Raw genomic sequence first — 55797 nt, 5'->3', positions numbered from 1 at the left:
TCGTAGATCTTGCGCTCCTCACCCGAAGCGAGATCCTTGACGTAGAGCTTCGAGCGGGTCGCTTCGCGGCGGACGAAGGCGATCTTCTTGCCATCGGGCGACGGCGTCGGGCGGACCGCGCCGCCAGCACCAGTGACGGCCTTGCTGACTTCGCCGGTTTCGAGATCGTAGCGCTCGATATCGAACAGGCCGGTGTTCGAATCCTGTGCATATTCGAAGATCGGGCCGGGCGTGACGTTCTTCGTGTAGAAGACCGACCTGCCGTCCGCGGCGTAGATCGGCTCGCCAAGCTCCTTCTGGTGCGCTTCGCTGGGGCGCTTCACCAGCTGGACGCCGGCGCCGCCGGAGACATGATACATCCACACTTCGCCGGTGCCGAGAGAGCGGCCGGTGGTGAAATGCTTCTTGGCGACGATGAAGCGGCCGTCCTTGCTCCAGCTCGGCTGGTTGAGGAGGCGGAAATCCTCGCGCGTCACCTGGCGCTTGTCGCTGCCGTCGAGGTTCATGACCCAGATATTGTCGCCACCGCCGCGATCCGAGGTGAAGGCGATGCGGCGGCCATCGGGCGAGAAGCGCGGCTGCACTTCATAGGCGAGGCCTTCGGCGATCCGCGTCGGCGTGCCGCCGGTGATCGGCATGGTGTAAATGTCGCCCAGCAGCGCGAAGGCGATGGTGCGCCCGTCGGGGCTGACGTCCACGTCCATCCAGCTGCCCTCGTTGGTGCGGATCGGCACCTGGCGGATGGTGGCGCCGGCGGGGGCGTTCACGTCCCACTTGGCGGCCTTGCCCGCCGCTGCCGGCTGGCTGCGCGCGACGGAAGCCGTGGAAGGAGCAACCGGCGTGGGGAGCGCATCGCTGGGCGGTGCCTGCTGCACACTGCGGTCTTCCGGCGCCTGCGTCTGCGCGGTGGGCGGGGCCTGAGTGGAGACTTGGGCGGGCGCTCCGTGTGCCGCGAGCGCAATAAGGGAAACGAACGACGCGGCGTAGAACTTCATGGAACCCCCGGAAACGGCAAGAATATTGCCGCACTATCCCTTCGGGTGTTGCAATGGCAATGCCGCAGATCAAAGCCGCGAAACGCGGTTGGTTGTGGCGGGAGAGGGATGATGCGCGCACCAACGGTGCTGATCGCAGGGGCGAGCGGCGTGATCGGGCAATCGGCCGTGGCGCGCTTCGCCGAGGACGGATGGCGAGTGATCGGCGTATCGCGCCGGGCGCCGGACGTGATCCCGCAAACCGCCTACGAACATGTGTCACTGGACCTGCTGGACGAGGACGCCTGCCGCGCGGCGGCCGGGCGCTTCGCGGGCGTCACCCATGTCGTGTACGCCGCGCTGTACGAAAAGCCTGGGCTCTATGCCGGCTGGTTCGAGCAGGACCAGATGGACACCAACCTAGCGATGATGCGCAACCTGATGACGCCGATGCTGGAAGCCGCGCAGGAACTGCGCCACGTCAGCGTATTCCAGGGTACCAAGGCCTATGGCGCGCATCTGCACCAGATACCGGTGCCGGCGCGGGAAAGCTGGCCGCGCGATCGCCACGCCAATTTCTACTGGCTGCAGGAAGATTGGATGCGCGCCCGCCGTGCCCTGGCTGACTGGGCGCTGACGATCTGGCGACCGCAGGTGGTGTTCGGCGGCGCGAGCGGCGTGGCGATGAACATCGTGCCGGTGCTTGGCGCCTATGCCGCAATCTGCCGCGAGCTGGGCCTGCCGTTCGCTTATCCGGGACGGCCAGGAGGCCTCAGCGAAGCGGTGGACGCCGACCTTATCGCGGATGCGCTGCTATGGGCCAGCGAGGCGTCCGCGGCACGGGACGAGACGTTCAACATCACCAATGGAGATGTTTTCACGTGGGCCGATACATGGCCGGCGATAGCGCGCGCGGTGGGGCTGGAGCCGGCCTATGGCGAGCCGTTCGCGCTGGTCGATTTCCTGCGGGAGCATGAAAGCGTGTGGGACGGGCTGGTAGCGCGACATGGGCTGCGCGCCGGACCCTTGCGGGACCTGATGGGGAAATCGCACCATTATGCCGACCTGTTGTTCGGCATTCATGCGCCGGCCAAGGCGGCGCGTGCGCCGGTGCTGGTAAGCACGATCAAGCTGCGGCAGGCGGGCTTTGGCGGATGCATCGATACCGAGGCGATGTTCGCCAAGTGGCTCGGCCGGCTGGCCGAACGGCGGGTCATCCCGACGCCCGGCTAGGCGCGGGTCCTAGATGTCGAGCACGATCTTGCCGAAATGCTTTCCGGATTCCTGGTGGCGGAAGGCGTCGGCGATCTGTTCGAGCGGGAAGTGACGGTCGATCACGGGCTTGATGCCGTTCGCCTCGATCGCGCGGACCATGTCCTGCTGATGGCGGCGGGCACCGACGGTGAGGCCGATAATCCGCTGGTTGTTGTGCATCACCATCACCGTGGGGATGTGCCCGCCAATGCCCGCAAGCACGCCGATCAGGGAGATGTGGCCGCCGGTGCGTGTCGCGATGATGGACTGCGGCATGGTGCCCGAGCCGCCGATCTCGACGACATGGTCGACGCCGCGGCCGCCCGTCATGCCACGCGCGACCTCGCCCCAATGCTCTTGGCTTTTGTAGTTGATGAGGTGATCGGCGCCCATGCTGCGAAGCCGTTCGAGCTTCTCGTCGGAGGACGACGTGGCGATGACGCGGGCGCCGGCCGCCTTGGCGAACTGAAGTGCGAAGATCGAGACGCCGCCGGTGCCCTGGACGAGGACGGTGTCGCCGGCCTTGACGTTGCCGTTGACGACCAGCGCGCGCCATGCGGTGAGGCCGGCGCAGGTGAGCGTCGCCGCCTCCGAATCCGAATAGCCTGCAGGCGCGCGGGTGAAGGCGGTGGCGGCATTGGTGACATATTCGCGCGCGAAGCCATCCGCCATGTCACCGGGGACATCGCCCATCACTTCCCGCTCCGGCTCGCCATCCATCCAGTGCGGGAAGAAGGTGGAGACGACCTTGTCGCCGACCGCGAACTCGGTCACGCCTTCGCCAACCTCGATCACCTCGCCGGCGCCGTCCGACATGGGGACGCGGCCGTCGGGTGTTGGGATCATGCCCATGACGACGGCATAATCGTGGAAGTTGAGCGAACTCGCGCGGACGCGCACGACGATCTCGCCGCGGCGGGGGGCGACCCGTTCGGTCTCGGTGACCTGAAGGCGATCGAGGCCGCCGGGCTTCTGCAACTGGATCGTGCGCATCTTACTCTCCCCATGGCACTGATGGCCGTTTGTGTTTGGGGTAGAGACGGCGCCAGGCGCGTGCAACGGGAATTAAGTCGACGCGATTAATTTGTGGGCGAGAGGATGCGTGGCGCCCCGCCGGTCAGCGGGGCGCCAGCGTCATCAGTGACGGTCGTTGCTGCGGCGTGGCCCGCCCCGCGCCGGGCCGCCGCGCGAGGGGCCGCTACGTGCCGGCCCGCGCTGATACTGGCGGGCTCCCGCCGGCGGCGGGACGGTGCCGCCGCTCATCGGCCGGTCCGAAACCTCGAACAGCACGTCGTCCTCGGGGCTCGCAGTCTTGGCCACGGCCGACTGGAACTTCGCAGCCAGCGCGCGCGGGACCTGGAAGGCGGTTTCGTTCGGCCCGATGCGGATCGCGCCGACATCGTTCTTCGTCAGATTGCCGCGGCGGCAAATCAGCGGCAGGATCCAGCGCGGATCGGCGTTCTGACGGCGGCCGAGGTTCATGCGGAACCAGACCACATCGTCAAAGCCCGGGCGGTGCTTCTCGCGCTGGGCGGCACGGTGTGCCTCCGGCGTCGCGGCAACGATCTCCTCCGGCGCGGGCATGGCGGCGCGATAGGCACGGACGAGGGCACCGGCGATTTCCTCCGGCGTCTTCTCCGCCATCAGCCGCTCGGCGAGCGCCTGATCCTCTTCCTCCACTTCGATCGGCGCAAGCAGCTGTTCCAGCAGCCGTTCGCGATCCTTGGCGCGCACGTCCTCGGGCGTGGGTGCCGGAACCCATTCGACCGGGATCTTGGCGTTGCGCAGCATCGATTCGGCCCAGCGACGGCGCTGGTACGGCACGATGAGCACGGCGGTGCCCTTCTTGCCGGCACGCCCGGTGCGGCCCGAACGGTGCTGAAGCGTCTCGCCGTCGCGCGGCAGTTCGACGTGGATGACGAGGCTGAGGCTCGGCAGGTCGATGCCGCGCGCGGCGACGTCGGTCGCGACGCAGACGCGGGCGCGGCGATCGCGCAGCGCCTGGAGCGCGGCGTTGCGCTCATTCTGGCTATGCTCGCCCGACAGCGCCACGGCGGCAAAGCCGCGCTCGACCAGGCTGGCGTGGAGGTGGCGGACGTTGTCGCGCGTCGCGCAGAACAAGATCGCCGTCTCCGCCTCGTACAGGCGAAGGAGGTTGATCACCGCATGTTCGATGTCCGACGGGCTGACCGCGACGGCCTGGTAGCTGATGTCGCCATGGCCGCGGTCTTCCTCCACCGTGGAGATGCGCAGCGCGTCCTTCTGGTAGCGCTTGGCAAGCTGCACGATCGGCTTTGGCATGGTTGCCGAGAACAGCAACGTGCGGCGAGTCTCCGGCGTGCCGTCGAGAATTTCCTCGAGATCCTCGCGGAAGCCCATGTCGAGCATCTCGTCCGCCTCGTCGAGCACCGCGACCTTGAGCGCGGAAAGCTCCAGCGCACCACGCTCGAGATGGTCGCGCAGGCGGCCGGGCGTTCCGACGACGATATGCGCGCCGTGGTTGAGGTTCCGGCGCTCCTTGGAGGCGTCCATGCCGCCGACGCAGGTGACGATGCGCGCACCGGTCGGGCCATAGAGCCAGATCAGCTCGCGGCTGACCTGGAGCGCGAGTTCGCGAGTCGGCGCAATGACCAGCGCATGCGGCTCGCGCGACGGGATGATGCGATCATCCTCGCCGAGGAGCTCGGGCGCCATGGCGAGGCCGAAGGCGACGGTCTTACCCGAACCGGTGCGGGCGGAAACGATGAGATCACGTCCGGCGGCCTCGGGCTCGATGACGGCGGCCTGGACCGGAGTAGGCTTTTCATAGCCGCGCGCGGCGAGTGCGCCGGCGAGCGGCGCGGGTAAACTGGAAAATGGCATGACTGCCGATAACATGGGCAGCGGCCGGCGCATAGCAAGGCGTCGGCCGCTACGTTCGCGGACGAATTCTGCCGCTGTCAGGCGGGGGAGAGCGCCGGCTGGACAAGGTCGGTGAAGAGGCTTTCAACGCGGCCGTTGAGGCTGTGCGAGGCGAAATCCGCCGCCATCGCCGCTGCGCGCTGGCCAAATTCGGGCGTGGCGAGGACGTGGCGCACCGCGGCGGCGATTTGCGGTGCACCCGGCGTATCGGTGCCGAGCGCTAGACCGACGCCGGCGCGGCTGATTCGCATCGCCACCTCGCGCTTGTCCTCGCTCAGCCCCGCCTGGACCAAGGGCACGCCATGGCTGAGCGCCATCGTCACCGCGCCCCAGCCGCCGTTGGTGACCAGAAGATCGAGCCGCGGCATCAGCCAGTCGAACGGCAGGAACGGAGCGACACGCACATTCGCGGGAAGCGGACCGAGGCTGTCCGCCGGCTGGCCGGTGAGGGTTGCGACGACCAAGACACCGGGTTCGTCGGCGAGCGCCTCGATCGTCGGGCGGATGAGGCGCAGGTCGGCATTGGCGACGGTCCCCTGCGTGACCAGGACGACGCGGCGCGTACCGTCGAGTTCGTCTGCCCAGTCGGGAAGGTCGCGCAGCGCCGCGGGCGGCGGCGTGCTGCCGATGAAGCGTAGGTTCGGCGGTGGCGCGCGGCGCGGTATCTCGAGCGCGGGGACGCCGACCTGAAGGAAAAGATCGGGCAGCGCGATCATCGCGTCATAGAAGGGGAGCGGCAGCCCGGCGAGGCCGAGATCGCCGAGCATGTCGTTGATCAGGCCGTCGATCGGATCGAACCATTCCTCCTTCGCCTGATCGCACAGATCGCGATAGGCGGCATACTCCTCGTTGGTGCCGGCCGGGGGCAGGCCGGAGAAGATCGGCGCGAAATCCTCCCGCGACCATTGCAGGAAGGTGGCGCCGACATGCGCCACTGCCGGACGTTCCGCGCGCGGGCGCATCAGCAACGGAAGGGTGGCAAAGCCCATGCTTTCGCCGATCACGAGGTCAGCGGGAAACCGGGCGAGGAGATCGCAGAGCCCGCGGTATTCTTGCGCCATGCGGCCGACGAACAACATCTCCCACCCGCGGCGGCGCTGCGCGAAGCGGTGCGGCGGGGCGCTGGGCGGCGGAGAGAAGCGGCCCATGTCGGAAAAGTCGACGTCCGCCTCTGCAGGATAAGGGGCAAAGTCGAAGCCCTGTCGCTCAACGAGGGTGCGATGCGCCCTGGATGCATAGGCAACCACCTCATGCCCGGCCTCCACCAGCGAGCGGCCGAGCGCCAAGACGGGGGCAAGATGGCCGACGAAGGGAGCGGCGGTGACGATGACTTTCATGGATCAAGCATTTCGGCTGCGATGGGGCGGCTTTTTTGCGGAGCAGAGAGTTGCAGCGGCGTTGCGCAGCGGCGCGGCGGGGTTGTCTTCGTAACACAAGCCCTGGGGCCCGGGTGCCCACCCTCTCCACGTGCACGGGCAGTGCCTTATTGCGGGGTAATGCATGCCAAGTCATGATCACGCCGGATTGCCGAGAAGGAGAGGCATGATGCGCGCGCCAAACCGGGTCCTGCTGTGCCTTGCGGGCGCGACCCTGGCATGTCCGGCGGTCGCCGGGGACCGGGACGGCTGGGATGACAGCGGCAGCATCGCGCGCGACGTGCTGGTCGTCGCAGCGCTCGGCGTGCCGGCGATCAAGGGGGACTGGAAGGGCGACGTGCAGGCGATCGCCAGCATCGGCAGCGCCTATCTCGTCAAGACGGCGCTGAAGGAGACGATATCGTCACGCCGGCCGGACGGGAGCGACAAGCGCAGCTTTCCCTCGGGCCATGCCTCCATGTCCTTTGCGTCGGCTGCGACTTTGAACAACCGCTACGGCTGGAAGATCGGATTGCCGGCACATGCCGTGGCGGTGTTCGTCGGGGTGTCGCGGGTGAAGGCGAAGCGCCACCGCTGGGGTGATGTGCTCGCGGGGGCGGCGATCGGCGAAGCATCGGGGCTGCTGCTCACCCGCAAGCTCAACCCCAACGTCTCGCTGGTGCCCTGGGGTGACACCAAGAGCGGTGGGGTTTCGCTGTCGATGCGCTTCTGAGTCGCGCTGGTGAGCCCCCGGCGTGGGGAGGTTCAGAAATCGGAAGAAATGGTGCTGCCGGTGAGGATTGAACTCACGACCTCAGCCTTACCAAGGATGCGCTCTACCACTGAGCTACGGCAGCACTGGCCGGCGACGACTTGGCCGCTGGCGGAGGGCGCCCTAGAGACGAGCCGCGATGGATTGTCAAGGCGTTGCCGCCACGCAATAGCGAACAACATGGAAAGCAAGGCGGAACGCGACGCGCGGCTTGGCGCTGCGCTGAGGGCGAATCTCAAAAGGCGCAAGGAACAGGCGCGCGGGCAGGCGGCGGTTCCGGCCGATCAGCCGACGCCGCCCCAGCCCAAGAACGCCTGATCGCGCGCATCGCGTCACTTGGAGACGAGCCCCTAAATGACGGCTTAATCGGTCAGGCGAGGCCGATCGGCGCGCAGCGGCCGGCGAGCCAGTCGCGATCCGCCTCAGGCAGCACCGGGCCGAGCGTTGCCGCGACACGAGCGTGATAGCGGTTGAGCCATGACAACTCCTCCACCGTCAGTAGCGCCGGTTCGATCAGATCGCGGTCGATTGGCGCGAGCGTGAGCGTCTCGAAGCCAAGCATCACCGCCTCGCCGCCGGGGATCTCGCGCTCGCCGACCAGCAGCAAATTCTCGATGCGGATGCCGTATTCGCCGGCCTTGTAATAGCCGGGCTCGTTCGAGAGGATCATGCCCGGGAGCAGCGGTTCCGATGGGCCGCCACCCGGGTAGCTCGGCTTCGCGATTCGCGCCGGTCCTTCGTGCACCGAGAGGTAGCTGCCGACGCCGTGGCCGGTACCGTGGGCGAAATCGAGCCCCGCCTGCCACAGCGGCAGCCTGGCAAGGGCGTCGAGCTGCGCGCCGGTCGTTCCGTGCGGGAATACCGCCGTTGCGAGCGCGATATGGCCCTTCAGCACACGGGTGAAGCGATCGCGCATTTCAGGCGTGGGCTCGCCGATCGGGACGACACGCGTCACGTCGGTGGTGCCGTCGTCGTACTGGCCGCCCGAATCGATGAGATAGAGCTCACCCACCTTGATCGGCAGGCTCGATTCCTTGGTGACGTGATAATGCGGGATCGCGCCGTGCGGGCCGGTGGCGGAGATGGCGTCGAACGACAGATCCTTGAGGAGCCCGGTTTCGCGGCGGAATTCCTCAAGTTTCGCCGCGGCGGAAAGCTCGGTCTGGCCGCCCTTGGGCGCTTCGATCGAGATCCAGCGCAGGAACCGCACCAGGGCGGCGCCATCGCGCAGGCTGGCCGCCCGGTGCCCGGCCTGCTCGACCGGGTTCTTGGTCGCGCGCGGGATGACGGTCGGATCGCGCAGCGCGACGACCGTGCCGCCGCCCGCCTCGATCGCCAGCGGGATGGCGGCGACCGACAGTGACGGATCGACCGCGACTCGCTTGCCGGCGAACTGCTGCAGCGCGGGCGCGAAATCCCGCCGGTCATGTACGCGCACCGCATTGCCAAGGTGCTTGGCAACCTCGTCGGTCATCTTCTCGGGCGCGATGAAGAGGTCCGCTGTGCCGTCGGCGTTCACCACCGCATAGGACAGCGCGACGGGCGTGCGCGACACGTCTCCGCCGCGGACGTTGAGCAGCCACGCCGTCGACTCGAGCGCGGCGAGAACGACCGCGTCGGCCTTCTGCTCGGCCAGCCAGTCGGCCACCGCGGCGCGCTTCTCGGCGGAGGAGCGGCCGGCGTGCGCGTCGTCATGGACGCTGAGCTTGGCGTCTGAGGGCGCCGGTTGATCCGGCCAGATCGCGTCGACCGGGTTCGTATCGACGGGCACGAGCGTCGCCCCGACGGTGGCGAGTGCCTTCGTCGCCTCGTCCACCCAGGCGCGGGTGTGGAGCCAGGGATCATAGCCGATCCGGGCATCCTGCTTCACATGGCCAGCGAGCCAGCCCGACACGCTGGTTTCCGGCACGCCGACGAACTGCCAGTCATCGGCCGAGACCTGTTCGCGCACCTGAAGCGTGTAACGCCCGTCGATGAAGATCGCCGCTTCCGCCGGCAGCACCACCGCGGTGCCGGCCGAGCCCTGGAAGCCGGTGAGCCAGGCGAGCCGCTGCGCATAGGCACCGACATATTCGCTCATATGCTCGTCGGTCAGCGGCACGACGAAGCCGTCGAGCTGCTGGCGGGCAAGCTGCTCGCGGAGGGCGGCGAGACGGGCGGTGTAGGTGGACATGGAGCTTCCTTGCAAACCAACCCACGCCCACCTCACAAGGTCAGGTGCCGCGCGGGAACATCGTTGCCCGATATGGCAGATGCCGGCGCTTCGTGCCATGCAGCCCGGATGGTTCTTCCTCCCCAGAGCCGCGCATGACGAGCGCGGACGTGCTTATCGTCGGATCGGGTGCCGCGGGGCTAACCGCGGCGCTCAACCTTGCCGCTCGATTCAAGGTGGTCGTGCTGGCGAAGGGCGCGCTCAACGAAGGGTCCACCGCCTGGGCGCAGGGCGGGATCGCCGCGGTGCTGGAGCCGGGCGACACGTTCGAGAACCATGTCGAGGACACGATGGTAGCGGGCGCAGGGCTCAATGACCGCGAGATCGTCGAGTTCGTGGTGGAAAATGCGCCGGCGGCGATCGAGCGGCTGCAGAAGCTGGGCGTGCCGTTCGCGCAGGAGGGGAATGCGCTGCATCTGACGCGCGAGGGCGGACATTCGCACCGGCGCATCGTGCACGTCGACGACGCGACCGGCTGGGCCGTGCAGGAGGCGCTGCAGCGGGCGGCGGAGGCGCATCCCAACATCACGCTCGTGCCCGATCAGGTCGCGATTGACCTGGCGACCAGCCGCCACGAGGAACGCTATTCGGGCGCCGGCAACGTCTGGGGCGTCTATGCCGTGGATCGCAAGAGCGGCCATGTGAACCTGTACACAGCGCGCGCCACCATCCTGGCGACCGGTGGGGCGGGGCGGACGTATCTGTTTTCCACCGCGCCGCGCGGCGCGACGGGGGACGGGATCGCCATGGCGTGGCGCGCGGGTTGCCGCGTCTCCAACATGGAGATGATGCAGTTCCACCCGACCTGCCTCTACAACCTCGACGTCAAGAATTTCCTGATCTCCGAAGCGGTTCGCGGCGAGGGCGGGCGGCTGATCAACCCGCTGAACGGCCACCGCTTCATGGTGGATTATGATCCCGAGCGGCTGGAGCTCGCGCCACGCGACGTAGTCGCGCGCGCGATCGATGCCGAGATCAAGCGTTACGGCCTCGATTATGTCCATCTCGACATCAGCCACCAGCCGGCGGATTTCGTGCGCGGGCATTTTCCGAACATCTATGAGAAGCTGATCGGGCTGGGCATCGACATGACGATGCAGCCGATCCCTGTGGTCCCCGCACAGCATTATACCTGCGGGGGCATCATCGTGGACCGCGACGGGCGCACCGACCTGCCCGGCCTGTATGCGGCGGGCGAGTGCACCGAGAGCGGGCTGCACGGCGCGAACCGGCTCGCCTCAAACTCGCTGCTGGAATGCTTCGTCTTCGGTGAGGCGGCGGCGCAGCATATCGCGGCGCACTGGGATGCGCTGCCGCCGGTGCCGAAGATCCGTCCGTGGGACGAAAGTCGGGTCGCCGATTCCGACGAGGAAGTGGTGATCAAGCAGAACTGGACCGAGATCCGCCGCTTCATGTGGAACTACGTCGGCATCGTGCGCACGACGAAGCGGCTGGAGCGGGCGCAGCACCGCATCAAGATGCTGACCGCCGAGGTAGAAGATTACTACGGCCATTTCCGCGTGACGCCGGACCTGATCGAGCTGCGTAACCTGCTGCAGACGGCCGACTTGATCGTGCGATCCGCGCTTCACCGGCGCGAGAGCCGCGGACTACATTTTACGCTCGATTGGCCGGAAACACTCGAAGAGGCGGTGGATACCGTGCTCGTTCCCTGATCTGGCGAGCATCCATCGCGCGTGAGGCGCCGTTCATCGCAGAACGGGTAAGGCCCCGTTTTCAATGGCGCTTTTCCCTATAGCGTGTCTTTCCATGACAGGGCGGGGCAGGCACGGACGGATGATGGCGCGATTGGCCGCTGTGGCAGGCGTGCTTTCTCTCGCCGCCTGCGGGGTGGAAGAGCGCCCGACACAGACCTCGAGAGCGCCGGCGCCCGCGCCCGCTTACGTCGTCGCTATTCCGGTCCCGGCGCCGCGCCCGCTACCTGTTAATAACGCCCCGCGGCCGATCGAGACTGCGATCCAGCAGCTGGTGCGCGAGTTCCCGGGCACCGCCGGCGTCGCGGTGCGCGCGGTGGACGAGGGATGGACGGTCCACGCCAATGGCCGTCAGCGCCTGCCGCAGCAGAGCGTGAGCAAGCTGTGGGTGGCGATGACCGTGCTGGACCAGCGGGACAACGGCCGGCTGCGGCTCGACGACCCGATCAGCGTGACGCCGGCGGACCTGACGCTGTTCCACCAGCCCAGCGCCTATCTGGTGAAGGGCGGGGTGTGGAACACGACCGTCGGCAACCTTCTGAACCGCGCGCTGACGCAGAGCGACAATACCGCCAACGATCGGTTGCTGACCCTGGTCGGTGGGCCGAGCGCGGTGAAGGCGTTCATCGAGCGCAAGCAGCTGGGCGATATCCGCTTCGGCCCGGGCGAGCGGCTGCTCCAGGCGGGCACGGCGGGGCTGACGTGGAACCAGTCGATGAGCGTCGGCAACACGTTCCAGATCATGCGATCGCGCCTGTCACCCGCGGTGCGCGCGGCGGCGATGCAGGCGTATATCAACGATCCGCCCGACGGCGCGGCGCCGCTGGCGATCGCGGACGCGCTGGCACGGCTGGCACGCGGCGAGCTGCTGTCGGAAACCTCGACCCGGCTGCTCATCTCGACGATGGAATCGAGCCGCACCGGACGGGCGCGGCTGAAGGCCGGCCTCGCCCCGGGCTGGGGCCTCGCGCACAAGACGGGCACGGGGCAGGAGCTTGGCCAGCGCAATGCCGGGTTCAACGACGTCGGCATCCTGACCGCGCCGGACGGGCGGCGCTATGCCGTGGCGGTGATGATCGGTGACACGATGCGGCCGATGCGCGAGCGCCAGCAGCTGATCCAGGCGGTGTCGGCCACCGTCAGCGGCTATCGCGGGGCACCGACGATCGCGTCGCGCGACAGCGACGATCCGGAGAGCTGAGCGCGGAAAAGCCGTACAACCGCGTGCGGCAATGGCGTTCGCGCGGTGGCGTGATGCGCGCCGACGGTTGACGATGGTTCGGAATGGCGACGCGGTGGCACGCCTTGGCGGGCGAAAGGTATCACCGTTTGTTCCATGCGCGCCGATCGGCTAAGCGGCGCATCATGCCGCATCTCTATCTCGTCGACGGATCGAGCTTCATCTTCCGCGCCTATCACGTGCTGCCCAAGCTCACCAACAAGCATGGTGAGCCGGCCGGCGCGGTCTATGGCTATACGACGATGCTGTGGAAGCTCGCCAACGACCTGCACAAGGCTGACGGGCCGAGCCACCTGGCGGTGATCCTCGACAAATCCGAGCATACGTTCCGCAACGAGATGTTCGACCAGTACAAGGCGCACCGGCCGCCGGCGCCCGAGGATCTGGTGCCGCAATTCCCGATGATCCGCGACGCTACCCGCGCCTTCTCGCTGCCGTGCATCGAGGAGCAGGGCTGGGAAGCGGACGACCTGATCGCGTCGTACAGCAAGGCGGCGCTGGCGCAGGGCTGGCAAGTGACGATCGTCAGTTCCGACAAGGACCTGATGCAGCTGCTGACCGAGCCGGGCATCGACATGCTCGACACGATGAAGGACAAGCGCTTCGGCCCCGAGGACGTGGTGGAGAAGTTCGGCGTCGGGCCGGACAAGTTGGGCGAAGTGCTGGCGCTGATGGGCGACAGCGTCGACAATGTGCCGGGCGTGCCGGGTGTGGGCCCCAAGACGGCGGCGAAGCTGATCCTGGAGCATGGCAGCGTCGAGGCGGTGCTGGCGGCCGCGCCCGAGATGAAGAAGGGCAAGCTGCGCGACAGTCTGATCGAGCATGCCGAGATGGCGCGGCTGAGCCGCAAGCTGGTCGAGCTCGCCTGCGACGTGCCGCTGCCGCACCCGCTGGAGGAAATGGCGCTCGACGGTATCCCGGAGGCGCCGCTGCGTGCGTTCCTGGAGCATCATGGTTTCAAGTCGCTGCTGACGAAGCTGGCGGCGGAGCAGAACGAGGGCGTGGACCCGACGCCGCCTGAGCCCGCGGGCGTGCCGCACGAGGAAGATCCGCCGTGCGACCATGACAATTACGAAACGGTGGTCGACGTGGATGCGCTCGACAGCTGGATCGCGGCGGCGCGGCACCAGGGCTGGGTGGCGATCGATACGGAGACGACCGCCAAGGATCCGATGCTGGCCGAACTGGTCGGCGTGTCGTTGGCGCTGGCGCCGAACCGCGCGTGCTACGTACCGCTGGGCCATGTCGGCGAAGGCGGGGCGAGCGACATGTTCGCGCAGAAGCCGGCGCAGCTCGACCGCGAGGTGGCGCTGGCCAAGCTGAAGCCGCTGCTGGAGGACGCGTCGGTCCTGAAGATCGGGCACAACCTGAAATATGACCTGATCGTGCTGGGCCGGCTGGGGCTCACGCTGGCGCCCTATGACGACACGATCGTGATGAGCTTCGACCTCGACGCCGGGCTTCACGGGCACGGCATGGACGAGCTGGCCGCGACGCATCTGTCGCACAGCTGCATCGCCTACAAGGACGTGACGGGCACGGGGAAGAAGGCGATCGGCTTCCACGAAGTCGATCTGAAGGCCGCGACCCGCTATGCTGCGGAGGATGCGGACGTGACGCTGCGGCTGTGGCGCCGCTTCCGCCCGCGCTTGCCGATCGAAAGCGTGACGCGGGTGTACGAGATGGTCGACCGGCCGCTCGTCGCCGTGATCGCGCGGATGGAGCGGCATGGGATCAAGGTGGATCGCGAGCGGCTGGCCGGGCTTTCCAAGGAATTCGCCACCCAGATGGCCGAGCTGGAAGGCGTGATCCACGGCATCGCCGGCGCGCCCTTCACCATCGGCAGTCCCAAGCAGCTGGGCGATGTCCTGTTCGAGAAGATGGGCATCAAGGGTGGGCGCAAGGGCAAGAGCGGCGTCTATTCGACCGACGTCAACGAGCTTGAGCGGATCGCGGCGGACAAGGATTCGCCGGGCAAGGAGATCGCCGCGCGGGTGCTGGACTGGCGCCAGCTGTCGAAGCTGAAATCCACCTATACCGATGCGCTGCAGGAGCAGATCAACCCGGCGACGGGCCGCGTCCACACCAGCTATTCGCTGACCGGCGCGCAGACCGGGCGCCTGTCATCCACCGACCCCAATTTGCAGAACATCCCGATCCGCACCGAGATCGGCCGGCAGATCCGCGACGCTTTCGTGGCAGAGCCGGGCAATGTGATCCTGGCGGCGGACTATTCGCAGATCGAGCTTCGGCTGGCGGCGCACATGGCCGACGTGCCGGCGCTGAAGGAAGCCTTCGCGCGCGGCGACGACATTCACTCGCTGACCGCGCAGGAGCTGTTCGGCACGGTGGATCGAGACACGCGCGGGCGGGCCAAGACGATCAACTTCGCGATCCTCTACGGCATCAGCCGCTGGGGCCTTGCCGGGCGCCTGGACGTGACGGCGGACGAGGCGCAGGCCATGATCGACCGCTATTTCGAGCGCTTCCCGGGCATCAACCGCTATATCGCCGAGACGCTGCAGGCGGTGCGCGAGCAGGGCTTCACCACCACCCTGTTCGGCCGCAAGACCCATTTCCCGCGAATCAGGAGCAAGGTGCAGCACGAGCGGCAAGGCGCCGAGCGTGCGGCGATCAACGCGCCGATCCAGGGCACGAGCGCCGACATCATCAAGCGCGCGATGGCGCGGATGGAGCCGGCGCTGGCCGAGGCCGGGCTGACCGGCACGCGCATGCTGCTGCAGGTGCACGACGAACTGGTCTTCGAGGTGCCCGAAAGCGAAGTCGAGGCGGCGAAGCCGGTGATCGAGCGCGTGATGGCGACCGCGGCCGAGCCGTCGGTGAAGCTGGACGTGCCTCTGGCGGTGGAAATCGGCACCGGCGTGAGCTGGGGGGCGGCGCATTGAGCGGCGAACAGCGCGAGGCCGGCAGGACGCCTCAGTGACCGAGACGTCGAAGGATATTGCGCAGCTCGCCAAGGGCGGGCGCACCAATGTCGCGGGATTCATCCTGCGGCTGGCGGCGCGCATCCCGTTCCTGTTCATCGCGGGGCGCCTCTATGGCCCGGAGCTGGTGGGGCGGTTCGCCATTGCGGTGGTGGTGGTGGAACTGGCGGCGCTCGTCGCGACGCTTGGCCTGAAGCGCGGGCTGGCACAGGCGCTGAGTCGGACCGACCGGCCGCACGTTCATGTCGTTGCCGACGGGCTGGTCGTCGCGGCGATGCTGTCGCTGGCGGCGAGCGCGGTGCTGTGCACCTTCCCCGAGGTCATGTACCCTAATACGCCGATCGTCGGGCTGGATCGCTGGCTGCCGCTGATCGTGCTGGCGATCGCCTGGTCGGACGTGAGCCTCGCGGCGCTGGCCTATCGCCACAACGTGAAGGCGGCGGTGACGGCGCGCGCCGTGGTGGAGCCGTGGACGATCTCGATCGCGGCCTGGGTCTTCTCCTTCTTCACCATCCGCGACGGACTGGTGCTGAGCTATGTCGCCTCGATGACGGCGGCGCTGATCGCGTCGATCGTGCCGCTGGTGCGCAGCTATGGCCTGCCGCGCGGATGGTCACCGGACCTGCGCGGCCTGCTGGCGATGATCCGCGACAACGTGCCGCTGGCGGGCGCTGACGCGTTCGAATGGGGCACGCGCAATGTCGACCGCTTCATCCTGGGCGTGATGTTCGAGCCCAAGATCGTCGGCATCTATTACATGGCCCAGCAGGTGGCGAGCCTGCCGCAGAAGCTGAAGACATCGTTCGACCCGATCCTGGGCCCGGTGATCACGCAGAGCCTGGCGGTGAACGACCGGGCGGCGATCGCGCGGCAGGTGCGCCAGGTCGCGTTCTGGATCATCGCGGCGCAGGCGTGCCTGGCGCTGATGGGATCGATCCCGGGCGAAGCCGTGATGGGCGTCGTGGGCCCGCAGTTCGTGGCGGGTACCGCGGCGCTGGCCTTCCTGCTGACCGCGGAGGTGCTCGCCTCCACCGGCGCGGTGTGCGAGACGGCGCTGGTCTATACCGCGCGGCATCGCAACCTGCTGATCTCCGCCGTGATGCTGACGTTCCAGGTGGCGCTGAGCTTCGGGCTGATCCTGCTGATGCGCGGGCAGGGCTGGCCGGTGGAATATCAGGCCGCCGGCCCGGCGCTGGCGCTGATGACGAGCCTGGCGCTGACCTCTCTGATCAAGGCGCGGCTGCTGGGAAAGATCCTGGGCGCGCCCGTTTCTCCGTTGCGCTGGCCGCTGCTGTGGGCGGTGCTGGCGGCGGGCGGCGTCGGCGCACTGTTCACCGCGCTGCCCCCGCACTTCGAATGGGCGGAGGTGGTGATCGGCATCCCGGCGATCGCGGCGACGTATCTCTTCATCCTGTGGCGCTGGGCCTTCGGCCCCGAGGACCGGGCGCTGTTCGGCCGCATGCCGCGCGCCGACGAGGCGACATTGCCCAATGTCGGCGCCCCGGCGCGCTGACACCTTCACGAAGCGAAAGGCAGAGAGTTGGACACGACGACCACGCCCGGCACGCGCCTGATCCCGGTTACGGAAGGCGATTGGGCGGGGTGGCTGCGCTGGCCGGGCACCGACCCGTTCGAGGATCATACCGGGCCGTTCTTCGCGCGGCCGGAGGATGGCAAGCTGGTCTGTGGTTTCCGCCCGGAGGCGAAGAACCGCAACGGCGGCGGCAACGTGCATGGCGGCGCGCTGCTGACCTTTGCCGATTTCTCCTTGTTCATGATCGCATCGGCGGAGCTGCCGGAATTCCATGGTGTGACGGCGTCGCTGAACGCCGAGTTCGTCGGCGCGGCGCGGCCGGACCGGCTGCTGACCGCGCGGGGCGAGGTGATAAAGGCGGGGCGCAGCCTGATCTTCGTGCGCGGGCTGATCGACGACGATGGCGCGATGGTGATGAGCTTTTCCGGCGTCATCAAGAAGATCAATCGCGGCGGCTGAGCGCCAGCGGTCAGGCAGCCGAAAGGTGAGGGGAGCTAGCGCGTGGCCATGAGCGGCCGGACCCGTCGACAATTCCTTCGCCAGGCGGGGCTTGCCTCCGGTGGGTTGGCGCTGCCGTGGATGCCGGCCTGGGCGCAGCCGGTATCGGCCGGGATCGCCGCGCCGCTGCCCGTGCTGGCCGGACCCGAGGTGGAACTGACCGTCGCGCACCGGATGATGACGGTTAACGGCCGGCCGAGCCACGCAATCGCGATCAACGGCACGGTGCCGGCGCCGCTCATCCGCCTGCGCGAGGGGCAGAATGCGCGGCTGAAAGTCATCAACCGGCTGGACGAGGATACCTCGATCCACTGGCATGGCCTGCTGCTGCCGTTCCAGATGGACGGCGTGCCGGGGATCAGCTTTCCCGGCATCCCCGTGCGCAGCACCTTCACCTATGAGTTTCCGGTGATCCAAGCTGGTACCTATTGGTATCACAGCCATTCCGGCTTGCAGGAGCAGATGGGCCATTACGGCCCGCTGGTGATCGATCCCGCGGGCGAAGATCCGATCGCGTCGGATCGCGAGCATGTGATCGTGCTGTCGGATCATTCGCCGCTGCACCCGCACGCGATCTTCCGCCGGCTGAAGCTGCAGGGCGGCTATTTCAATTACCAGAAGCAGACGCTGGGATCGCTGCTGGCGGGGCGGGACCAGCCGGCCGGCGAACGCGCGCAATGGGGCGCGATGCGGATGGACCCGACCGACATCTCGGACGTGACGGGATCGACCTACACCTATCTCGTCAACGGCTATGGCCCGCGCGACAACTGGACCGCGCTGTTCGCGCCGGGCGAGCGGGTGCGGCTGCGCTTCGTCAATGCCTCCGCCATGACGATCTTCAACGTGCGCATTCCGGGACTGAAGCTGACGGTCGTGCAGGCCGACGGGCTGGACGTGCGGCCGGTGACGGTGGACGAGTTCCAGATCGCGGTGGCCGAGACCTATGACGTGATCGTCGAGCCGGCGGAGGCGCGCGCCTATACATTGGTGGCGGAAGCGTCCGACCGGTCAGGCATGGGCCGCGCGACGCTGGCGCCGCGCGCGGGCATGGTAGCCGAGGTGCCGCCGCTGCGCCGCCGGCCGCTGACGACGATGAAGGACATGGGGATGGGGGGCATGGATCACGCCATGCCTGCTGGCGGCGGCCATGGTGCCCATGGTGCAGGGCATGACGCGAGCCATGGCGGCGGCCACGGCAGCGGGGGCGCGATGGATCATGCGATGCGCGATTTCGCCAATGCGCCCGAGGTGGCGCGAACGCCCACCGTCCAGTCGATCGCGCCGATGCCGGTGGATCGCACGGGCGAGCCGCCGCAGGGCCTTGGCGATGTGGGCCATCGCGTGCTCGTCTATCGCGATCTCGTCGCGGCGAGCCGCAACCCGGACGTGCGCGCGCCCTCGCGGCAGATGCGCATCCACCTGACCGGCAACATGGAACGCTATATGTGGGCGTTCGACGGGGTGAAGCTGAACGAGGTGAAGGCACCGATCCCGTTCCGCGCCGGCGAGCGCGTCCGCGTGACGCTGGTCAACGACACGATGATGGCGCACCCCATTCACCTGCACGGCCATTTCTTCGAACTGGTGACCGGGCATGGCGATCATGCGCCGAGGAAGCACACGGTGAACGTGGCGCCGGGGGGGACGGTGACCTTCGACCTGACCGCCGATGCGGTGGGTGACTGGGCGTTCCACTGCCACCTCCTCTACCACATGCACGCCGGCATGATGCAGGTGGTGACGGTGCGGCCGGATGCCACTGAAGGAGCGGCGGCGTGATCGCGCTTGCCCTGGCGCTCGCAGCGGCGCCGCAGGCGTGCCCGCCGGACCATGCCGCGATGGGCCATTGCACGCCCGCCGCGCCGGTTGAAGCACCGGCCCCGGCTCCTGCGGGAGGCTGTTCGCCCGAGCATGCCGCAATGGGGCATTGCAAGGCGGCGCGGCCAGCCGGCACCGACCAGCCGGCGGGGAATGCACCGCCACCAAAGCCGCCGACCGATCGTGCCGCCGCGCGCTTCTACGATCCGGCGGCGATGGCGGCGGCGGACCGGGCGATGCGCGCCGAGCATGGCGGGATGCGGACCGGGCAGGTGCTGTTCAACCTGGCCGAGGCGAAGGCGCGGCGCGGGCGCAACGGTTATGCCTGGGACGGCGAGGGCTGGTTCGGCGGCGATGTCGACCGGCTGGTGATCAAGTCCGAGGGCGAGGGGGCGTTCGGCGGCCCGGTGGAAGCGGCGGAGGTGCAGGCGCTGTATGCGCGCGCGATCGACCCGTACTGGAACCTTGAAGTGGGCGTGCGGCAGGATCTGGGGCGGAGGCCGCGGCGCACCTATGCGACGGTCGCGGTGGAAGGACTGGCGCCGTACTGGTTCGACGTCGAGGGCGCGCTGTTCCTGTCAGACAAGGGCGACGTGCTGGCGCGGGCGGAGGCGTGGTACGACCAAAGGATCACGCAGCGGCTGATCCTGCAGCCGCGCGCCGAGTTCAACCTGGCGGCGCAGGACATGCCGGCCGAGCGGATCGGGGCGGGATTGTCACAGGCGGAGGCTGGGCTTCGATTGCGCTACGAAGTGGCGCGCGAATTCGCGCCTTATGTGGGCGTGGCGTGGGAGCGGCGCTTCGGCGCGACGGCGCGCTACGCCCGCGCGGACGGGGAAGGCACGGGCGGCTTTTCGTTCGTGCTTGGCGTGCGCGCCTGGCTGTGAGCCGCCGCCAGGCGACGCGCCTGAGTTGAGGCGTCGCTAGGCAACGCCGGGCAGCGGGGGGACGCTGGCAAGCAGGGTGCCGTGCGCGACCAGCGTGGTGGCCAGCGCCATGTCGGGCGCCATGTGGCGATCCTCGGTCAGCGTCGGCACGCGTTCGCGCAGCAGCGCGCGGACCGCCTCGATCGGGGCGCTGGAGCGTAGCGGCAGGAGGAAGTCGCAGCCCTGCGCGCCCGCGAGAAGCTCGATCCCGAGTACCGAATCGACATTGGCGGCCATCGCCATCAGCCGCCGGCTGCCGTGCGCCGCCATCGAGACGTGATCTTCCTGATTGGCCGAGGTGGGGATCGAATCGACGCTGGCGGGCATTGCGCGCTGCTTGTTTTCGCTGACGAGCGCGGCGGCGGTGACCTGCGGGATCATGAAGCCGGAGTTCAGGCCCGGGCGGGGCGTCAGGAAGGCGGGGAGGCCGGACAGCGCGGGATCGACCAGCATCGCGATGCGCCGTTCGGCGAGCGAGCCGATCTCGCACAGCGCAATGGCGATCATGTCCGCAGCGAAGGCGACCGGCTCGGCGTGGAAATTGCCGCCCGAGAGCGCCTCGTCCGTGTCGGCGAAGATCAATGGATTGTCGGACACGCCGTTCGCCTCGGTCAGCAGCGTGATTGCTGCCTGGCGGAGGAGATCGAGGATGGCGCCCATCACCTGCGGCTGGCAGCGCAGGCAATAGGGATCCTGCACACGCGCATCATCGACGCGGTGCGAGGCGCGGATTGCGGAATCGGCCATGAGATCGCGCAGCGCCGCCGCGGTCTCGATCTGGCCGGCGTGGCCGCGCAGCAGATGGACGCGGGCGTCGAACGGCGCGTCGGTGCCCTTTGCTGCCTCGGTCGAGAGGATGCCGGTGACGAGCGCGCTGCGATAGAGCCGCTCCGCCTCGATCAGCGCGGCGAGCGCATAGGCGCAGGAGAATTGCGTGCCGTTGAGCAGCGCCAACCCTTCCTTGGCGCCAAGCTCCAGCGGCGCGAGCCCGGCGGCGGCGAGCGCCTCGGCCGCGTCGCGCGGCACGCCATCCAAGTAGATGGTGCCGACCCCGATCATCGCCGCCGTCATGTGCGCGAGCGGGGCGAGATCGCCGCTCGCGCCGACCGAGCCTTGCGCCGGGACGCGTGGGGTGAGGCCGCGGGCAAGCATCGCCTCGAGGAGCTGGACCGTGGCGGGCTGCACCCCCGAGGCGCCGCGCGCCAGGCTGGCGAGCTTCAGCGCCATCATCAGCCGGGCGATCGGGATCGGCATCGGATCGCCGACACCTGCCGCGTGGCTGAGCACGATGTTGCGCTGGAGCGTTGCAAGATCCGCCTGTTCGATGCGGACGTGCGCGAGCTTTCCGAAGCCGGTGTTGATGCCATAGACCGGGTCCCCCCGCTCGACGATCCGCGCGACCGCCGCGGCGCTGGCCGCCACCGCATCCATGCTCGCCGGATCGAGCCGCGGCGCGGCACCGCGATAGATCGCCTTCCAGCCGTCGAGCGACACGGAGCCGGGGGTGAGGATCATGATCGTTCCTTCATCGGATACTGGCACTGAGAACATGGCACGGGGGGAGGGCGCGGCTTAGCCGAACGGGCACGAGTCGGCGATTCTTCCGTGACTTATCGCGGGCGGCGGAGGAGCTTCATCAGCGCGGCATCGAGCGCGGAGAGGAAGCGCGAGCGATCCTCCTTCGCGAAGGGCGCAGGGCCGCCGATGCGATCGCCGCCGGCGCGCAGATCGCTCATGATCGCGCGCACCGCCACGGCATTGCCGATCGAGCTGGTGGTGAAGGGCTTGCCATTCGGCGCAACGACGGTGGCACCCGCCTTCAGGCAGCGATCGGCGAGCAGGATGTCAGCGGTGATCACGACCGTATCCGGCCCCGCATGATCGGCGATCCAGTCATCCGCCGCGTCGAAGCCGGCATCGACCACCTGGCGGCTGATCAGCGGATGCTGCGGCACGCGAAGGTGCGCATTGCTGACGACCGTCACCGGCACCTCCAGCCGATAGGCGACACGGTAGATCTCCTCCTTCACCGGGCAGGCATCGGCATCGACGAGAATGTGGGGGCGGGCCATGGCGTGCGCCTGTGCCACATCGCGCCCCGCCTTGCACTGGCGCCTTGCCCTGCCGCCGGGCGGATGAAAGGGTGGCGGCAACGACAGACGAGAGGATGAGCATATGGCTTCGAGCGGCACGCGGCATCTGGTGGACCCTGAACTGCTGCCGCTGCTGGAGGCCTGGCCGACCTTCGACCTGACCGTCGAGGCACTGCCGGCCGTGCGCGCGCGATCGCTGCCGCGCCCGCCAATGCCGCCGGTGGACGTGCGCTTCGACCGGATGGAAGCACCGGGCCGCGACGGCGCGCCGGCCGTGCCGCTGCACGTCTATCGCGCCAATGGCGTGGCAGGGCCGCTGCCGACGATCCTTCACTTGCATGGCGGCGGCTATGTCGCGGGCAAGGCGAGCGAGCTGGCGGACGCGCACCGCGTGATGGCGCAGGACCTGAAATGCGCGATCGTTTCGGCGGATTATCGCCTGGCGCCGGAGACCTGCTTTCCCGGCAATGTCGATGATTGCTACGCCGCGCTCGATTTCGTGATGCGCGAGGCGGATGCGCTGGGACTGGACGCGGCGCGCATCGGCGTGATGGGCGAGAGCGCCGGTGGCGGGCTGGCGGCGGCGCTGGCCCTGCTGGCGCGCGACCGGGGCGAGCACCGGCTGGCGTTCCAGCATCTCATCTATCCGATGCTGGACGATCGGACCTGCACCGCGCAGCCGCATGCCACCGCGGGCGAGTTCATCTGGAACCGGGCGAAGAACATCTTCGGCTGGACGGCGCTGCTGGGCCATGAACCGGGGCGCAAGGACGTGTCGGCTTATGCTGCGCCGGCGCGCGCGGCGGATCTGGCGGGGCTGCCGCCGACCTTCATTTCGACCGGGGCGCTCGACCTCTTCGTCGACGAGGACCTGGATTATGCGCGGCGGCTGATGGCGGCCGGGGTGCCCACCGAGCTTCATGTCTATCCGGGCGCCTTCCATGCCTTCACGCTGGTGGCTGGCGCGCGGGTGGCGCAGCAGGCGAACCGCGACAGCCGCGAGGCGCTGCGGCGCGCGCTGCATGGTTGAAGCGTCTTAACCTGCATCAACAATAGGAAGTTTTGACGCGCGTTCGGGCGGTTAAGCGGCTTTTCCCGGAACGCGGGAGCGACACGCATCGTTGGGGGGCATTCACCAGGAGGATGGAATGGCCGACACGATCGACCCCGCCCGCGCGGACGATGCTCCGCTTTCGACCGCCAAACATCGGTCCGCCGCCGTCGATTCCGCGACCAGCGGGATGATCGGAACGCCGGCCAGCGGCAATGCCGACACGCTGATCGGCCGCACCGTGACGATCCGCCGGCCGCGTGCCGAGCTTTACGCTTATTGGCGCGATTTCCCGAAGCTCGCGACGTTCATGGAGAATGTCGAGCGGGTGGAGATGCTGGACGACCAGCGTTCCCACTGGGTGGTGAAGGCGCCCGGCGGCGGCACCGTCGAGTGGACCGCGCGGATCACCGACGAACGCGAGGGCGAATATATCGCCTGGGCATCCGAGGAAGGCGCCGAAGTGCCCAACAGCGGCCGCGTCGACTTTCGCGATGCGCAGGGTGATCGCGGCACGATCGTCACCGCGACGATCCTCTACGACCCGCCGTTCGGCATCATCGGCAAGCTGGTCGCCAAGATGTTCCAGCGTGAACCCGCGATCCAGGCGCGGCGTGACCTGCGCCGATTCAAGCAGCTGATGGAAACCGGCGAGATCGCCACCGGCGCGCGCAATCGCCGCCTTCTGGAAGAGGGAAAGAACTGATGCGAGCATTGGCCTGGCACGGAAAGCACGACGTGCGCGTCGACACGGTCGACGATCCCGAAATCCTCAACCCGCGCGACGCGATCATCAAGATTACCTCGACCGCGATCTGCGGATCGGACCTTCACCTCTACGACGGCTACATCCCGACGATGCAGGCGGGCGACATCCTGGGCCATGAATTCATGGGCGAGGTGGTCGAGGTCGGCTCGGGCTCGACGCTGAAAAAGGGGCAGCGCGTGGTGGTGCCGTTCACCATCTCGTGCGGATCGTGCTTCCACTGCAGCAAGCACCAATATTCCGCCTGCGACAACGGCCTGCCCGCCGACAACCAGGATATCGCCATGGAGCTGTACGGCCAGCCGATGGCCGGGCTGTTCGGATACAGCCACATGACGGGCGGCTATTCGGGCGGGCAGGCGGAATATGTCCGCGTGCCGTTCAGCGACGTCGGCCCGATCGTGGTGCCCGATGGCGTGCCGGACGAGAAGGTGCTGTTCCTCTCCGACATTCTCCCCACCGGATGGATGGCGGCGGAGAATGCCGACATCGAGCCGGGCGATACGGTGGCGGTGTGGGGCTGCGGCCCGGTTGGCCTATTCGCGGTGCAGTCGGCGTTCCTGATGGGCGCGGCGCGCGTCATCGCGATCGACCATTTCCCGCGCCGGCTGGAGCTTGCCCGCAAGTTCGGCGCCGAGACGATCAACTTCGAGGAAAGTGCGACTTACGAAGCGCTGATGGAGATGACCGGCGGCATCGGGCCGGATGCGTGCATCGATGCCGTGGGCCTCGAAGCGCACGGCCTGTTCGTCGACAATGTGGTGGACCAGATCAAGGCATCCACCTTCCTTGGCACCGACCGCCCACATTCGATCCGCCAGGCGATCATCGCCTGCCGCAAGGGCGGGCGCGTCTCGATGCCGGCCGTCTATGGCGGCTTCGTCGACAAGTTTCCGCTCGGCGCCTTCATGGAGAAGGGGCTGACGCTGAAGACGGGGCAGACCCATGTGCAGCATTACCTGCCCGGGCTGCTGACCGCGATCATGGAGGAGAAGATCGATACGACCTTCCTGATCAGCCACACACTGCCGCTGGAGAATGCGCCCGACGGTTATCGCATGTTCCACGACGAACAGAATGAAGTGACCAAGGTGGTGCTGAAGCCCGGCCTCGATCGCCTCGACCTCTAGGAGAAACAGCATGGCCAACAAGCTTGCCATCGTGACGGGCGCATCGACCGGCATCGGCTTCGAACTCGCCACCATCGCCGCGCGCGAGGGATATGACCTGATCGTCGCCGCGGACGAGCCGCTGATCGAAGCGGCGGCGAAGGATTTTGCGCAGTTCGGCACCAGCGTCGAGCCGATCGAGGTGGACCTTTCCACCATCGAGGGCGTCGACCGGATGCTGGCGGCGGCGAACGGGCGGACGATCGACCTCGTCTGCGCCAATGCCGGCATCGGCACGGGCGGGCCGTTCCTCGACCTGGATGTCGCCGCCTGGCGCCATTCAATCGACACCAATGTGACGGGCACCGTGTACCTGCTGCAGAAGGTGCTGAAGGCGATGGTGGCGCGGGGTGACGGCAAGATCCTGGTGACGGGATCGATCGCCGGCTACATCCCCGGAAGCTTCAACGCGATCTACAATGCAACGAAGGCGTTCATCGACAATTTCACCGAGGCGCTGCGCAACGAGATCAAGGATGTCGACGGCGTGACGCTGACGACGCTGATGCCGGGGCCGACGGACACCGAGTTCTTCGCGCGCGCCGACATGCTCGACACGTCCGTGGGGCAGAGCGATTCCAAGGCCGATCCGGAGAAGGTGGCGAAGGACGGCTGGGAAGCGCTGATCGCGGGCAAGGGGCACATCGTGTCCGGCCTGTCGAACAAGCTTCAGGTGCTGGGTTCGGGCGTGATGCCGCAATCGGTGCTGGCCGAAATGCACCGCGGCATGGCGGAGCCGGGCACGGGCAAGGAATAAGAGCCGGGGCGGCAGGCGCGGATCGCGTGCCTGCCGCCTTCCTCAGTGGTCAGCCAAGCGCCCGGGCGCCGCGCAGCAGGCGGCCGGGGGTGCGCCCGGTCCATTCGCCGCGCTCGAAGGTGGGCACGCCCGACTTCACCGTCCAGCGATAGCCGCGCGGCTGCTGGAGCAGGCGGGTGCCGCCGGCGGGGAGATCCTGCACGATCTCCGGCGGGGCGAGCGACAGTTCGTCCAGCGCGATGACGTTGAGATCCGCGAGATAGCCCGGCGCCAGCACGCCGCGATCGTGCCAGCCGACGTGCGCGGCATTCTTCTGCGAATAGCCGTGGACGAGCCGTTCGAGCGGGGCGGAGAGACCGGCCTTGTTGCCGCGCGACCATAGCGCGACGGTGGTGGTGGGGAAGCTCCCGTCGCAGATCGTGCCGCAATGCGCGCCGCCGTCGGACAGGCCGTAGAGCACGTGATCGCCGGTCATCATGCCGTGCACGTCATCGAGGTTGCCGCGGGCATAGTTGATGAGCGGCATGTAGAGCAGGCGGCGGCCGCCTTCCTCCATCAGCGCATCATAGACGTAGGGGGCGGGATCCTGGCCGGCGCGAGCGGCCTCGGCCGCGATCGACTGGCTTTCGTGCGGCTCGTAATCGACCGGATCGGTCATGCGGAACATGCGCGAATAGCCCCGCGTGATGATCGCGATGAAGCCTTCGCTGGCGTGGAAGGCGGCGTGCTCGGCGAGGATCTCGGCGCGCACCTGCGGATCGGCGAGCGCCTTCAGCCGATCGTCGATGGTCGCGCTCTGCGACGCGACGCGGCGATAGGTGGGCGCGACGATGAAGGGATTGGTGGTGGAGGCGAAGGAGAGGATCGCCCCGATCGGGCGCGGTGCGACCTGAGCGCTGACGGGAAGGCCATCCGCCACCATCTGATCGATTTCGCGGTAGATGCTCTTCCAGCGATCGGGCGCGTCGTCGGTCTGCTGCACGGTGAAGGAGACGCGGCGGCCGCTGGTTTCGGCGAGGCGGCGGATGAGCTGGAGCTCGGCGGTGGCGAAGGCGTCGTCGGCGGTGAGATAGGCGTCCGAGATCAGCTGAATCACGCCCTTGCCCGTCCGGCGCAGCGCGGCGGCAATGCCGAGCAGTTCGGGATCCTCCGCCGTCAGCGTGCCGATGTTGAGCCCGTCGCGGCTGCGGTGCGCATGGGTGCGCGAGGTGGAGAAGCCGAGCGCGCCGGCTTCCATCGCCTCCGCGGTGAGCGCGGCCATGCGATCGACCTCGGCAGCGGTGGGCCGCTCCATATGATCGCCGCCGCGATCGCCCATGACATAGGCGCGAAGCGCCGCGTGCGGCATGTGGGCGCCGAGGTCCATGGTGTACTCGCGGGCGCTGAGCGCATCGAGATAATCGGGGAAGCTTTCCCAGTTCCAGGTCAGCCCTTCGGCGAGCGCGGTGCCGGGAATGTCTTCCACGCCCTCGAGCAGCTGGATCAGCCAATCATGCTTGTCGGCGCGGGCCGGCGCGAAGCCGACGCCGCAATTGCCCATGGCGGCGGAGGTGACGCCGTTGATCGAGGAGGGTGCGAGGACATTGTCCCACGAGACCTGCCCGTCATAATGGGTGTGGATATCGACGAAGCCGGGGGTGACGATGCAGCCGTCCGCGTCGATCGTCTCGCGCGCGGTGCCGGACACGTCGCCGACGGCGACGATCCTGTCGCCCTCCACCGCAAGATCGCCCCTGAAGCGGGGGGCGCCCGTGCCATCGACGATGGTGCCGTTCTTTACGAGCAGGTCGTACATCGCAGGCTCTCCTAACTATCTGTTCTGGTTCGGGTGATCATCGGCCGTCCGCGGCCGCGGCGACGGCGCGGAGGCGGTCGGCGATCACAGCGGCGTCGGGGTGCGGGCCGGCGTCGAACATCGCGGCGGCGAGGATGTGGCGCAGCGGGCCATCCGCCTCGACCGGCACCGCGACGCCGAGGATGCCCGCGTTGACATGGCCGCGATCGAGCCCGACGCCGGTCTGCGCGGTCTCGGCGACATCGGCGAGCCAGGCGGCATAATCGGGGGCGTTGGCCCAAGGCACGGCGTCAAAGCCGCGGCGCAACGCATCGGCATCGAAGCCGCCGCGCGCGGCGACCAGCCGGCCCATCGCGCCGAGCATCATCGGCAGGCGGCGGCCGATGGTGAAGGCGACGCGCATCGCCGCCGAACTGTCCGCGACATGGATCAGCTCCACCTCGTCGCCGACGCGGCGCCACAGGCCGATCGTGGCGTGAAGCTCCTGCGCGGCGGCGGCCATAGCGGCGGCGGCGCGACGCGCGGGATCGGCGTGATCGAGCAAGGGGGCGGCGAGATCGGCGAGGCCCTGCGCCAGCGTGTAGCGCTTCGTCTCACGATCGAAGGCGACGAGGCCCTCGTGATCGAGCGTGCGCAGGATGTTGAGCGCGGTGGAGGTGTTGAGCGATTCCTCGCGCACGATATCAGCGAGGCGAAGCGGCGTGCGGTGGCGGCCGAGGCAGCGCAGGATCGCGACCGCGGCGATGACCGCGCCGACCGGCTTGGCAAGCTCGCGCACGTTGGTGGACGCGTCGCCGGCCCCCCCGGCATGAGCGAAATCGAGGGGCGCGGCCGGGCCCGCGATGCCTCGATGGTGCTCGCCACGAAGGGGGAAGGGGGCTGCGCCGCTCATCGCGGGAGGTTCAGGATCTGCGCGGCCTGCTCCGGCGTCGCGATCGGGCGGCCGGCCTGTCTGGCGAGTTCGACCACCTCGGCGATCAGCTCCAGATTGCCGGGCTGTCGCTCGCCGCCGAAATCCTCCAGGCCGACGCGGACGTGGCCGCCGCGTTCGATCGCAAGTCTGGCGAGGCCGGTGTCCACGACGCAATCGCCGATCGCGGCGACCGCCCAAGGAAGTGGCGAGCCTTCGAGCATCTCGAGATAGGCATCCAGCGCTTTCTCAGTGGGCGGGAGGCCGAAGGTGATGTTGCTGCGCTTGCCGTCGAGAAAATTGTAGCGGCCGCCGAAATAGAGCTTCACGAAGGTACCGGCGGGGAGGCGGCCGGCCTGTTCATAGGCCAAAGTGGTGCGCAGCCAGCCGGGTTCGTAGATCGCGATCGCCGGGCCGAGCTTCTCCTGTTCGTGGAGGTCGGCGAGCCAGGCGATGTCGCGGTAGGTGGTGGCGTAGAGGATTGAGGCACCGGGCAGGCCATCGGGGCCGTGCGTGCCAAGGTTGACCGAGCCGGGGTCGAACGCGCCCATGCGGACGCCGGCACGGGCGAGGCCGCGGTAATGGCCGAAGCGTGCCTCCACATCGGGGCCGGTGGCCACGGTGCCCCAGAGGATCGCGTCGGGACGCGCCGCCAGCACCGGGGCATAGGCCTCCATATAGCGATCGACCGCGGCGTCGCCGGTCATATCCATCCGCTCGATATGCGTGTGGACGATCGCGGCGCCGGCCTCCATCGCGGCGAGCGCCTCGCTGGCGAGTTCCTGCGGGCTGACCGGCACGTTGGGATTGCGCGATTTCGGTGTCGCGCCGTTCAGCGCGGCCTCGATGATGAGCGGCGGCATGTCAGGCGGCGACCGCCGTTCTTACTGGGGCGGGCGCGGGCTGGCGTCCGCGGATCAGCTTGCCGGGAAGGGCGTCGGTGGGTTCGCCATCCCGGTAGATCACCTGGCCCGACTTGATCGTCGCGACATAGCCCTTCGCCTTTTGCATCAGGCGGCGGGCGCCGGTGGGCAGGTCGTAGATCATGTAGGGCTTGCCGAGTTCGAGCTGGTCGAAATCGATGACGTTGACGTCGGCGAGATAACCGGGGGCGAGCAGGCCGCGGTCCTCGAGCCCGACGGCGAGCGCGGTGTCGCGGGTCTGCTGCTTCACCGTATCGGCGAGGTCGAGCAGGGGGCCGCGCGTGCGATCGCGACACCAGTGGGTCAGCATGAAGGTCGGCAGGCTGACGTCGCAGATTGCGCCGACATGCGCGCCGCCATCCGACAGGCCCGACAGCGTGTTGGGATTGGTGATCATGGCGTGGACGTTGTTGAGATTGCCCTCGACGTAATTGTGCATCGGGAAGAAGAGGAAGGCGCGGCCCTCGTCCTCGAGCAAGGCATCATAGACCAGTTCGTCGGGATGGACGCCGAGCCGCTCGGCCTCCGCCGCGAGGCTGGTCGAGGGATCGGGCTCGTAATCAACGCGGTCGGTGATGCGGAACATCTTGTGCTGCGCGCCGGCGACCGAATTGACGAAGGGATGATCCTTCATCGGCGCCTCTGCGATCAGCCGCGCGCGGAATTCGGGATCGCGCATCCGGGCGACCTTTTGGTCGAGCGGCAGGTCGGCGATCTCGCGGTAGCTGGGCCGGCTGATGAAGGGGTGGACCGAGCCCTGCAGGCCCAGCATCAGGCCGACCGGGCGGCCGGCGATCTGCGCCTTCAAGGGATACCCCTCGGCGACGGCGGCATCGAGCCGCTGGGTCAGTTCGCGCCACTGGTTCGGGACCACATCGGCCTGCACCATCGAGAAGCTCAGGGGCTGACCGGCGATCTTGGTCAGGTCGCGGACGAGGCTGAACTCCTCATCCATTTCCTGGAAATCGGAGACCCATTGGAGGACGCCCGAGCCAGCGTCGGCGATGCCGCGGGCGATCGCCTCCATCTCCTCGCGCGCGGCGCGCACGGTGGGGGTGAGATCGCCGTCGGCGGTGCGGTGGACCATGGTGCGGGTGGTGGAAAAGCCGAGCGCGCCGGCGCGGATCGCCTCCGCGGTCAGGCGGCGCATTTCCTCATTTTCCTCTGGCGTTGCGGGATCGCGGTTCGCGCCGCGCTCGCCCATCACATAGACGCGCAGCGCGCCGTGCGGCACCTGCACCGCAACATCGATGTCGTGCGGCAGCCGGTCGACGGCGCCCATATATTCGCCGAAGCTTTCCCACTGCCACGACAGTCCTTCGTGAAGCGCGGCGCCGGGAATGTCCTCCACCCCCTCCATCAGCCGAATCAGCGTGTCGTGATCCTGCGGGCGGACGGGGGCGAAGCCGACGCCGCAATTGCCGACGACGACGGTGGTGGCGCCGAGCGTGGAGGAGGGATCCATGCGCGAGGCCCAGGTGATCTGGCCGTCATAATGAGTGTGGATATCGACCCAGCCGGGGGTGACGAGCTTGTCCGTAGCGTCGATCTCGTGGCGAGCCGGGCCGGTGACGGCTCCGACTGCAACGATGCGATCGCCAGTGATCGCGACATCGCCCTGATACGGCGCGCCGCCGGAGCCATCGACAATCGTGCCGCCGCGAATGACCAGGTCGTACATGACGCCCTCTCCTTTTGCTGTATTTGCCCGCGAAGGTGACTTCGCCGCGCGGATGAGGCAAGGATTATTCGCGTGGAAGAACAACATTCTCCATAGAGAACGAGAGGACGGCAAATGCAGGCGACCGCAGCGATCGAGCGAACCACCACTTCCGACAGCGAGACGCTGGAGCGGTTGCTGCGCGAGCGGCGCTCAGTGCGCGGGTTCAAGCCCGATCCGGTGCCGGCCGACCTGCTGGAACGGGTGATGGAGATGGCGCAGCTCGCCCCGTCCAACTGCAACGTCCAGCCATGGACCGCGCACGTCGTGTCGGGCACGGCGGCGGAGCGGATGCGCACGGTGCTGCACGATGCGGCGAAGAGCGGCGCCAGGATCACGCCCGATTTCCCGCTGACCGGCGCCTATCCCGGCCATTATCGCGGGCGGCAGATCGATGCGGCCAAGGCGCTGTTCGCGGCGACCAACGTGGCGCGCGAGGATGTGGCGGCACGGACCGAATCGTTCCTTCGCAACTTCCGCTTCTTCGATGCGCCGCACGCCATGTTCCTGTTCATCCCGGCGTGGGCCGGGATGCGCGAGGCGGCGGACTGCGGCATGTATGCCCAGTCGTTCATGCTGGCGCTGACCGCGAACGGCCTTGCCTCGTGCGCGCAAGGGGCGCTGAGCCACCATGCCGAGATCGTCCATCGCGAGCTGGGCGTGGGCGACGACCAGAAGCTCCTATTCGGCATCGCCTTTGGCTATGAGGATCCGGCGCATCCGGCGAACAGCGCGCGCACCGTGCGCGACAAGGACCATGTGCTGCACGGCTGAGCCATTTTTCCGCAGAAGTGCGCGAGGTGAGGGGGCGCGGCGCGCCCTTTCCCCGCGCGCACGATGCGGGTATGGCCCGCGCATCCGATGACTCCTGCAACGCCCCTTCTGCCGCCTGCCGACTGGCGGGATTTCCTCGCGCTGACGAAGCCGCGCGTGCTGACCCTGGTCGTCTTCACCGGGCTGTGCGGGATGCTCGCGGCCCCCGTCGGCATCCACCCGGTGCTGGGCTTCACGGCGATATTGTGCATCACGCTGGGCGCCGGCGCTGCGGGTGCGCTCAACCAATGGTATGAGGCGGACATCGATGCGGTGATGAAGCGCACCGCCAACCGGCCGCTGCCCGCGGGGCGGATGGATCGGCAGGCGGCGCTTCACTTCGGTGTCGGTCTGGGAGCCTTTTCCGTCATCCTGATGGGCCTGGCGTTGAACGTGACGGCGGCGGCGATCCTTGCCGTCTCGATCCTGTTCTATGTGCTGATCTACACCGTCTGGCTGAAGCGCCGCACGCCGCAGAACATCGTCATCGGCGGCGCCGCCGGCGCCTTCCCGCCGCTGATCGGCTGGGCCGCGGCGACGGGCGAGATCGCGCTGCTGCCGGTGCTCCTGTTCCTCTTCGTCTTCCTGTGGACGCCGCCGCATTTCTGGGCGCTCGCGCTGTTCGTGAAGACCGATTACGCCAATGCCGGCGTGCCGATGCTGCCCGTGGTGGCGGGCGAGAAGACCACCCGGCACCAGATCGGCCTGTACACCATCCCGATGGCGCTGGCCGCGGTGGCGCCCTGGCCGCTGGGCCTGGTGGGGCCGGTCTATGGCCTCGTTTCCGTGGCGATGACCGGCTGGTTCGCGCTGCTGGCGGCGCGGGTCGCTTATCGCACCACCGGCGCGGATGACGCGATGCTGCCGGAAAAGGCGCTGTTCAAATATTCCATCCTGTATCTTTTCGTAATGTTCGGCGCGCTGGTCGTCGATCGGTGGGTAGCATGAAGAACGATGACGAGGATCTGATCCGGCGCCGGCAGAAGAGCCGTGCGATCGTGATGGCGCTGCTGCTGGGGGCGTTCGTGATCCTGGTGTTCCTGATCTCGCTGGTGAAGATCCGCGAGGGGATGCCCAACCCGTGACGATGGCTGTTTCGCGCAAGGGCCGCACCGCAGCGCTGGCGGTGCTCGGCGTTCTCCTGATGACCGGCCTCGCCTTCGCCAGCGTGCCGCTGTACCGCCTGTTCTGCCAGGTGACCGGCCTGAACGGCACCACGCAGCGCGCCGAGGATGCGCCCGGCGCCATCGTCGGCCAGATGGTGAAGGTGGATTTCGACGCCAACACCGGCAAGGGCCTGCCGTGGCGCTTCGCCCCCGAACAGCCTAACCAGCGGGTGACGATCGGCGCGCGCAACATGGCCTTCTTCACCGCGACGAACCGCGCCGCGGTGCCGGTGACAGGGACGGCGACGTTCAACGTGACGCCGGATCAGGCGGGCAAGTATTTCACCAAGATCGAGTGTTTCTGCTTCACCGAGCAGACGCTGCAACCCGGTGAATCGATGCGCATGCCGGTGATCTACTTCGTGGATCCGAAGATCCGCGACGATCCCGACGCACGCGATATCGACACGATCACGCTCAGCTACACGTTTTACCCGGTGGATTCCGGCAAAAGCCCAAGCTAAGCGGACGCAAACGCGTACCAACGGGGATAGCCAGATGGCAGGCGCCAAGAACCACCAATACCATATCCTTCCGCCCGATATCTGGCCGATGGCCAGCTCCTTCTCGGCCCTGGCAATGGCGGCGGGCGCCATCATGTGGATGCACGGCGGCCATGTCGGCAAGCCGAACGGCGGCGGCATCCTGTTCTTTGCCGGCCTCGCCGCGGTGCTGCTGTGCATGTTCAGCTGGTGGCGCAACGTGATCCGCGAAGGCCGCGCGGGCGACCACACCCCGGTGGTTCAGCTGCACTTCCGCTACGGCATGATCCTCTTCATCGCCTCGGAAGTGATGTTCTTCGTCGGCTGGTTCTGGGCCTATTTCGATTTCGCGCTGTTCCCCGATGCGATCGCCTTCGTCGATGGCGCGGTGGAGCGGGCGAGCGACACCGTGGCGATCGCCGCGCAATGGCCGCCCAAAGGCCTGGAAGTGATCAACGCGTTCGAGCTGCCGCTGCTCAACACGCTGATCCTGCTGTGCTCGGGCACCACCATCACCTGGGCGCACCATGCGCTGATCCATAACCAGCGTGGCGGCGAGAAGCGCGGCCTGTGGGGCATGATTGGCGTGGGCGACCGCGACGGCGTGCTGAAGGGCCTGTGGCTGACGATCGTGCTCGGCCTGATCTTCAGCGCGGTGCAGGCATATGAGTACATGCACGCGCCGTTCCCCTTCAAGGGCAACACCTACGGCGCGTCGTTCTTCATGGCGACGGGCTTCCACGGCTTCCACGTGATCGTCGGCACGATCTTCCTGATCGTCTGCCTGATCCGTGCCTATAAGGGTGACTTCACGCCCAAGGCGCACTTCGGCTTCGAAGCGGCAGCCTGGTACTGGCACTTCGTCGACGTGGTGTGGCTGTTCCTGTTCGTCTCGATCTACGTGTGGGGCGGCTGGGGCGCGCCGGTCCACGGCTGATCGCCTGACGCTGCTGCCAGCAGCGACGGATAAAGCGGGCGCGGCTCCTCGTGAGTCGCGCCCGTTCGCTTTTGTGGGAAGAATGACGTGCGTGATCCAGCCATGAGGCGCGTGCCGATCCTGCCGACGATCCTTGTCGCCCTGGCGGTCGCGATGATGATCGGGCTCGGGCTGTGGCAGCTGCTGATCCGGCTGCCGCAGAAGGAAGCGCAGCTGGCGCAGCTGGCGGCGAACCCGTCCCGCCCGCCGATCGCCTTCCCGATGACGCCGGACGACAGCCTGCTGTTCCGGCGCAGCACGCTCGATTGCGGCAAGGTGACCGCGATCACCCGCGCGGGCGCCGGCGCGGCCGGTTACCGGCTGATCGCGCAATGCCTCACGCCAAACGGCGTCGCGAAGGTGCAGCTTGGCACCACGCATGATCCGGTGAAGGAAGTTTCCTGGGTGGGCGGGCCGGTGAGCGGCTGGATCAGCCACGCGCCCGATGCGACGCCGCTCGGCGCGCAGCTGTTCAAGCCGGCACCGCGCGAACTGCTGCTGGTGGCGGATCGCCCCGCGGATGGGCTGGCCGCCAATAGCCGCCCAAACGTCAGCCTCGTGCCGAACAATCACCTGGCTTATGCCGGTCAGTGGTTCTTCTTCGCGGCGGTGGCGGCGGTGATCTACGTCCTGGCGCTCCGCCGGAGGGGCCGGCCGGCCGGGCCTCCACGCCGGGAGCGATAGCAGGGCTATCGCCGCGCCACGCAGAGCGTTGTTGTCTCGCGCCAGCCGCGCGGGTAACCGGCGGGCCCATGCGCTATATCAGCACCCGTGGGGCGGCCCCGACGCTCGATTTCCGTGGCGCGACGCTGGCCGGGCTGGCGTCGGACGGTGGCCTGTACGTGCCGGAACAATGGCCGACGATGTCGAGGGACGAGATCGCGGCGCTCGCCGGCCTCTCCTATGTCGACACCGCGGCGGCGGTGATGGCGCCGTTCATCGGCGACAGCCTGACCCGGGAGGAGCTTCGCGCCCTGTGCGAGCAGGCCTATGGCCGCTTCGCCCATGCCGCGGTGACGCCGCTGAAGCAGCTGGATCACGACCAGTGGCTGCTGGAGCTGTTTCACGGCCCGACGCTGGCGTTCAAGGACGTGGCGCTGCAGCTGCTGGGCCTGTTGTTCGAACGGTTCCTGACCGGGGACACTGAAGGGCCGCTGACGATCGTCGGCGCGACGAGCGGCGACACCGGATCGGCGGCGATCGACGCGGTGGCCGGGCGCGCGGGGATCGACATCTTCATGCTGCACCCGGCAGGCCGGGTGAGCGAGGTGCAGCGCCGACAGATGACGACGGTGCTGGCGCCCAACGTCCACAATATCGCGATCCGCGGCGATTTCGACACGGCGCAGGCGCTGGTGAAGGCGATGTTCAACTCGGCCGATTTCGCCGGCCGCTTCCGCCTGGGCGCGGTGAATTCGATCAACTGGGCGCGGCTGATGGCCCAGGTGGTCTATTATTTCTATTCGGCCGTGCGGCTTGGCGCGCCAGAGCGCGCGGTGGCGTTCAGCGTACCGACCGGAAACTTCGGTGACGTGTTCGCCGGTTACGTCGCCGCGCGCATGGGCCTGCCGGTCGCGAAGCTGGTGGTCGCCACCAACGTCAACGACATCCTGCACCGTGCGCTGTCTGCGGGCGATTACTCCACCGGCACGGTGATGCCGACGGCGACGCCGTCGATGGACATCCAGGTGTCCTCGAACTTCGAGCGGCTGCTGTTCGACCTTGGCGGGCGCGATGGCGCGGCGCTGGCGACGCAGATGGCCGGGTTCGAAGCAAACAAGGCGATGCGGCTGACCAATGCACAGCATGGCGGGGCCGCGGCGCTGTTCACCAGCGCCAGCATCGACGCCGACGGCATGGCACTTGCCATGCGCTGGGCGCAGGAGCGGGCGAACGAGGTGATCGACCCGCATACCGCGATCGCGCTTGCCGCCGCGCAGCGCGCGTCGGTCGACGCGCCGATGGTGACGCTGGCGACGGCGCATCCGGCGAAGTTCCCCGAAGCCGTGGAGCGGGCGACCGGCACCAGCGCGATACTGCCGCCGCGCATGGGCGACCTGTTCGAGCGCGAGGAGCGGTTCGACACACTGGACGCTACCTTTGCGGCGGTGAGTGACTATATCGCGGAGCGCGCGACCCCACGGGGGTAGCGCGAAACCTTTCCCGTTCGTCCCGAGCTTGTCGAAGGGCGTGTCAGCCACGGCGCCGATTGGGGCACGTGATACGACAGGCTCAGCGCGAATGGGGCGGTCTGGTCGCGCTTCTTACGTCTCAGGATTATTTCATGCCATCGCCCCGCCGTACCTTCGCGATCATCTCGCACCCTGACGCCGGCAAGACCACGCTGACGGAAAAGCTGCTGTATGTCGGCGGCGCGATTCATCTTGCTGGCGAAGTGAAGGCGCGCGGGCAGAACCGGCGCGCGCGATCGGACTGGATGAAGATCGAGCAGCAGCGCGGCATTTCAGTCACGTCGAGCGTGATGACGTTCGAGAAGGACGGCGTGTTCTTCAACCTGCTCGACACGCCGGGCCACGAGGATTTCAGCGAGGACACCTATCGTACGCTGACCGCGGTCGATTCGGCGGTGATGGTGATCGACGCCGCGCGCGGCATCGAGGCGCAGACGCGCAAGCTGTTCGAGGTGTGCCGGCTGCGCAACGTGCCGATCATCACCTTCGTCAACAAGGTGGACCGCGAGGGGCGAAGCGCGTTCGAGTTGCTGGACGAGATCGCCGACGTGCTGGCGCTGGACGTCTGCCCGATGAGCTGGCCGGTCGGCATGGGTGGCACGTTCGAGGGCGTACTCGACCTCAAGACCAATCGCATCAGCCGCCCCGACGGGGACAGCCGAAGCTTCCAAGGGCGCGTGGAGGCCGATCCCGTGCTGCCCGAGGCAGTGGCGGAGGAAGTGGAGCTTGCGCAGGCCGGCTATGCCGCGTTCGACGCCGAAGCCTATCGCGCGGGCGATCTGACGCCGGTCTATTTCGGATCGGCGCTGAAGGATTTCGGCCCGGCCGAGCTGATCGCGGCGCTGGCGGACTTCGCGCCGCCGCCGCGCCCGCAGCCCGCCGAGCCCGCGGCAGTAGATCCGCAAGAGAAGGACGTCACCGGCTTCGTCTTCAAGGTGCAGGCCAACATGGACCCGCAGCACCGCGACCGGATCGCGTTCATGCGGCTGTGCTCGGGCACGTTCAAGCGCGGCATGAAGCTGACGCCGACGGGCCATGGCAAGCCGATCGCGGTCCACTCGCCGATCCTGTTCTTCGCGCAGGACCGCGAAATCGCCGACGAGGCCTTTCCGGGCGACATCATCGGCATCCCGAACCACGGGACGCTGCGCGTGGGCGACACGCTGAGCGAGAAGCCGGGCGTACGGATCACCGGGCTGCCCAATTTCGCGCCGGAGATCCTGCGCCGCGTGGCGCTGAAGGACCCGACCAAGACCAAGCAGCTGCGCAAGGCGCTGGATGATCTGAGCGAAGAGGGCGTGATCCAAGTGTTCTATCCGGAGATCGGATCGAACTGGATCATCGGCGTCGTCGGCCAGCTGCAGCTCGACGTGCTGCTGTCGCGGCTGGAGGCGGAGTACAAGGTTGCCGCCGGGCTGGAGGCCTCCCCATACGATACGGCGCGCTGGATTTCGGCGGAGGACCCGGCCGCGCTTAAGGACTTCATGGATCTGAACCGCGGCGCACTGGCCAAGGATCGTGACGGTAACCCGGTGTTCCTGGCCAAGAGCGCCTGGGAAGTGGGGTACATCGCGGAGCGCTATTCCAAGGTGAAGTTCGCGGCGACGCGCGAGCGGTAAGGCTCCCCTCCCGGCCGGTTCAAACAAAAACCGCCGCCTCGGAGCGTGTCCGGGGCGGCGGTTTGCTGTTCAGTGATCTCTTCTGCTGGCCGCGACGACGGCTAAGCCGTCGTCGGTCGATCGGCGTTGCCGTCGCCGGCCGTGACGGCCGATGCCTGCCCGTGCAGGCACCGCCGCCGCGCGACCGCGCCTTCGGCCGTCAGAACCGGAAGCCGGCGGTCAGGCTCCAGGTGCGCGGATCGCCGTAATAGACGGTCTGGATGTTGCCGACGCTGGAGAATTCCTGGCCGTCCGTCTTGTACAGTTCCTTGGTCAGGTTCTTCACGCCGCCGCGGACATAGTAGCGGCCACCCGGCGCGTCATACTGAACGAAGGCGTTCAGCAGCATGTAGCCGTCCTCGTACAGGCCCGGACGGTTGTCGACCGACAGGAACTGCTTGTCGACGAAGCGCGCGTCGCCGCCAAACGTCACGCTGCCCGCGTCACCCAGCGGCACGGTATAGTCGGTTGCGAGACTGAAGGTGATCGGCGGCGCGAAGGCTGGCTTGCAGACGATCGCCTGGCCGGTGGGATTGCACGAGAAGCTGGCGGCGGGCGCCCGGCGCGCATCGTCGAACTCGAGATACTTGGCGTTGAGATAGCCGAAGCTCGAACGGATCGCCCATTGCTGCACCGGGCGCACCGCCAGCTCGCCCTCGAGGCCCCAGATGCGCAGCTTACCGGCGTTCAACACCGGCAGTGCGCCGCCGCTGGTGCCGGTGTTGTTGCCCGCGCCGACACGCGCCTGGAAGTTCTTATAGTCTGAATAGAAGGCGGCGCCCGACAGGCTGACGCGGCCGCCGAGGAAGGTACCCTTCGCGCCCGTTTCGTACGTCCAGACCGTTTCCGGCTTGAAGAACGGACGCAGTACCACCTGGCCGTCGACCACCTCGGTGACGTCGAGCAGCGAGTTCACGCGGCCGTTGAAGCCGCCCGATTTGAAGCCCCGCGAAGCCGAGGCATAGAGCATCGTATCGCGCGACGGCTTGAACGAGAGTGTCGCGGACGGCGTCCAGGCGTCGAACGTCACCTTGTTGGTGCCGTTGTACGGCGCCGGCAGATCATCTGGGAAGGAGAAGGTGATGCCGTTTAGCGCCGGCAGCGTCGAGACGGTGCGGGTGAAGCGATCATAACGCTTCGTCTCGCGGGTGTAGCGCAGGCCGCCGGTCAGCGAGAGGCGATCCGTCAGGTCATAGGTCAGCTGGCCGTAGGCGGCGTAGCTGTCGAGCCGCTGATCGTCGTCGATGAAGCGGGTGAAGGTGAACTGCGTCGCGGGCGTCAGCTCGAACAGGTCACCGGCGTAGGCCTCCTGATGCGAGCTCACGTCCTCGCGCAGGTAATAGAGGCCGAAGACGCCGTTCAGGCGGTCGCCCGCGTATTTCAGCTGCAGTTCCTGGCTGAACTGCTGCTGGCGAACGCCGACGAAGACGTCGCCGAGCTCGAACTCGGTCGCGTCGATATCGATGAATGCGTCCGAATCGAGATCGCGGAACGCGCTGATCGAGGTGAGCGTGAAGCCGCCGCCGAGGTTGAGGTTCGCGGTCAGCGAGACGCCGGCATGGTCGAGATCCTGGCCCTGGCCGGGGGCAAGCGAGCTGCGCGCCTCGTAGCGGAAGCGGCGGCCGAGCGGATATGCGGGCGCGAGGACGCGCGTGCCGGTGGTGAAGCTGGTCGCGATCAGCGGCGCAGTCGCCTGGCCGAGCGTCGGCGCGGTGCGGATGCGGGTATAGTCGCCCGCCAGGCTGAAATCGAGATCGTCGGTCGCCTGGAAGCGCAGGATCGCGCGGCCGGCGAGCGTGTCGCGATCGTTGAACTTGCGGCCCGTGACCGGATCGGTGACGAGCCCGTCGCGCTTGTCATAGACGCCGGCCACGCTGAGCGCGACGCGATCGGTGACGATCGGCGCGGACACATAGCCGTTGACGAGCCACTGATCGTAGCTGCCGTAGGTGACGCTGCCGCTGGCGCGGAAATCGTTCAGATCCGGCTTGCGGCTGACGATGTTGACCGCGCCGCCGATGGTGTTCTTGCCGTAGAGCGTGCCCTGCGGGCCGCGCAGCACTTCCATCCGCTCGACGTCGAACAGGTTGAACAAGGCGCCCTGGATGCGGCTGATGTAGACGCCGTCGACATAGATGCCGACCGCGGGATCGAACGTCTGCAGCGCGTCGGGCTGGCCGATGCCGCGGATGAAGATGTTCGCGTTGGTGGAGGTGCCGCGGCCCTGGACGAGGTTCACGTTCGGCACCGCGCCCTGGATGCCGGAGATGTCGAGCGCCTGGCTCTTGGCGAGCTGGTCGGCGGAGAGCGCGGTGACGGCGATCGGCACGTCCACGAGGCGTTCCTCGCGGCGACGGGCGACGACGACGATCTCGTCGCCCATGTCATCGGAGATGACTTCCGGCGCCGCGGGCGCGGGTTCGGCAGTCTGGGCATAGGCGGGTGCCGCGGCGAGAAGGCTCGAGGCGAGCAACAGGCGGCGGAAGGCGGACGAGCGCAACGTCATGGGATATCCCCCCCAAGATGAAATCGGCGCCGTCGCGGCGCCGCCCGGTCTAGGCCGGGTTGTGAAACGATGCCGAGCGCAATAATGAAAGTTGAACCAGGTTTCAACTTGGAAAGGGAGGGCATGGCAGACGGGGCAGGCGTAGACGAGGCAGCCGGGGACGGGACGGCGGCGGAAACGCCGGCGGGCGCAGGCACCGTCAAGACGCCGCGCACCGCCCGAGGCCGCAAGACGCAGCGCGCCATCCTGGATGCCGCGATGGGCGAATTCGGGGAACGCGGCTTTCACGAGGCGTCGATCAGCGCGATCACGCGCCGCGCTGGCGTCGCACTGGGCAGCTTCTACACCTATTTCGACAGCAAGGACGCGGTGTTCCGCGCGCTGGTGCGGGACCTGTCGGATCAGGTACGCGATCATGTAAGCCCCGCGATCCGCGCCGCGCCGGACCAGATCGCGGCGGAGCGGGCAGGACTCGTCAGCTTCCTGGAGTTCGTGCGTGGGCACAAGGCGATATACCGCGTGATCGACGAGGCGGAGTTCGTCGATCCCGACAGTTTTCGCCGGCATTATGCCTCCACCGCCGAGCGCATCGCCGAGCGGTTGAAGGCGGCCGCGGCGCGGGGCGAACTGCGCGACGACGTCGGCGAAGTCCATGCCTGGGCGATCATGGGCATGAACGTGTTCCTGGGGCTGCGTTACGGCGTGTGGGACGAGGATCCCGCCATCGCCGACATCGGCGACACGATTGCGGGGATGCTGGCGCGCGGCCTCTCGCGATAAGCGCGCGGAACGACTACATCACCGAAATGGCCGAACGCTTTGAACGACACCGCCAACCGTGGCGCACGGATGAGATCCAGAAGCTGCACACGCTCGCGAAGAAGGGCATGGCGCTGAAGGCGATCGCCAAGGCGCTGACCCGAAGCGAGGAATCGGTGAAGGAGCAGGCGAAGCGCGACGGGCTGTCGATCGCCAAGCTGCACTGACGCCGGTGCCCCAAGACTATGACGTGATCGTGCTGGGTGCCGGCGCGGCGGGGCTGATGTGCGCCGCGACCGCCGGGCAGCGCGGGCGGCGGGTGCTGGTACTCGATCATGCTGAGAAACCAGGGAAAAAGATCCTGATTTCCGGCGGCGGGCGGTGCAATTTCACCAACATCGGTGCGGCGCCGGACCGGTTCCTGTCGAGCAACCCGCATTTCGCGCGATCGGCGCTGGCCCGCTACACCGCCGCGGATTTCCTTGCGCTGGTAAACAGTTACGGCATCGCCTGGCACGAGAAGACGCTTGGACAATTGTTCTGCGACGGCTCCGCGCGGCAGATCGTGGCGATGCTGCTGGAGGAGGGCGCGAAGGGCGCCGTCGAGGTGCGATGCGGCGGAAATATCCGCGCAGTCACGCACAATGATGGCGCGTTTTCGGTCGATCTTGGCGGAAAAACGGTGACGGCTGGTGCGCTGGTGATCGCGACTGGCGGGCCATCGATCCCCAAAATGGGTGCGACGGGCGTTGCGTACGACCTGGCGCGACAATTCGGGCTGAAGGTGGTGGAGCCGCGTCCGGCGCTGGTGCCACTGACGCTGGGCGGCGAGGATCCGTTCCGCGCGCTGGCAGGCGTTGCGACCGAGGTGGTGGCCAAGGCCGGCAAGGCGGCGTTCCGCGAGGCGATGCTGTTCACCCACCGCGGGCTTTCCGGCCCGGCGATCCTGCAGGTGTCATCCTATTGGCGACATGGCGAGCCGATCATCGTCGACCTGCTGCCCGACCGCACTGAAGGCTGGCTGCGCGATGCGAAGCGGGCGACGCCGCGGGCGAGCGTTGCCAAGCTGCTGGCGGGCGCGCTGCCGCAGCGGCTGGCCGAGGTGCTGGTGCGCGAGCTGGGGCTTGTCGGCGAACTGGCGAACGTCCCCGACGCGAAGCTGGCGACGGCGGAGCGGATGCTGGCGGGCTGGCGGTTCGAGCCCAATGGCAGCGAGGGCTTCGCCAAGGCGGAAGTGACGGTGGGCGGCGTGTCGACCGCGGAGCTGTCTTCGCAGACGATGGAAGCGAAGAAGGTGCCGGGCCTGTACGTGATCGGCGAAGCGGTGGACGTGACCGGCTGGCTTGGCGGCTATAACTTCCAATGGGCGTGGTCGAGCGGCTGGGCGGCCGGGACGGCAGCCTGAAAGCCCCGGACCGCGGCCGGATCAGCTGGCGGTCGGCACCGCCATCAGGTTCGCGACCTTGGCCTTGAAGGCGCGCAGCTTCGGGCCCGAGAGCGTGGCCACGCTGGAGAGCGAGATCGAGCGCGGATTGACGTTCGTGCCGTTCTTCCAGACCTCCCAATGGAGGTGCGGGCCGGTCGACAGCCCGGTCGAGCCGACATAGCCGATCACCTGGCCGCGCGAGACGCGCTGCCCGGAGGAGACGGCGAAGCGGCTCATGTGGCCGTAGCCGCTCGAGATGCCGCTGCCGTGATCGAGCTTGATGAAATTGCCGTAGCCGCGGTTGCGACCGGCCATCACCACGCGGCCGTCGATCGGCGCATAGATGGGCGTGCCGTGCGGCGCGGCGAGATCGAGGCCCTTGTGCATGCGCAGGAAGCCGAGCAGCGGATGGCGGCGCATGCCGAAGGTGGAGGAGACGCGGCCCGACACCGGCATGCCCATGAAGCCCTGACGCTTCGCCTGGCCATTGGCATCCCAGAACTGGCCGCCGTTGCCGTCGCCTTCTTCCCAGCGGACGAGGCGAAGCTTCTTCGATCCCTGATCGAGCCCGGCGAACTGCAACTGGCCCACCTGCACCTCGCCGGTGGCGGCGCGGGCATGATCGGCGATGATGTCGAACCGGTCATCGGCCCGGATCGCGCCGATCGAGGTGCGGGTGGCGATCGCCTTGATATAGGCCTCGACCAGCTTGGCCGGGGCGCCGGCGGCGCGCGCGGAATGATAGAGGCTGGAGCCGACGCGGCCCTGGATGCGCAACGGCGTGCGATCGATGGCGATCGGATGGCGTTCGAGCGAGAGCCCGTCTTCGGTGCGATGCAGCGACAGGTTGAGATCGAAGCGGGCGCGGAAGGCGAGCTTTTCGAGCGGGCGCGCGGTGCGGCGATCATGGCGGCGCCCGAGCGTCAGATCCAGCATCGTGCCGGGCTTCAGATCATTGAGCGACACTTCGCCGGCGACGAGATCGGCGACGCGCGCGGCATCGGCGCGGCTGACGCCGGCACGCTGCAGCGCCCCGCCGAACGTGTCGCCGTTGCCGATCGACGCGGTAAGCTCGATGATCGGGCGTTCGGGCGTTTCGGCGAGCGGGCGGACGAGATCGTTGGCCGCCATGCGCCGGCCGGTGGAGGCGCCGAGGCCGAGCGGCGCGATCGACAGCGTATGCGCTTCCTCGCGCTCCGCACCGGTCATGCTGGTGGCGACGAAACCGGGAACCGGGCGAATGCCGGGCGCCGTCAGCACCGCCGCGGCGATGAGGCCGGTGCAGGTGGCAAGGCCACGCCACCACGTGCCGCTGCCGATGCGGGCGCCAAGATCGGGCACCCAATCCACCTGGTGAAGGGCCGCCCGGAGCCGCTCGCCCAGCGGCAGTTCGCGCACCGGCGCGACCGCGCGGCCGAAGCTGCGGCTACCGGCGGCGCCGGCGAGTTCCAGTCCTGGCTGCTCGCGCAGAAACACGGCGGGTGATGCGCCCCCAAACGCCAAACACGTCGCCGATCCACCCCCGGCGCGGGTCGAAGCGTTGTGGGGGCAAGGTACTAAAGTCAAATTAACCCGCCGCGCCAATGACTCGCCTTGCGCCGAAGCGTTTGCCGGATGCGGCGAAACGGAACGGTTGATTCGCAACGCGTTGGCCACGATGTTCACGGCACCATGCCCGCCCATGATCATCCCCGCGTGACCGCGGTTCTGGGGCCGACCAACACCGGCAAGACTCACCTGGCGGTGGAGCGGATGGCGGCGCATTCCAGCGGCATGATCGGATTCCCGCTGCGCCTGCTGGCGCGCGAAGTGTACGACCGCGTGGTGGCGATGAAGGGCCCCGAGCGGGTGGCGCTGATCACCGGCGAGGAGCGGATCGTGCCCAAGGACGCGCGCTGGTTCCTGTGCACGGCCGAATCGATGCCGCTGGGTGGAGGTGCTTTTGCCGGCGCCGCATCCGACGTGCCGCGCGACGTCGCCTTCGTGGCGCTGGACGAGGCGCAGCTGGGCGCGGACGCGGAGCGCGGGCACGTCTTCACCGACCGGCTGCTGCATGCGCGTGGCCGCGAGGAGACGATGATCCTGGGCTCCGCAGCGCTGAAGCCGGTGGTGAAGTCGCTGGTGCCGGGCGTCGAGATCATCGAGCGGCCGCGCTTTTCCGACCTCTCCTACGCGGGCGCGAAGAAGATCAGCCGGCTGCCGCGGCGATCCGCGATCGTCGCCTTCAGCGCCGAGGAAGTCTATGCCGTGGCCGAGATGCTTCGCCGGCTTCGCGGCGGCGCGGCGGTGGTGATGGGGGCGCTCTCCCCGCGCACGCGCAACGCGCAGGTGGCGATGTTCCAGGCGGGCGAGGTGGACTACCTCGTCGCGACCGACGCAATCGGCATGGGCCTCAACATGGACGTGGCGCATGTCGCCTTCGCCGGGCTGCACAAGTTCGACGGGCGGCGCCGGCGGCGGCTGACCGTTTCCGAGATGGCGCAGATCGCCGGGCGCGCCGGGCGGCACCAGCGCGACGGGACGTTCGGCGCGGTGGCCGAAGAGGGGCCGGACGCGTTCCTGCCGGAGGAAGTGCTGGCGATCGAGGGACATCGCTTCCCCACGCTCGACACGCTCTTCTGGCGCGATGGCGACCCGGACCTGTCGAGCATCGATGCGCTGCTGGCCTCGCTTTCCGCGCCGCCGCAGCACGAGACGCTGCGCGCGGCGCCGGAATCGGTCGACCTCGCCGTGCTGCGCCGGCTGGCGGAGGACCCCGCGGTCCGGGCGCGGGCGCGCGGCCAGGTGGACCGGCTGTGGGCGGCGTGCGGCATCCCCGATTTCCAGAAGCTGGGCGTCGAGCCGCATGCGCGCTTCGTCAGCCGCGTCTTCGGGCATCTCGCCGAGGGCTATCTGCCGCACCAATGGTTCGCCGACGAAGTGACTCGGCTGGACCGGGTGGACGGCGACGTGGAGACGATCGCAGGGCGCGTCGCGGCGGTGCGCACCTGGGCCTATATCGCGCAGCGCAAGAACTGGCTGGCGGATCCTGCCCACTGGGCGGCGCGCACGCTGGCGGTGGAGGAGCGATTGTCCGACGCGCTGCACACCAGCCTGACGCAGCGCTTCGTCGACAAGCGCACCAGCGTGCTGATGAAGCAGATCGGCGCGGGCGCCGGCGCGCTGCCGGTGGAGATCGGGCCGCAAGGCGAAGTGACGATCGACACGCATGCGATCGGGCGGCTCGACGGCTTCCGCTTCGTCGTGGCGCCGGAGGCGCGGGCAGCGGACAAGCGCCTGCTGCTGGCGACGGCGGAGAAGCAATTGGTGCGCGAGCGGCGCACGCGCGGCGAGGCGCTGGTGGCGGCGCAGGACAAGGCGCTGACGCTGGGCGCGGACGGCGCGATCGTCTGGGCCGGGCACGAGGTGGCGCGGCTGGGGCGCGGGCGATCGCTGGGGCGGCCGGCGGTGGTGCTCGATCCGGCGCTCGACTGCCTCGACCCGGCACTTCGCCGCGCCGTCAGCGAGCGCGTGCAACGCTGGGTGGACGGCGCGGTGGCGCGGCACGTGCCGGTGATTGCCGCGCTGGCGGCGCTGGCGCGCGATCCGGGGGCGACGTCGCCGCTGCGCAGCGTGGCGGCGGCGCTGGAGGCGGGCGGCGGGATGACCCCGCGGCTGCCGGCGCGCGCCGCGGTGGAGGCGCTGACGCCGGAGGATCGCGGCCGGCTGCGCCGTGCTGGCGTGACGATCGGCGCGCTCGACCTGTTCGATCCGCGATTGCTGAAGGCGAAGGCGCGACCGTGGCGCGAGGCGTTGCTGGCGGCGGCGGGCGCCGCGGTGCCGGTGGCCGCGCCCGACGGCGCGGCGGTGCTGGCGCGCGGCGCGCCGGGAGCGACGCTCGCCGCGGGCTATCGCCCGCTCGGCGCGCAGGCGGTGCGCGTCGACCTGGTCGAGCGAATCGCGCGGGCGGCGCACGACGCGCGGCCCAAGAAGGGCGGCGGGCGCGGCGCCTTCCAGCCCGATCCGGCGCTGGCTACATCAATGGGTCTGGACGCATCGACGGTGGCGCGGCTGATGGCGGAGCTTGGCTTCCGGCCGCTGCCCGAGGGGCGCTGGGCCTGGCGCGGGCGGCCGCCGGCCAAGCCCGTGGCGCCGCGACCCGACAATGCCTTTGCCGCGCTGGCGGCGCTCGGCCGTGGCTGAGGCGCGCGACGCCGGGCCGACGATGCGGCTCGATCGCTTTTTATGGTTCACGCGCCTCGCCAAGACGCGCGACGCGGCGCAGATCATGGCCACCGAGGGGCGGCTGCGGATCGACGGGCGCGTGATCGACCGCGCCCATGCTGCGGTGCGAATCGGCAACATCCTGACCTTCTTCAAGGCCGGCAACGTGCGCGTGGTGCGGGTGGAGATCCTGCCCGTGCGCCGCGGCCCCGCGCCCGAGGCGCAGCGCTGCTATCGCGAGCTGGAGGCGGGCGCCGGGCAGGGCCTAGGGCCGGGCGCAGATGGCGTCAGGAGTAGCGCGAACGTCTCGCAGGAAGGCGAGGGCAATTGACGATGGCCGGCGTGAGGCATAGCAGCGCCTTCACGTCGCCGATCGAGGGGAGTTGAACCGGCCATGACTTATGTCGTCACCGACGCCTGCATCCGCTGCAAGTACATGGATTGCGTCGAAGTGTGCCCGGTGGATTGCTTCTACGAGGGCGAGAACATGCTCGTCATCAACCCCAGCGAGTGCATCGACTGCGGCGTGTGCGAGCCGGAATGCCCGGCCGAAGCGATTCTGCCCGACACCGAGAGCGGGCTGGAGCAGTGGCTGGAGCTCAACGCCACCTATTCGGGCCAGTGGCCGAACGTGACGCGCAAGGGGGAACAGACCCCGGCCGACGCGGACGAGCACAAGGGCGAAGAGGGCAAGTTCGACAAATATTTCTCGGCCGAGCCCGGCGCGGGCGACTGATTCTCCGCACCACAGGTCGCCGACGGCCGCCGCGTCTTGGCGCGGCGGGCGATGGCGTATGGCCGCGTCGTACCGGTTCGGCGGCGGGGCTGCGCGCGACTCAGACCTATTACGTATTGCCCGTGCGCCCCGCGGGCCCGCTGCGGGACGGATTCAGGGCCATAAACCCGTAAAAACGCCAGTCATGCTGACACTTCGCGGCTGGTAATAATGTTGCAATGGTGCTATATACGTCCGCGACGGGCGTATCGATCTGAGCGCCTGCTGGAGAAGCTCAACCCTTCACGTACCATCCGCCGGAACGAGCGGGCATCTAGGCCCGTCGCTGGTGACGGATGACGTGATCAACCCCGAAGGGTCCGGTTCCTATGGCTGCCAAGCTGCTGCACTTCGATGTCGGTGATTATGTCGTTTATCCCAAGCATGGCGTGGGACGCGTCGTCGAGCTGCAGAAACAGGAAATCGCCGGCATGCAGCTGGAGCTGTATGTGCTCCGCTTCGAAAAGGAGAAGATGACGCTCCGCGTGCCGACCAACAAGGCCGAGAGCGTGGGCATGCGCAAGCTGTCCAGCGACAAGACCATGCGCGAAGCGATGGAAACGCTGAAGGGCAAGCCCAAGGTGAAGCGCACCATGTGGTCGCGCCGCGCGCAGGAATATGAAGCGAAGATCAACTCGGGCGACCTGGTGTCGATCGCCGAGGTGGTGCGCGACCTGTTCCGCGCCGAGGACCAGCCCGAGCAGAGCTATTCCGAGCGGCAGATCTTCGAGGGCGCGTGCAGCCGCCTCGCCCGCGAGCTTGCCGCGATGGAGCAGATCGACGAGCCGGCCGCGCAGGAGAAGATCCTCGACATCCTCCGCAAGGCCGCGGCGATCTACAACAAGGACAAGGTGCCGGCGTAACGCCTGCTGCTTGACCAAGCGACGAGGCGGCCTCCCGATCGGAGGCCGCCTTTTCTTTTGCCCGAGACGTGCCGTTTACATCTGTAATTGAAGGTGTATCATGCGGCAAACACACCAAGGGAGATGGTGATGCGCGCGACGGCCCTGATGCTTCTGTTTCTCGCTTCTGCAAGTCCGGCCCTTGCCGCCGAGGCGCGGGAGATCGCCGGCCAGCGGCAGGGGGACGCGATCGTCTATGACGCGCAAGGCTTCGACCGCGTCGGGCTGGCGACGCCGGCGACGGTGGAGGTGCGCGTCGGCCCGGCGTGGTCGGTGCGGGCGACCGGGCCGGCGGAGGCGCTGGCGAACCTCAAGATCGAGCGGGAGGGGGAATCGCTGCGCATCCGGCCGCGCGACGAGTGGAAGAAGGCGCAGGGCGACATCAACCGCCGCGTGCGCGTGCTGATCACGCTGCCGCGCCTTACCGGCGCCTCCGTGGCGGGATCGGGGCAGATGATGGTCGACCAGGTGAGCGGCGGCGAACTGCGCGGGGCAGTGAGCGGATCGGGATCGATCGCGTTCGGGCGCGTGGCCGTGGACGCGCTGGCAGTGTCGATCGCCGGATCGGGGACGGTCACCGCAGCGGGCACGGCGGGCAGGTTGCGCGTGCACGAGAGTGGATCGGCTACGTTCCGCGGCCCGGGCCTGCGCGCATCGGAAGCGTCGGTGGCGGTAGCGGGATCGGGCAGCGTCCGGGCAATCGTTTCCGGGCCGGCCGCGGTGTCACTGGTTGGCAGCGGCAGCGTCGACCTGGGGCCGCAGGCGCAATGCACGGTAAAGCGCGTCGGTAGCGGCCGGGTATCCTGCCGCGCCTGACGGGTTGCGAAGTTGAAACCTGTGTATTATAGAAATAATACACAGGAGGACCCATATGCGCTTACTTGCTCTCGCCATGCTGATCCCGCTCGCTGCCTGTGGCAGTGGCTCGGACGATGGGGCGCCGGGCGTGCAGGGGACGGGTAGCGGGCCGACGCGTACGTTCGCGGTGGCGGACTTCTCCTCGATCGAACAGCGCGGGGCGGACGATGTGGCAGTGAGCGTCGGTACCGGCTTCTCGGTGCGCGTGGAGGGCGCCCCCGAAGTGGTGGAGAAGGTGCGCATCCAGCGCGTCGGCGAGGCGCTGCGCGTCGATCGCGCGAAGACGATGGGAGTCGCCTGGAACGGCAAGGGCAGCGCCAAGGTGTTTGTCACCATGCCGCGGATCACCGGCGCGAGCCTTGCGGGATCGGGCGACATGACGATCGACCGGGTGGAGGGCACCGGCTTCGAGGGCAACATCGCGGGATCGGGCACGCTGACGCTCGGTGCGGTGGCGGTAGACACGATGGACGTGTCGATCGCGGGCGCGGGCAGCGCCAAGATGCGCGGCGAGGCGCGCACGCTGAAAGTGTCGATCGCAGGATCGGGCGACGTCGAGGCAGGCGAGCTCACCGCGCAGGAAGCATCGGTGAAGATCGCCGGCGCCGGCGACGTGAAGGCAGCGGTGAACGGGCCGGCGGACGTTTCGATCATGGGCGCCGGCGACGTCGACCTTGGTGACAAGGCGCGTTGCCGCGTGAGCAAGATGGGCGCTGGCGACGTGCGCTGCGGCACCGTCGAATAGCATCGCAAGCGGCGGCGGAGCGCAGGCAGGCCTTGCGCCGCCTGGCGGGTTGATGCGACGCGGGGGGCGATGATGCTTCGCCTCTCGCCGCTTGGCCTTTCCGCCGCCCTCGCCACAGCTGTAGCTGCGACACCGGCCGTTGCCGCCGAGCGCGTGTTCCAGGTCGGCAGCTATGAACGGGTGCGGGTGGACGGGCCGTTCGAGGTTCGGATCGTCACCGGCGGTTCGCCCAACGCCAAGGCCTCCGGCGACCGGCAGCTGATTGAACGGCTGGTGATCGCCGTGAACGGCCCGACGCTGACGGTGCGGCTGGGCAATGGCGGCTGGGGCGAGACGCCGGCCGGGCGGGTGACGCAGCCGCCGGTGATCACCCTGTCCACGCCGCGGCTGACGACGCTGGCGATCAGCGCCGGCGCGAAGGTGAGCGCGACGCGCATGACGGCGCAGCGGATCGACGTGTCGGTGGTGGGGTCGGCGACGCTGGCGGTGGACCGGGTGGATACCGATCAGCTGACCGCCTCGCTGACCGGATCGGGCGGCATGACGCTGGCGGGCCGCGCGAATCGCGCGGCGCTCGTCACCGACGGGCCGGGAACGCTCGATGCATCAGGACTGACGGTGAACGACCTGATCGTGCAGCTGGCCGGTGCCGGCGAAACCACGGCGGCCGCACGCTACACGGCCCAGATCACCTCCACCGGCCTTGGCCGCGTGACGGTGCTGGGCAATGCGAAATGCGTCGTGAAAGCGGTCGCCGGCGGACCGGTGATCTGTGGCAGGCCGCGATAAGGCGCGCCGCCACCGAGGCCGTGGCCCCGCGGCGGCAGCGCAGCGCCTTACTTGATCTTGGCTTCCTTGAACTCGACATGCTTGCGCACGACGGGATCGTACTTGCTGAAGCTCAGCTTTTCGGTCTTCGTGCGCGGGTTCTTCTTCGTGACGTAGAAGAAGCCGGTGTCAGCCGTGCTCACGAGCTTGATCTTGACGGTGGTCGGCTTTGCCATGACCCGCGAATCCTGTTCTTTGAAAACAACAAAAAGAGCGGCGAGCGTGGGCGCGCCGCTTCCAACGCTGGGCGAATGAGCGATCGGGCCCGCGAAGTCAAGTGAAACGGCCGTTAACACGACTTACACATGGGCGCGCTACGCTGCGTTCGTGAGGGGAGAGCGGTGATGAACGACGGCATCCAGGACTCGAGGCAGGACACCAGAGCCGAGCTGATGCGGCGGATCGGCGCGATCGAGTGGCGCGCCGGGGCCGCCGTGATCGCCGGCGAGCTCAACATGATTCGCCGAACCGCCGATCGCGCGCAGATGTTGCCGGCGGTGACGGTGGCGCAGATGCTGGAGCATGCCCTCGCGCGCGGCGAGCGCGGCCCGCTGATCCATGGCTGGCTGGGGATGCTGCGCGAGGCGGTGGGCAGCGAGCGGCAGGATGCGGCAGCCTCCGCCGCCTTTGCCGCGGCCTGCCAGGTCCGCTTCGCCGCCTGAGCCGCTGATGTGAACCACTGATGGACGTATTGATGGCGGCGCTGGTGCTCGGCGCCCTGTGTCAGGCGGGCGACAAGACGCCGTGGCTGGCCGCGATCCTTTCCGACCGGTTTCGGCGGCCCGGAATCGTCATCGCGGCGACGGCGCTGGCGCTGGCGTTCAACTATGTGCTTGGCGTGATCGCCGGCCGGCTGATCGCGCCGATGCTGACGCCGGAGGCGCGGCTGCTGCTGCTGGCGCTGGCGCTGGTGCTGGCGGGGCTGAGCACCACGTTTCGTTCGCGCACGCCGGATCGGCTGGGCGGGTGGCGGCTGGGCGCGTTCGGCACCAGCGTGCTTGGCCTGGCGATCATGATCTTCGGCGATCGCATGCAGTTCGTCGTCGTCGCGCTGGCGGCGGGCAGCGATCTGCCGTGGCTGGCGGCGGTGGGCGCGACGATCGGTGGGCTCGCGGTGGCTGGGCCGGCCGCGATCATGGGCGAGACGCAATGGCTGAAGCTGCCGCAGCGCGCGATCCGAATCGGCACGGCAGTGGTGCTGACACTGGCCGGCGTGGTATTCGGGCTGAGCGCGCTTCGGCTCATCTGAATTCATGCGTGCGCCGAGCCTGGGCTGATTTGGATTTGCCGTCTGCGTGATCGGAATCGCCGATGGAGCGATTCCGCAGTCGGTCCGTTATCGCAACGAACCCGCATTCTGGAGCCGAGATCATGGCCGATATCGCACCCGATCTGAAAACCCCGACCGATCTGCAGCGCAACGACACGCGCAGCGTGGCGGACGCGCTGAATTCCGCGCTGGCGGATTGCTTCGCGCTCTACCTCAAGACCAAGAATTTCCACTGGCACGTCTCGGGCCCGCATTTCCGCGACTATCACCTGCTGATGGACGATCAGGCCGCGCAGATCCTTGGCGTGACCGATGCGATCGCCGAGCGCGTGCGCAAGACCGGCAACGTGACGCTGCGCTCGATCGGCGACATCTCGCGTCGCCAGACGCTCACCGACAATGACCGCGACTTCGTGCCTGCCGCCGAGATGCTGGCGGAACTGCGCGAGGACAATCTGAAGCTGGTCGAAAGCTTCCGCGCGGTAAAGGAAGCCGCCGAGGAAGCGAAGGACAATGCCACCAGCGGCATCGTCGACGAATGGACCGATCAGGCCGAGGAGCGCGCCTGGTTCCTGTTCGAAGCAAGCCGGAAGGGCTGACGCGCCATGCTGAAATGGGCGCTCATCTTCCTCGTCCTCGGACTGATCCTGGGGGCGCTGGGCTTTGGCGGTATCGGCGGCGCGTTCGTCGGCATCGCCAAGGTGCTGTTCTTCATCGCGATCGCGATCTTCGTCGTGCTGCTGATCATGGCATTGTTGGCCGGCAAGGCGGTGAAGGACGTGATCGACTGACCTTCTGCCATGCGGTAGCCTCGGCGGCGTCCTGCGAGGGAGGCCGCCGATGCGCCGCATGATGTTCGCGCTGTTGCCCGTCACGTTTACGCTGACCGCGCCTTCCGCTGCGCAAGAGACGCGAAGCCTTGCGCCGGGCGCACGTTCACCCGCAGCGACGATCGACCAGCTTGGCTGGCTGGCGGGAAGCTGGACCGGCGAGGCGATGGGCGGGCCGGTGTCCGAGACCTATTCCGCGCCGCTGGGCGGCCGCATCACCGGGCATTTTGTCGCCAGCGATGGCAAGGGCGGCGTCTCCTTCACCGAACTGGTCGATTACGTGCCGGTCGGCCGATCGATCGCCTATCGCGTGCGGCATTTCGGCCCGGACATGAAGGGCTGGGAGGACAAGACCGGCAAGCCCGTGGTCTTCCCGCTCGTGGCGGTGGAGGGCAGCCGCTGGTATTTCGACGGCATGACGCTCGACCGTACCGCGCCGGATGCGCTCACCATGTGGGTGCGGATCGAGGACGGCGGCAAGGCGACGGACGTGCCGTTCCGGCTGGTCCGCGCGGCGCGCTGAGATGGTGCTATCGCGGATTGGCGCGCGCTAGCGGCCGGTAAGGCGGACGAGCCAGATGTCGGGCGGGGCGCCCAGGCGTAGCGGGAGCATGCTGGTGCCGAGGCCAGCGCCGACGATCACGGTGCGCTCCCCTTCGCGGATGATGCCGCAGCGGTAGCGCGCGCCGTACCGCGACGGGATCCACAGCGCGCCGATGAGCGGGAAGACGATCTGGCCGCAATGGGTGTGGCCGGCGAAGAGCAGGCGCGCGTCCGGCGGGAGCGACGGCGCGACGTCCGGCGAGTGGGTGACGAGGAGGCGGGCGCCGGGCAGGCGGCGGACGGCGTCCAGCGTGCGGGGCAGATCGTCCCGCCCGCTATAGGCGTCGCCCACGCCGCCGATCGCCAGCGGGCCGCGGGTGACGGCGTCGTTTTCGAGCAACGTGGCGCCGGCGGCACGCAGAGCCTGCGCCACCGCGGCGGGATCGCTGTCGTTATCGTGATTGCCGAGCACCGCGATGGTGCCGAGCGGCGGGCGCAGGCGGCGGAAGGCGGCGGCGAGCGCCGGGGCATTGGCGCGCGCGGTGGCGGGATCGTGGCCGTCGATGAAGTCGCCGGCGAGGAGCACGAGATCCGGCTTTGTCGCCGCGATCGCATCGACCGTGCGGGTGAGGCGCGCCGCGTCCATCGCGCCGCCGCCGAGGTGGATGTCGCTCGCCAGTGCGATCGTGACCGGTCGGGCGCCGGCCGGCCAGTCCGGCAGGCGCAGCGTCGCGCGTCGCACCACCGGATCGCCGTGCGCGCTCGTCCAGGCGGCGGCGAGCAGCACCACGCCGGCGAGCAGAGCGAGCAGGAGCGTCCAGAAGAGCAGGCGTGGTGCGCGCGACATGATGCGATGAGGTAGCCGGAGCGCATCGCCCGCGCCAAGCGTTGCACCTGCCATGCACGCCTTTGCGCAGTTACTCGACTCGCTCATCTACACCCGTTCGCGCAACGCGAAGCTCAAGCTGATCGGCGATTACCTGCGCACGACGCCGGACCCCGACCGTGGCTGGGCGATGGCGGCGCTGACCGGGGATCTCGACATTCCGGGGGTGAAACCGGCGGTGATCCGCGGGCTGATCGAGGAACGCGTCGATCCGGTGCTGTATCGCATGAGCCGCGACTTCGTGGGCGATTCGGCGGAGACGGTGGCACTGTTGTGGCCGGCGCCGGAGACGCCGCCCGAAGAAGGGCCGCTCACCGTCTCGCAGGTGGTGGATCAGCTGACCAGCCTGTCGCGCAGCGAGGCGCCGGCGGCGCTGGCGCGGATGCTGGATGCGCTCGACGCGGACGAGCGCTTCGCCCTGCTCAAGATGGCGACCGGATCGCTGCGCGTCGGGGTTTCCGCGCGGCTCGCGAAACAGGCGCTGGCGGATGCGTTCGGCGTGGATGTCGAGGCGGTGGAGGAGGTGTGGCACGGGATCGACCCGCCGTATTTGTCGCTGTTCGCCTGGGCCGAGGGGCGGGGTGAGCAGCCGACCGCCGCGGACGTGCCGGTGTTCCGCCCGTTCATGCTGGCGCACCCGCTGGAGGA

The 55797-nt window shown here is 68.3% G+C and carries 53 protein-coding genes and 1 tRNA gene (2 of these 54 only partly in view); 38 read left to right on the top strand and 16 right to left on the bottom strand.

Annotated elements, in window-relative coordinates; translation table 11 throughout:
* A protein-coding gene (locus ACH0AE_RS12725) for an amidohydrolase family protein (RefSeq protein ID WP_294443040.1) crosses the window boundary here: on the bottom strand, window positions 1-995 show its 5' end (the start). It extends 2374 nt beyond the left edge of the window; 995 of the gene's 3369 nt are visible here — the first part of the coding sequence; its start codon is at window positions 993-995; its stop codon lies beyond the left edge, outside the window.
* A gap of 111 nt (window positions 996-1106) precedes the next feature.
* On the opposite strand from ACH0AE_RS12725, the gene ACH0AE_RS12720 reads away from it, so the two are divergent.
* The gene (locus ACH0AE_RS12720; protein WP_294443041.1) at window positions 1107-2207 is read left to right on the top strand and encodes an SDR family oxidoreductase; all 1101 of its coding nucleotides are present in this window, start codon (window positions 1107-1109) and stop codon (window positions 2205-2207) included.
* Between the two features lie 9 nt (window positions 2208-2216).
* On the opposite strand, the gene ACH0AE_RS12715 is transcribed toward ACH0AE_RS12720, so the two are convergent.
* From ACH0AE_RS12715 to ACH0AE_RS12705, 3 genes are all read right to left on the bottom strand, one after another.
* Window positions 2217-3221: an NAD(P)-dependent alcohol dehydrogenase gene (locus ACH0AE_RS12715; RefSeq protein WP_294443042.1), complete on the bottom strand. Its 1005-nt coding sequence runs from the start codon at window positions 3219-3221 to the stop codon at window positions 2217-2219.
* Window positions 3222-3365: 144 nt separating this feature from the next.
* Entirely contained in the window at window positions 3366-5090 is a 1725-nt protein-coding gene (locus ACH0AE_RS12710) for a DEAD/DEAH box helicase (RefSeq protein WP_294443043.1), read from the bottom strand.
* 77 nt (window positions 5091-5167) lie between these two features.
* Window positions 5168-6466: a glycosyltransferase gene (locus tag ACH0AE_RS12705; RefSeq protein WP_294443044.1), complete on the bottom strand. Its 1299-nt coding sequence runs from the start codon at window positions 6464-6466 to the stop codon at window positions 5168-5170.
* A gap of 208 nt (window positions 6467-6674) precedes the next feature.
* Here ACH0AE_RS12705 and ACH0AE_RS12700 point away from each other — a divergent pair, with 208 nt between their 5' ends.
* Window positions 6675-7217: a phosphatase PAP2 family protein gene (locus ACH0AE_RS12700; protein ID WP_294443045.1), complete on the top strand. Its 543-nt coding sequence runs from the start codon at window positions 6675-6677 to the stop codon at window positions 7215-7217.
* 49 nt (window positions 7218-7266) lie between these two features.
* Here ACH0AE_RS12700 and ACH0AE_RS12695 read toward each other — a convergent pair.
* Window positions 7267-7341, bottom strand: a tRNA-Thr gene (locus ACH0AE_RS12695).
* Window positions 7342-7436: 95 nt separating this feature from the next.
* Here ACH0AE_RS12695 and ACH0AE_RS12690 point away from each other — a divergent pair.
* Window positions 7437-7574, top strand: a complete 138-nt coding sequence (locus tag ACH0AE_RS12690) for a hypothetical protein (RefSeq protein WP_294444481.1) — start codon at window positions 7437-7439, stop codon at window positions 7572-7574.
* A gap of 52 nt (window positions 7575-7626) precedes the next feature.
* Here ACH0AE_RS12690 and ACH0AE_RS12685 read toward each other — a convergent pair whose 3' ends face one another.
* Entirely contained in the window at window positions 7627-9429 is a 1803-nt protein-coding gene (locus tag ACH0AE_RS12685; RefSeq protein WP_294444480.1) for an aminopeptidase P family protein, read from the bottom strand.
* A 134-nt stretch (window positions 9430-9563) separates the two neighbouring features.
* On the opposite strand from ACH0AE_RS12685, the gene nadB reads away from it, so the two are divergent.
* The 7 genes from nadB to ACH0AE_RS12650 all read left to right on the top strand — a co-directional run bounded on the left by nadB (window position 9564) and on the right by ACH0AE_RS12650 (window position 20108).
* Complete coding sequence (gene nadB, locus ACH0AE_RS12680; protein ID WP_294444479.1) at window positions 9564-11144, top strand: L-aspartate oxidase; 1581 nt, start codon at window positions 9564-9566, stop codon at window positions 11142-11144.
* A gap of 124 nt (window positions 11145-11268) precedes the next feature.
* The gene (locus ACH0AE_RS12675; RefSeq protein ID WP_406875781.1) at window positions 11269-12384 is read left to right on the top strand and encodes a serine hydrolase; all 1116 of its coding nucleotides are present in this window, start codon (window positions 11269-11271) and stop codon (window positions 12382-12384) included.
* 164 nt (window positions 12385-12548) lie between these two features.
* A complete protein-coding gene (polA, locus tag ACH0AE_RS12670; RefSeq protein WP_294444477.1) occupies window positions 12549-15329 on the top strand; it encodes a DNA polymerase I in 2781 nt (926 codons plus the stop codon).
* A 34-nt stretch (window positions 15330-15363) separates the two neighbouring features.
* Entirely contained in the window at window positions 15364-16881 is a 1518-nt protein-coding gene (locus tag ACH0AE_RS12665) for a lipopolysaccharide biosynthesis protein (protein ID WP_294444476.1), read from the top strand.
* 27 nt (window positions 16882-16908) lie between these two features.
* Window positions 16909-17361, top strand: coding sequence for a PaaI family thioesterase (locus tag ACH0AE_RS12660; RefSeq protein WP_294444475.1), 453 nt, complete (start codon window positions 16909-16911; stop codon window positions 17359-17361).
* Window positions 17362-17409: 48 nt separating this feature from the next.
* Window positions 17410-19182, top strand: coding sequence for a copper resistance system multicopper oxidase (locus ACH0AE_RS12655; protein WP_294444474.1), 1773 nt, complete (start codon window positions 17410-17412; stop codon window positions 19180-19182).
* Window positions 19179-20108 carry a copper resistance protein B gene (locus ACH0AE_RS12650; protein ID WP_294444473.1) on the top strand — a complete coding sequence of 310 codons (930 nt, stop codon included), beginning with the start codon at window positions 19179-19181 and terminating at the stop codon, window positions 20106-20108. Before ACH0AE_RS12655 ends, ACH0AE_RS12650 begins: the two co-directional genes overlap by 4 nt.
* A 36-nt stretch (window positions 20109-20144) precedes the next feature.
* Here ACH0AE_RS12650 and hutH read toward each other — a convergent pair whose 3' ends face one another.
* Window positions 20145-21662, bottom strand: coding sequence for a histidine ammonia-lyase (hutH, locus tag ACH0AE_RS12645; protein ID WP_294444472.1), 1518 nt, complete (start codon window positions 21660-21662; stop codon window positions 20145-20147).
* Window positions 21663-21757: 95 nt separating this feature from the next.
* Complete coding sequence (locus ACH0AE_RS12640) at window positions 21758-22219, bottom strand: YaiI/YqxD family protein (protein WP_294444471.1); 462 nt, start codon at window positions 22217-22219, stop codon at window positions 21758-21760.
* A 103-nt stretch (window positions 22220-22322) separates the two neighbouring features.
* Between ACH0AE_RS12640 and ACH0AE_RS12635 the strand changes: the two genes are divergently transcribed.
* The 4 genes from ACH0AE_RS12635 (at window position 22323) to ACH0AE_RS12620 (ending at window position 25983) form a co-directional block, all read left to right on the top strand.
* Window positions 22323-23270 carry an alpha/beta hydrolase gene (locus ACH0AE_RS12635; protein WP_294444470.1) on the top strand — a complete coding sequence of 316 codons (948 nt, stop codon included), beginning with the start codon at window positions 22323-22325 and terminating at the stop codon, window positions 23268-23270.
* A gap of 118 nt (window positions 23271-23388) precedes the next feature.
* Entirely contained in the window at window positions 23389-23997 is a 609-nt protein-coding gene (locus tag ACH0AE_RS12630; protein ID WP_294444469.1) for an SRPBCC family protein, read from the top strand.
* Complete coding sequence (locus ACH0AE_RS12625; RefSeq protein ID WP_294444468.1) at window positions 23997-25187, top strand: zinc-dependent alcohol dehydrogenase; 1191 nt, start codon at window positions 23997-23999, stop codon at window positions 25185-25187. Before ACH0AE_RS12630 ends, ACH0AE_RS12625 begins: the two co-directional genes overlap by 1 nt.
* A 10-nt stretch (window positions 25188-25197) precedes the next feature.
* Window positions 25198-25983 (top strand): SDR family oxidoreductase, encoded by a 786-nt coding sequence (locus ACH0AE_RS12620; protein WP_294444466.1) that lies wholly within the window; start codon window positions 25198-25200, stop codon window positions 25981-25983.
* A gap of 49 nt (window positions 25984-26032) precedes the next feature.
* Here ACH0AE_RS12620 and ACH0AE_RS12615 read toward each other — a convergent pair whose 3' ends face one another.
* From ACH0AE_RS12615 to ACH0AE_RS12600, 4 genes are read right to left on the bottom strand one after another with little or no spacing between them, the layout of a single operon-like run.
* Window positions 26033-27778 carry an amidohydrolase family protein gene (locus ACH0AE_RS12615; protein WP_406875780.1) on the bottom strand — a complete coding sequence of 582 codons (1746 nt, stop codon included), beginning with the start codon at window positions 27776-27778 and terminating at the stop codon, window positions 26033-26035.
* A gap of 37 nt (window positions 27779-27815) precedes the next feature.
* Entirely contained in the window at window positions 27816-28670 is an 855-nt protein-coding gene (locus ACH0AE_RS12610; protein ID WP_406875779.1) for an IclR family transcriptional regulator, read from the bottom strand.
* On the bottom strand, window positions 28667-29551 hold the full coding sequence (locus tag ACH0AE_RS12605; protein WP_406875778.1) for a 3-keto-5-aminohexanoate cleavage protein: 885 nt from the start codon (window positions 29549-29551) through the stop codon (window positions 28667-28669). Before ACH0AE_RS12605 ends, ACH0AE_RS12610 begins: the two co-directional genes overlap by 4 nt.
* A 1-nt stretch (window position 29552) precedes the next feature.
* A complete protein-coding gene (locus ACH0AE_RS12600) occupies window positions 29553-31292 on the bottom strand; it encodes an amidohydrolase family protein (RefSeq protein ID WP_406875777.1) in 1740 nt (579 codons plus the stop codon).
* A 114-nt stretch (window positions 31293-31406) separates the two neighbouring features.
* Here ACH0AE_RS12600 and ACH0AE_RS12595 point away from each other — a divergent pair, with 114 nt between their 5' ends.
* From ACH0AE_RS12595 to ACH0AE_RS12560, 8 genes are all read left to right on the top strand, one after another.
* Window positions 31407-32105, top strand: a complete 699-nt coding sequence (locus ACH0AE_RS12595) for a nitroreductase family protein (protein WP_294445152.1) — start codon at window positions 31407-31409, stop codon at window positions 32103-32105.
* An 87-nt stretch (window positions 32106-32192) separates the two neighbouring features.
* On the top strand, window positions 32193-33092 hold the full coding sequence (locus ACH0AE_RS12590; protein WP_294445151.1) for a heme o synthase: 900 nt from the start codon (window positions 32193-32195) through the stop codon (window positions 33090-33092).
* The gene (locus ACH0AE_RS12585) at window positions 33089-33229 is read left to right on the top strand and encodes a hypothetical protein (RefSeq protein WP_294445150.1); all 141 of its coding nucleotides are present in this window, start codon (window positions 33089-33091) and stop codon (window positions 33227-33229) included. Before ACH0AE_RS12590 ends, ACH0AE_RS12585 begins: the two co-directional genes overlap by 4 nt.
* Before the next feature lie 2 nt (window positions 33230-33231).
* Window positions 33232-33774 (top strand): cytochrome c oxidase assembly protein, encoded by a 543-nt coding sequence (locus tag ACH0AE_RS12580; RefSeq protein ID WP_294445156.1) that lies wholly within the window; start codon window positions 33232-33234, stop codon window positions 33772-33774.
* Window positions 33775-33808: 34 nt separating this feature from the next.
* Window positions 33809-34729 (top strand): cytochrome c oxidase subunit 3, encoded by a 921-nt coding sequence (locus ACH0AE_RS12575; protein WP_294445149.1) that lies wholly within the window; start codon window positions 33809-33811, stop codon window positions 34727-34729.
* A 102-nt stretch (window positions 34730-34831) separates the two neighbouring features.
* Window positions 34832-35452 carry an SURF1 family cytochrome oxidase biogenesis protein gene (locus ACH0AE_RS12570; protein WP_294445155.1) on the top strand — a complete coding sequence of 207 codons (621 nt, stop codon included), beginning with the start codon at window positions 34832-34834 and terminating at the stop codon, window positions 35450-35452.
* A 68-nt stretch (window positions 35453-35520) separates the two neighbouring features.
* A complete protein-coding gene (gene thrC / locus ACH0AE_RS12565) occupies window positions 35521-36918 on the top strand; it encodes a threonine synthase (RefSeq protein WP_406875776.1) in 1398 nt (465 codons plus the stop codon).
* Window positions 36919-37052: 134 nt separating this feature from the next.
* The gene (locus ACH0AE_RS12560; protein ID WP_406875775.1) at window positions 37053-38579 is read left to right on the top strand and encodes a peptide chain release factor 3; all 1527 of its coding nucleotides are present in this window, start codon (window positions 37053-37055) and stop codon (window positions 38577-38579) included.
* 199 nt (window positions 38580-38778) lie between these two features.
* Here the strand turns inward: ACH0AE_RS12560 and ACH0AE_RS12555 are convergent, their stop codons facing one another.
* Window positions 38779-41124: a TonB-dependent receptor gene (locus tag ACH0AE_RS12555; RefSeq protein WP_294444498.1), complete on the bottom strand. Its 2346-nt coding sequence runs from the start codon at window positions 41122-41124 to the stop codon at window positions 38779-38781.
* A 123-nt stretch (window positions 41125-41247) separates the two neighbouring features.
* Here ACH0AE_RS12555 and ACH0AE_RS12550 point away from each other — a divergent pair, with 123 nt between their 5' ends.
* From ACH0AE_RS12550 to ACH0AE_RS12540, 3 genes are read left to right on the top strand one after another with little or no spacing between them, the layout of a single operon-like run.
* The gene (locus tag ACH0AE_RS12550) at window positions 41248-41904 is read left to right on the top strand and encodes a TetR/AcrR family transcriptional regulator (protein ID WP_294444497.1); all 657 of its coding nucleotides are present in this window, start codon (window positions 41248-41250) and stop codon (window positions 41902-41904) included.
* Between the two features lie 26 nt (window positions 41905-41930).
* Window positions 41931-42110 carry a hypothetical protein gene (locus tag ACH0AE_RS12545; RefSeq protein ID WP_294444496.1) on the top strand — a complete coding sequence of 60 codons (180 nt, stop codon included), beginning with the start codon at window positions 41931-41933 and terminating at the stop codon, window positions 42108-42110.
* Between the two features lie 56 nt (window positions 42111-42166).
* Window positions 42167-43288 (top strand): NAD(P)/FAD-dependent oxidoreductase, encoded by a 1122-nt coding sequence (locus ACH0AE_RS12540; RefSeq protein WP_406875814.1) that lies wholly within the window; start codon window positions 42167-42169, stop codon window positions 43286-43288.
* A 21-nt stretch (window positions 43289-43309) separates the two neighbouring features.
* On the opposite strand, the gene ACH0AE_RS12535 is transcribed toward ACH0AE_RS12540, so the two are convergent.
* On the bottom strand, window positions 43310-44785 hold the full coding sequence (locus ACH0AE_RS12535) for a M23 family metallopeptidase (RefSeq protein ID WP_294444494.1): 1476 nt from the start codon (window positions 44783-44785) through the stop codon (window positions 43310-43312).
* 195 nt (window positions 44786-44980) lie between these two features.
* On the opposite strand from ACH0AE_RS12535, the gene ACH0AE_RS12530 reads away from it, so the two are divergent.
* The 7 genes from ACH0AE_RS12530 (at window position 44981) to ACH0AE_RS12500 (ending at window position 51581) form a co-directional block, all read left to right on the top strand.
* Window positions 44981-47491 carry a helicase-related protein gene (locus ACH0AE_RS12530; RefSeq protein WP_294444501.1) on the top strand — a complete coding sequence of 837 codons (2511 nt, stop codon included), beginning with the start codon at window positions 44981-44983 and terminating at the stop codon, window positions 47489-47491.
* A 22-nt stretch (window positions 47492-47513) separates the two neighbouring features.
* A complete protein-coding gene (locus ACH0AE_RS12525; RefSeq protein ID WP_294444500.1) occupies window positions 47514-47843 on the top strand; it encodes an RNA-binding S4 domain-containing protein in 330 nt (109 codons plus the stop codon).
* A 63-nt stretch (window positions 47844-47906) separates the two neighbouring features.
* Window positions 47907-48248, top strand: coding sequence for a ferredoxin FdxA (gene fdxA / locus ACH0AE_RS12520; protein WP_294444493.1), 342 nt, complete (start codon window positions 47907-47909; stop codon window positions 48246-48248).
* A gap of 368 nt (window positions 48249-48616) precedes the next feature.
* Window positions 48617-49150, top strand: coding sequence for a CarD family transcriptional regulator (locus ACH0AE_RS12515; protein ID WP_294444492.1), 534 nt, complete (start codon window positions 48617-48619; stop codon window positions 49148-49150).
* Between the two features lie 129 nt (window positions 49151-49279).
* Window positions 49280-50005: a head GIN domain-containing protein gene (locus ACH0AE_RS12510; protein ID WP_294444491.1), complete on the top strand. Its 726-nt coding sequence runs from the start codon at window positions 49280-49282 to the stop codon at window positions 50003-50005.
* Between the two features lie 55 nt (window positions 50006-50060).
* On the top strand, window positions 50061-50792 hold the full coding sequence (locus ACH0AE_RS12505) for a head GIN domain-containing protein (RefSeq protein ID WP_294444490.1): 732 nt from the start codon (window positions 50061-50063) through the stop codon (window positions 50790-50792).
* Between the two features lie 72 nt (window positions 50793-50864).
* Window positions 50865-51581, top strand: a complete 717-nt coding sequence (locus ACH0AE_RS12500) for a GIN domain-containing protein (RefSeq protein WP_406875774.1) — start codon at window positions 50865-50867, stop codon at window positions 51579-51581.
* A gap of 47 nt (window positions 51582-51628) precedes the next feature.
* Here ACH0AE_RS12500 and rpmG read toward each other — a convergent pair whose 3' ends face one another.
* A complete protein-coding gene (rpmG, locus tag ACH0AE_RS12495) occupies window positions 51629-51796 on the bottom strand; it encodes a 50S ribosomal protein L33 (RefSeq protein WP_017977469.1) in 168 nt (55 codons plus the stop codon).
* 168 nt (window positions 51797-51964) lie between these two features.
* Between rpmG and ACH0AE_RS12490 the strand changes: the two genes are divergently transcribed.
* The 5 genes from ACH0AE_RS12490 to ACH0AE_RS12470 all read left to right on the top strand — a co-directional run bounded on the left by ACH0AE_RS12490 (window position 51965) and on the right by ACH0AE_RS12470 (window position 54243).
* Window positions 51965-52282: a hypothetical protein gene (locus ACH0AE_RS12490; RefSeq protein WP_294444488.1), complete on the top strand. Its 318-nt coding sequence runs from the start codon at window positions 51965-51967 to the stop codon at window positions 52280-52282.
* Between the two features lie 20 nt (window positions 52283-52302).
* Window positions 52303-52869 carry a TMEM165/GDT1 family protein gene (locus ACH0AE_RS12485; RefSeq protein ID WP_294444487.1) on the top strand — a complete coding sequence of 189 codons (567 nt, stop codon included), beginning with the start codon at window positions 52303-52305 and terminating at the stop codon, window positions 52867-52869.
* 122 nt (window positions 52870-52991) lie between these two features.
* Complete coding sequence (locus tag ACH0AE_RS12480; RefSeq protein ID WP_294444486.1) at window positions 52992-53489, top strand: Dps family protein; 498 nt, start codon at window positions 52992-52994, stop codon at window positions 53487-53489.
* A 6-nt stretch (window positions 53490-53495) separates the two neighbouring features.
* On the top strand, window positions 53496-53681 hold the full coding sequence (locus ACH0AE_RS12475; protein WP_294444485.1) for a DUF1328 domain-containing protein: 186 nt from the start codon (window positions 53496-53498) through the stop codon (window positions 53679-53681).
* A 49-nt stretch (window positions 53682-53730) separates the two neighbouring features.
* Window positions 53731-54243, top strand: coding sequence for a DUF6265 family protein (locus ACH0AE_RS12470; protein WP_294444484.1), 513 nt, complete (start codon window positions 53731-53733; stop codon window positions 54241-54243).
* Window positions 54244-54270: 27 nt separating this feature from the next.
* Here ACH0AE_RS12470 and ACH0AE_RS12465 read toward each other — a convergent pair whose 3' ends face one another.
* Window positions 54271-55164 (bottom strand): metallophosphoesterase, encoded by an 894-nt coding sequence (locus ACH0AE_RS12465; protein WP_294444483.1) that lies wholly within the window; start codon window positions 55162-55164, stop codon window positions 54271-54273.
* Here ACH0AE_RS12465 and ACH0AE_RS12460 point away from each other — a divergent pair.
* Window positions 55163-55797: the 5' end (the start) of a cisplatin damage response ATP-dependent DNA ligase gene (locus tag ACH0AE_RS12460; RefSeq protein ID WP_406875773.1), read on the top strand. 958 nt of this gene lie beyond the right edge of the window; the window shows 635 of its 1593 coding nt (coding positions 1-635); it begins with the start codon at window positions 55163-55165; its stop codon lies beyond the right edge, outside the window. The genes ACH0AE_RS12465 and ACH0AE_RS12460 overlap by 2 nt on opposite strands.

This window comes from Sphingomonas sp. 179-A 2A2 NHS, assembly GCF_045371305.1.
Lineage (GTDB): Bacteria > Pseudomonadota > Alphaproteobacteria > Sphingomonadales > Sphingomonadaceae > Sphingomonas.
The sequence above is the reverse complement of the archived record's forward strand: the minus strand, read 5'-3'. Positions and strand labels throughout refer to the sequence as shown.

Coding starts and splice junctions, on each gene's coding strand:
- ACH0AE_RS12555 (WP_294444498.1), bottom strand. CDS start 41,124: ATGACGTTGCGCTCGTCCGCCTTCCGCCGCCTGTTGCTCGCCTCGAGC.
- ACH0AE_RS12685 (WP_294444480.1), bottom strand. CDS start 9,429: ATGTCCACCTACACCGCCCGTCTCGCCGCCCTCCGCGAGCAGCTTGCC.
- ACH0AE_RS12515 (WP_294444492.1), top strand. CDS start 48,617: ATGGCTGCCAAGCTGCTGCACTTCGATGTCGGTGATTATGTCGTTTAT.
- ACH0AE_RS12560 (WP_406875775.1), top strand. CDS start 37,053: ATGCCATCGCCCCGCCGTACCTTCGCGATCATCTCGCACCCTGACGCC.
- ACH0AE_RS12530 (WP_294444501.1), top strand. CDS start 44,981: ATGCCCGCCCATGATCATCCCCGCGTGACCGCGGTTCTGGGGCCGACC.
- ACH0AE_RS12570 (WP_294445155.1), top strand. CDS start 34,832: ATGAGGCGCGTGCCGATCCTGCCGACGATCCTTGTCGCCCTGGCGGTC.
- ACH0AE_RS12500 (WP_406875774.1), top strand. CDS start 50,865: ATGCTTCGCCTCTCGCCGCTTGGCCTTTCCGCCGCCCTCGCCACAGCT.
- ACH0AE_RS12605 (WP_406875778.1), bottom strand. CDS start 29,551: ATGCCGCCGCTCATCATCGAGGCCGCGCTGAACGGCGCGACACCGAAA.
- ACH0AE_RS12485 (WP_294444487.1), top strand. CDS start 52,303: ATGGACGTATTGATGGCGGCGCTGGTGCTCGGCGCCCTGTGTCAGGCG.
- rpmG (WP_017977469.1), bottom strand. CDS start 51,796: ATGGCAAAGCCGACCACCGTCAAGATCAAGCTCGTGAGCACGGCTGAC.
- ACH0AE_RS12545 (WP_294444496.1), top strand. CDS start 41,931: ATGGCCGAACGCTTTGAACGACACCGCCAACCGTGGCGCACGGATGAG.
- ACH0AE_RS12720 (WP_294443041.1), top strand. CDS start 1,107: ATGCGCGCACCAACGGTGCTGATCGCAGGGGCGAGCGGCGTGATCGGG.
- ACH0AE_RS12615 (WP_406875780.1), bottom strand. CDS start 27,778: ATGTACGACCTGCTCGTAAAGAACGGCACCATCGTCGATGGCACGGGC.
- ACH0AE_RS12510 (WP_294444491.1), top strand. CDS start 49,280: ATGCGCGCGACGGCCCTGATGCTTCTGTTTCTCGCTTCTGCAAGTCCG.
- ACH0AE_RS12595 (WP_294445152.1), top strand. CDS start 31,407: ATGCAGGCGACCGCAGCGATCGAGCGAACCACCACTTCCGACAGCGAG.
- ACH0AE_RS12715 (WP_294443042.1), bottom strand. CDS start 3,221: ATGCGCACGATCCAGTTGCAGAAGCCCGGCGGCCTCGATCGCCTTCAG.
- ACH0AE_RS12470 (WP_294444484.1), top strand. CDS start 53,731: ATGCGCCGCATGATGTTCGCGCTGTTGCCCGTCACGTTTACGCTGACC.
- ACH0AE_RS12625 (WP_294444468.1), top strand. CDS start 23,997: ATGCGAGCATTGGCCTGGCACGGAAAGCACGACGTGCGCGTCGACACG.
- ACH0AE_RS12610 (WP_406875779.1), bottom strand. CDS start 28,670: ATGAGCGGCGCAGCCCCCTTCCCCCTTCGTGGCGAGCACCATCGAGGC.
- ACH0AE_RS12590 (WP_294445151.1), top strand. CDS start 32,193: ATGACTCCTGCAACGCCCCTTCTGCCGCCTGCCGACTGGCGGGATTTC.
- ACH0AE_RS12505 (WP_294444490.1), top strand. CDS start 50,061: ATGCGCTTACTTGCTCTCGCCATGCTGATCCCGCTCGCTGCCTGTGGC.
- ACH0AE_RS12640 (WP_294444471.1), bottom strand. CDS start 22,219: ATGGCCCGCCCCCACATTCTCGTCGATGCCGATGCCTGCCCGGTGAAG.
- ACH0AE_RS12600 (WP_406875777.1), bottom strand. CDS start 31,292: ATGTACGACCTGGTCATTCGCGGCGGCACGATTGTCGATGGCTCCGGC.
- ACH0AE_RS12550 (WP_294444497.1), top strand. CDS start 41,248: ATGGCAGACGGGGCAGGCGTAGACGAGGCAGCCGGGGACGGGACGGCG.
- ACH0AE_RS12480 (WP_294444486.1), top strand. CDS start 52,992: ATGGCCGATATCGCACCCGATCTGAAAACCCCGACCGATCTGCAGCGC.
- ACH0AE_RS12465 (WP_294444483.1), bottom strand. CDS start 55,164: ATGGCAGGTGCAACGCTTGGCGCGGGCGATGCGCTCCGGCTACCTCAT.
- fdxA (WP_294444493.1), top strand. CDS start 47,907: ATGACTTATGTCGTCACCGACGCCTGCATCCGCTGCAAGTACATGGAT.
- ACH0AE_RS12580 (WP_294445156.1), top strand. CDS start 33,232: ATGGCTGTTTCGCGCAAGGGCCGCACCGCAGCGCTGGCGGTGCTCGGC.
- ACH0AE_RS12655 (WP_294444474.1), top strand. CDS start 17,410: ATGAGCGGCCGGACCCGTCGACAATTCCTTCGCCAGGCGGGGCTTGCC.
- polA (WP_294444477.1), top strand. CDS start 12,549: ATGCCGCATCTCTATCTCGTCGACGGATCGAGCTTCATCTTCCGCGCC.
- ACH0AE_RS12705 (WP_294443044.1), bottom strand. CDS start 6,466: ATGAAAGTCATCGTCACCGCCGCTCCCTTCGTCGGCCATCTTGCCCCC.
- ACH0AE_RS12620 (WP_294444466.1), top strand. CDS start 25,198: ATGGCCAACAAGCTTGCCATCGTGACGGGCGCATCGACCGGCATCGGC.
- ACH0AE_RS12710 (WP_294443043.1), bottom strand. CDS start 5,090: ATGCCATTTTCCAGTTTACCCGCGCCGCTCGCCGGCGCACTCGCCGCG.
- ACH0AE_RS12690 (WP_294444481.1), top strand. CDS start 7,437: ATGGAAAGCAAGGCGGAACGCGACGCGCGGCTTGGCGCTGCGCTGAGG.
- hutH (WP_294444472.1), bottom strand. CDS start 21,662: ATGATCCTCACCCCCGGCTCCGTGTCGCTCGACGGCTGGAAGGCGATC.
- thrC (WP_406875776.1), top strand. CDS start 35,521: ATGCGCTATATCAGCACCCGTGGGGCGGCCCCGACGCTCGATTTCCGT.
- ACH0AE_RS12540 (WP_406875814.1), top strand. CDS start 42,167: ATGTGCGCCGCGACCGCCGGGCAGCGCGGGCGGCGGGTGCTGGTACTC.
- ACH0AE_RS12675 (WP_406875781.1), top strand. CDS start 11,269: ATGGCGCGATTGGCCGCTGTGGCAGGCGTGCTTTCTCTCGCCGCCTGC.
- ACH0AE_RS12700 (WP_294443045.1), top strand. CDS start 6,675: ATGCGCGCGCCAAACCGGGTCCTGCTGTGCCTTGCGGGCGCGACCCTG.
- ACH0AE_RS12490 (WP_294444488.1), top strand. CDS start 51,965: ATGAACGACGGCATCCAGGACTCGAGGCAGGACACCAGAGCCGAGCTG.
- ACH0AE_RS12635 (WP_294444470.1), top strand. CDS start 22,323: ATGGCTTCGAGCGGCACGCGGCATCTGGTGGACCCTGAACTGCTGCCG.
- ACH0AE_RS12475 (WP_294444485.1), top strand. CDS start 53,496: ATGCTGAAATGGGCGCTCATCTTCCTCGTCCTCGGACTGATCCTGGGG.
- ACH0AE_RS12575 (WP_294445149.1), top strand. CDS start 33,809: ATGGCAGGCGCCAAGAACCACCAATACCATATCCTTCCGCCCGATATC.
- ACH0AE_RS12525 (WP_294444500.1), top strand. CDS start 47,514: ATGCGGCTCGATCGCTTTTTATGGTTCACGCGCCTCGCCAAGACGCGC.
- ACH0AE_RS12585 (WP_294445150.1), top strand. CDS start 33,089: ATGAAGAACGATGACGAGGATCTGATCCGGCGCCGGCAGAAGAGCCGT.
- nadB (WP_294444479.1), top strand. CDS start 9,564: ATGACGAGCGCGGACGTGCTTATCGTCGGATCGGGTGCCGCGGGGCTA.
- ACH0AE_RS12630 (WP_294444469.1), top strand. CDS start 23,389: ATGGCCGACACGATCGACCCCGCCCGCGCGGACGATGCTCCGCTTTCG.